This is a genomic window from Steroidobacter gossypii, from assembly GCF_016801985.1.
GTDB lineage: Bacteria > Pseudomonadota > Gammaproteobacteria > Steroidobacterales > Steroidobacteraceae > Steroidobacter > Steroidobacter gossypii.
This window is the reverse complement of record NZ_JAEVLS010000004.1, coordinates 692,059-749,729: the sequence shown is the minus strand read 5'-3', so window position 1 is coordinate 749,729 and position 57,671 is coordinate 692,059. Positions and strand designations below refer to the sequence as shown.

Annotated in this window: 47 protein-coding genes and 1 pseudogene (2 of these 48 only partly in view); 36 read left to right on the top strand and 12 right to left on the bottom strand. The window is 63.6% G+C overall.

The genetic code is table 11. The features are described 5' to 3' along the window. Window positions 1–3,311: the 3' portion of a phosphoribosylformylglycinamidine synthase gene (gene purL / locus JM946_RS20165; protein WP_203169161.1), read on the top strand. The gene continues 604 nt to the left of window position 1, outside the view; the window shows 3,311 of its 3,915 coding nt (coding positions 605–3,915); its start codon lies off the left edge, out of view; the stop codon is at window positions 3,309–3,311. A gap of 47 nt (window positions 3,312–3,358) precedes the next feature. Here purL and JM946_RS20160 read toward each other — a convergent pair whose 3' ends face one another. Next, window positions 3,359–4,012 (bottom strand): hypothetical protein, encoded by a 654-nt coding sequence (locus JM946_RS20160; RefSeq protein ID WP_203169160.1) that lies wholly within the window; start codon window positions 4,010–4,012, stop codon window positions 3,359–3,361. Between the two features lie 89 nt (window positions 4,013–4,101). After that, window positions 4,102–5,778, bottom strand: a complete 1,677-nt coding sequence (ettA, locus tag JM946_RS20155) for an energy-dependent translational throttle protein EttA (protein WP_203169159.1) — start codon at window positions 5,776–5,778, stop codon at window positions 4,102–4,104. Window positions 5,779–5,995: 217 nt separating this feature from the next. Between ettA and JM946_RS31775 the strand changes: the two are divergent. From JM946_RS31775 to JM946_RS20040, 21 genes and pseudogenes are all read left to right on the top strand, one after another. Continuing rightward, window positions 5,996–8,801: pseudogene (locus JM946_RS31775) on the top strand (cation-transporting P-type ATPase). Further along, complete coding sequence (locus JM946_RS20135; RefSeq protein WP_203169157.1) at window positions 8,798–9,676, top strand: universal stress protein; 879 nt, start codon at window positions 8,798–8,800, stop codon at window positions 9,674–9,676. The pseudogene JM946_RS31775 and the gene JM946_RS20135 overlap by 4 nt, the downstream one beginning before the upstream one ends. 79 nt (window positions 9,677–9,755) lie before the next feature. Continuing rightward, on the top strand, window positions 9,756–12,653 hold the full coding sequence (locus JM946_RS20130) for a monovalent cation/H+ antiporter subunit A (protein ID WP_203169156.1): 2,898 nt from the start codon (window positions 9,756–9,758) through the stop codon (window positions 12,651–12,653). Then, the gene (locus tag JM946_RS20125) at window positions 12,653–12,997 is read left to right on the top strand and encodes a Na+/H+ antiporter subunit C (RefSeq protein ID WP_203169155.1); all 345 of its coding nucleotides are present in this window, start codon (window positions 12,653–12,655) and stop codon (window positions 12,995–12,997) included. Before JM946_RS20130 ends, JM946_RS20125 begins: the two co-directional genes overlap by 1 nt. Then, window positions 12,994–14,622: a monovalent cation/H+ antiporter subunit D gene (locus JM946_RS20120; RefSeq protein WP_203169154.1), complete on the top strand. Its 1,629-nt coding sequence runs from the start codon at window positions 12,994–12,996 to the stop codon at window positions 14,620–14,622. Before JM946_RS20125 ends, JM946_RS20120 begins: the two co-directional genes overlap by 4 nt. Next, window positions 14,619–15,119: a Na+/H+ antiporter subunit E gene (locus tag JM946_RS20115; protein ID WP_203169153.1), complete on the top strand. Its 501-nt coding sequence runs from the start codon at window positions 14,619–14,621 to the stop codon at window positions 15,117–15,119. The genes JM946_RS20120 and JM946_RS20115 overlap by 4 nt, the downstream gene beginning before the upstream one ends. Continuing rightward, the gene (locus JM946_RS20110; protein ID WP_203169152.1) at window positions 15,116–15,397 is read left to right on the top strand and encodes a K+/H+ antiporter subunit F; all 282 of its coding nucleotides are present in this window, start codon (window positions 15,116–15,118) and stop codon (window positions 15,395–15,397) included. Before JM946_RS20115 ends, JM946_RS20110 begins: the two co-directional genes overlap by 4 nt. After that, window positions 15,394–15,711, top strand: a complete 318-nt coding sequence (mnhG, locus tag JM946_RS20105; protein WP_203169151.1) for a monovalent cation/H(+) antiporter subunit G — start codon at window positions 15,394–15,396, stop codon at window positions 15,709–15,711. The genes JM946_RS20110 and mnhG overlap by 4 nt, the downstream gene beginning before the upstream one ends. A 124-nt stretch (window positions 15,712–15,835) precedes the next feature. Continuing rightward, window positions 15,836–16,831: an arginase family protein gene (locus tag JM946_RS20100; RefSeq protein ID WP_203169150.1), complete on the top strand. Its 996-nt coding sequence runs from the start codon at window positions 15,836–15,838 to the stop codon at window positions 16,829–16,831. A 106-nt stretch (window positions 16,832–16,937) separates the two neighbouring features. Continuing rightward, complete coding sequence (gene glyA / locus JM946_RS20095; protein ID WP_203169149.1) at window positions 16,938–18,200, top strand: serine hydroxymethyltransferase; 1,263 nt, start codon at window positions 16,938–16,940, stop codon at window positions 18,198–18,200. A gap of 29 nt (window positions 18,201–18,229) precedes the next feature. Beyond that, a complete protein-coding gene (nrdR, locus tag JM946_RS20090) occupies window positions 18,230–18,736 on the top strand; it encodes a transcriptional regulator NrdR (RefSeq protein WP_203169148.1) in 507 nt (168 codons plus the stop codon). Window positions 18,737–18,738: 2 nt separating this feature from the next. Continuing rightward, window positions 18,739–19,989 (top strand): bifunctional diaminohydroxyphosphoribosylaminopyrimidine deaminase/5-amino-6-(5-phosphoribosylamino)uracil reductase RibD, encoded by a 1,251-nt coding sequence (gene ribD, locus JM946_RS20085; RefSeq protein ID WP_203169147.1) that lies wholly within the window; start codon window positions 18,739–18,741, stop codon window positions 19,987–19,989. Window positions 19,990–20,026: 37 nt separating this feature from the next. Continuing rightward, window positions 20,027–20,620 (top strand): riboflavin synthase, encoded by a 594-nt coding sequence (locus JM946_RS20080; protein WP_203169146.1) that lies wholly within the window; start codon window positions 20,027–20,029, stop codon window positions 20,618–20,620. A 14-nt stretch (window positions 20,621–20,634) separates the two neighbouring features. Beyond that, complete coding sequence (gene ribBA / locus JM946_RS20075) at window positions 20,635–21,741, top strand: bifunctional 3,4-dihydroxy-2-butanone-4-phosphate synthase/GTP cyclohydrolase II (RefSeq protein ID WP_203169145.1); 1,107 nt, start codon at window positions 20,635–20,637, stop codon at window positions 21,739–21,741. A gap of 197 nt (window positions 21,742–21,938) precedes the next feature. Further along, window positions 21,939–22,415 carry a 6,7-dimethyl-8-ribityllumazine synthase gene (ribH, locus tag JM946_RS20070; protein WP_203169144.1) on the top strand — a complete coding sequence of 159 codons (477 nt, stop codon included), beginning with the start codon at window positions 21,939–21,941 and terminating at the stop codon, window positions 22,413–22,415. Then, window positions 22,415–22,873 carry a transcription antitermination factor NusB gene (nusB, locus tag JM946_RS20065; RefSeq protein ID WP_203169143.1) on the top strand — a complete coding sequence of 153 codons (459 nt, stop codon included), beginning with the start codon at window positions 22,415–22,417 and terminating at the stop codon, window positions 22,871–22,873. The genes ribH and nusB overlap by 1 nt, the downstream gene beginning before the upstream one ends. A 63-nt stretch (window positions 22,874–22,936) precedes the next feature. Then, the gene (thiL, locus tag JM946_RS20060; RefSeq protein WP_203169142.1) at window positions 22,937–23,914 is read left to right on the top strand and encodes a thiamine-phosphate kinase; all 978 of its coding nucleotides are present in this window, start codon (window positions 22,937–22,939) and stop codon (window positions 23,912–23,914) included. Window positions 23,915–23,917: 3 nt separating this feature from the next. Continuing rightward, complete coding sequence (locus JM946_RS20055) at window positions 23,918–24,415, top strand: phosphatidylglycerophosphatase A family protein (protein WP_203169141.1); 498 nt, start codon at window positions 23,918–23,920, stop codon at window positions 24,413–24,415. A gap of 52 nt (window positions 24,416–24,467) precedes the next feature. Further along, window positions 24,468–25,781 carry a protein kinase domain-containing protein gene (locus JM946_RS20050; protein ID WP_203169140.1) on the top strand — a complete coding sequence of 438 codons (1,314 nt, stop codon included), beginning with the start codon at window positions 24,468–24,470 and terminating at the stop codon, window positions 25,779–25,781. 552 nt (window positions 25,782–26,333) lie between these two features. Continuing rightward, the gene (locus tag JM946_RS20045; protein ID WP_203169139.1) at window positions 26,334–27,248 is read left to right on the top strand and encodes a hypothetical protein; all 915 of its coding nucleotides are present in this window, start codon (window positions 26,334–26,336) and stop codon (window positions 27,246–27,248) included. Next, window positions 27,235–27,906 carry an RES family NAD+ phosphorylase gene (locus tag JM946_RS20040; RefSeq protein WP_203169138.1) on the top strand — a complete coding sequence of 224 codons (672 nt, stop codon included), beginning with the start codon at window positions 27,235–27,237 and terminating at the stop codon, window positions 27,904–27,906. The genes JM946_RS20045 and JM946_RS20040 overlap by 14 nt, the downstream gene beginning before the upstream one ends. A 40-nt stretch (window positions 27,907–27,946) precedes the next feature. On the opposite strand, the gene folE2 is transcribed toward JM946_RS20040, so the two are convergent. The 4 genes from folE2 to JM946_RS20020 form a co-directional block, all read right to left on the bottom strand. Beyond that, the gene (gene folE2 / locus JM946_RS20035) at window positions 27,947–28,780 is read right to left on the bottom strand and encodes a GTP cyclohydrolase FolE2 (protein ID WP_203169137.1); all 834 of its coding nucleotides are present in this window, start codon (window positions 28,778–28,780) and stop codon (window positions 27,947–27,949) included. A 136-nt stretch (window positions 28,781–28,916) separates the two neighbouring features. Continuing rightward, a complete protein-coding gene (gene dxs, locus JM946_RS20030) occupies window positions 28,917–30,806 on the bottom strand; it encodes a 1-deoxy-D-xylulose-5-phosphate synthase (protein WP_203169136.1) in 1,890 nt (629 codons plus the stop codon). A gap of 88 nt (window positions 30,807–30,894) precedes the next feature. Further along, entirely contained in the window at window positions 30,895–31,836 is a 942-nt protein-coding gene (locus JM946_RS20025; protein WP_203169135.1) for a polyprenyl synthetase family protein, read from the bottom strand. Between the two features lie 3 nt (window positions 31,837–31,839). Further along, window positions 31,840–32,142, bottom strand: a complete 303-nt coding sequence (locus tag JM946_RS20020) for an exodeoxyribonuclease VII small subunit (RefSeq protein ID WP_203169134.1) — start codon at window positions 32,140–32,142, stop codon at window positions 31,840–31,842. Window positions 32,143–32,352: 210 nt separating this feature from the next. Between JM946_RS20020 and JM946_RS20015 the strand changes: the two genes are divergently transcribed. From JM946_RS20015 to parC, 5 genes are all read left to right on the top strand, one after another. Beyond that, on the top strand, window positions 32,353–32,769 hold the full coding sequence (locus JM946_RS20015) for a rubrerythrin family protein (RefSeq protein ID WP_203169133.1): 417 nt from the start codon (window positions 32,353–32,355) through the stop codon (window positions 32,767–32,769). 126 nt (window positions 32,770–32,895) lie between these two features. Continuing rightward, on the top strand, window positions 32,896–34,293 hold the full coding sequence (locus JM946_RS20010) for a heterodisulfide reductase-related iron-sulfur binding cluster (protein ID WP_203169132.1): 1,398 nt from the start codon (window positions 32,896–32,898) through the stop codon (window positions 34,291–34,293). Further along, the gene (locus JM946_RS20005) at window positions 34,283–34,885 is read left to right on the top strand and encodes a DUF3501 family protein (RefSeq protein ID WP_203169131.1); all 603 of its coding nucleotides are present in this window, start codon (window positions 34,283–34,285) and stop codon (window positions 34,883–34,885) included. Before JM946_RS20010 ends, JM946_RS20005 begins: the two co-directional genes overlap by 11 nt. Before the next feature lie 190 nt (window positions 34,886–35,075). Then, on the top strand, window positions 35,076–36,965 hold the full coding sequence (gene parE / locus JM946_RS20000; RefSeq protein ID WP_203169130.1) for a DNA topoisomerase IV subunit B: 1,890 nt from the start codon (window positions 35,076–35,078) through the stop codon (window positions 36,963–36,965). Between the two features lie 112 nt (window positions 36,966–37,077). Next, window positions 37,078–39,318, top strand: coding sequence for a DNA topoisomerase IV subunit A (gene parC, locus JM946_RS19995; RefSeq protein WP_203169129.1), 2,241 nt, complete (start codon window positions 37,078–37,080; stop codon window positions 39,316–39,318). A gap of 58 nt (window positions 39,319–39,376) precedes the next feature. Here parC and JM946_RS19990 read toward each other — a convergent pair whose 3' ends face one another. Both JM946_RS19990 and epmB read right to left on the bottom strand, forming a co-directional pair. Further along, entirely contained in the window at window positions 39,377–41,434 is a 2,058-nt protein-coding gene (locus JM946_RS19990) for an EAL domain-containing response regulator (protein ID WP_203169128.1), read from the bottom strand. A gap of 50 nt (window positions 41,435–41,484) precedes the next feature. After that, window positions 41,485–42,561 carry an EF-P beta-lysylation protein EpmB gene (gene epmB / locus JM946_RS19985; RefSeq protein WP_203169127.1) on the bottom strand — a complete coding sequence of 359 codons (1,077 nt, stop codon included), beginning with the start codon at window positions 42,559–42,561 and terminating at the stop codon, window positions 41,485–41,487. A 75-nt stretch (window positions 42,562–42,636) separates the two neighbouring features. Here epmB and efp point away from each other — a divergent pair, with 75 nt between their 5' ends. Then, entirely contained in the window at window positions 42,637–43,215 is a 579-nt protein-coding gene (efp, locus tag JM946_RS19980) for an elongation factor P (protein WP_203169126.1), read from the top strand. 16 nt (window positions 43,216–43,231) lie between these two features. Here the strand turns inward: efp and JM946_RS19975 are convergent, their stop codons facing one another. After that, window positions 43,232–43,714 carry a GAF domain-containing protein gene (locus JM946_RS19975; RefSeq protein WP_203169125.1) on the bottom strand — a complete coding sequence of 161 codons (483 nt, stop codon included), beginning with the start codon at window positions 43,712–43,714 and terminating at the stop codon, window positions 43,232–43,234. A 141-nt stretch (window positions 43,715–43,855) separates the two neighbouring features. Here JM946_RS19975 and JM946_RS19970 point away from each other — a divergent pair, with 141 nt between their 5' ends. Next, window positions 43,856–46,426, top strand: coding sequence for a serine/threonine-protein kinase (locus JM946_RS19970; RefSeq protein WP_218043003.1), 2,571 nt, complete (start codon window positions 43,856–43,858; stop codon window positions 46,424–46,426). Between the two features lie 116 nt (window positions 46,427–46,542). Continuing rightward, window positions 46,543–47,529 (top strand): aldo/keto reductase, encoded by a 987-nt coding sequence (locus JM946_RS19965; RefSeq protein ID WP_230979830.1) that lies wholly within the window; start codon window positions 46,543–46,545, stop codon window positions 47,527–47,529. Window positions 47,530–47,535: 6 nt separating this feature from the next. Here the strand turns inward: JM946_RS19965 and epmA are convergent, their stop codons facing one another. Genes epmA through JM946_RS19950 form a run of 3 tightly spaced genes read right to left on the bottom strand, consistent with a single transcriptional unit; the run spans window position 47,536 to window position 50,027 of the window. After that, the gene (gene epmA / locus JM946_RS19960; protein WP_203169123.1) at window positions 47,536–48,492 is read right to left on the bottom strand and encodes an EF-P lysine aminoacylase EpmA; all 957 of its coding nucleotides are present in this window, start codon (window positions 48,490–48,492) and stop codon (window positions 47,536–47,538) included. Further along, window positions 48,489–49,373 carry an archaetidylserine decarboxylase gene (asd, locus tag JM946_RS19955; protein ID WP_203169122.1) on the bottom strand — a complete coding sequence of 295 codons (885 nt, stop codon included), beginning with the start codon at window positions 49,371–49,373 and terminating at the stop codon, window positions 48,489–48,491. The genes epmA and asd overlap by 4 nt, the downstream gene beginning before the upstream one ends. An 18-nt stretch (window positions 49,374–49,391) precedes the next feature. Then, window positions 49,392–50,027, bottom strand: a complete 636-nt coding sequence (locus tag JM946_RS19950; RefSeq protein ID WP_203169121.1) for an SCO family protein — start codon at window positions 50,025–50,027, stop codon at window positions 49,392–49,394. A gap of 27 nt (window positions 50,028–50,054) precedes the next feature. Between JM946_RS19950 and prmB the strand changes: the two genes are divergently transcribed. The 6 genes from prmB to accD all read left to right on the top strand — a co-directional run. Then, window positions 50,055–51,008 carry a 50S ribosomal protein L3 N(5)-glutamine methyltransferase gene (gene prmB / locus JM946_RS19945; RefSeq protein ID WP_203169237.1) on the top strand — a complete coding sequence of 318 codons (954 nt, stop codon included), beginning with the start codon at window positions 50,055–50,057 and terminating at the stop codon, window positions 51,006–51,008. Between the two features lie 56 nt (window positions 51,009–51,064). Next, entirely contained in the window at window positions 51,065–52,171 is a 1,107-nt protein-coding gene (gene aroC / locus JM946_RS19940; protein WP_203169120.1) for a chorismate synthase, read from the top strand. Between the two features lie 58 nt (window positions 52,172–52,229). Next, window positions 52,230–53,252 carry an aspartate-semialdehyde dehydrogenase gene (locus tag JM946_RS19935; protein WP_203169119.1) on the top strand — a complete coding sequence of 341 codons (1,023 nt, stop codon included), beginning with the start codon at window positions 52,230–52,232 and terminating at the stop codon, window positions 53,250–53,252. Window positions 53,253–53,428: 176 nt separating this feature from the next. Beyond that, entirely contained in the window at window positions 53,429–56,413 is a 2,985-nt protein-coding gene (locus JM946_RS31330) for a FimV/HubP family polar landmark protein (protein ID WP_203169118.1), read from the top strand. A 65-nt stretch (window positions 56,414–56,478) separates the two neighbouring features. Beyond that, entirely contained in the window at window positions 56,479–57,300 is an 822-nt protein-coding gene (gene truA / locus JM946_RS19925; protein WP_203169117.1) for a tRNA pseudouridine(38-40) synthase TruA, read from the top strand. A gap of 29 nt (window positions 57,301–57,329) precedes the next feature. Beyond that, window positions 57,330–57,671: the start of an acetyl-CoA carboxylase, carboxyltransferase subunit beta gene (gene accD, locus JM946_RS19920; protein WP_203169116.1), read on the top strand. 534 nt of this gene lie beyond the right edge of the window; only the first 342 of its 876 coding nucleotides appear in the window; the start codon lies at window positions 57,330–57,332; its stop codon lies off the right edge, out of view.

Here is a 57,671-nt window from a genome sequence, read left to right as displayed (position 1 = left end):
ATCCCACCGACGTCGAGCTGATGATGTTCGCGCAGGCCAACTCCGAGCACTGCCGCCACAAGATCTTCAACGCCGACTGGATCATCGACGGCGAACGCCAGCCCAAGTCGTTGTTCGCCATGATCAAGAACACGTACGCGAACAACTCGCGCGGCGTGCTTTCCGCTTATCGCGACAATGCCGCTGTGATCGAAGGTCCGGTGGGCCGGCGCTGGTTCGCGGACGTGAAGCATCATGGCTACGAGTTCAACGACGAGCCCATCGACATCCTGATGAAGGTGGAGACTCACAACCATCCCACCGCGATCTCGCCGTTCCCGGGCGCAGCGACCGGTTCGGGTGGTGAAATCCGCGATGAAGGCGCGACCGGCCGCGGCGGCAAGCCGAAGGCGGGCCTGGCGGGCTTCTCGGTATCTCACTTGCGCATCCCCGGCTTCGAGCAGCCGTGGGAGAAAGATTTCGGCAAGCCCGGGCGCATCGCCTCCGCGCTGGACATCATGATCGAAGGTCCGCTCGGCGCGGCCGCGTTCAACAACGAGTTCGGCCGGCCGAACATTCTGGGCTACTTCCGTACGTTCGAGCTCGAGGCGTCGGCGTCCGATCAGGCGGCGGCTGCGCGCGCCACGCTGCGCGGTTATCACAAGCCCATCATGATCGCCGGCGGCGTCGGCAACGTGCGGCGCATGCATGTCGAGAAGTCGGAGATCCCTCCGGGCGCCAAGATTGTCGTGCTCGGCGGTCCTGCGATGTTGATCGGCCTGGGCGGCGGCGCCGCTTCGTCCGTCGGCAGTGGCGCGAGCACGGAAGATCTCGACTTCGCATCGGTGCAGCGAGGCAATCCAGAGATTCAGCGTCGCGCCCAGGAGGTCATCGATCAGTGCTGGGCGATGGGCGAGAGCAATCCCATCCTGCTGATTCACGACGTCGGCGCGGGCGGTTTGTCGAACGCGATTCCGGAGTCGGTGGCACACAGCAGTGGTCGCGGTGGTCGCGTCGATCTGCGCACCATTCCGTCAGTCGAGCCGGGCATGTCTCCTGTGGAGATCTGGTGTAACGAGGCGCAAGAGCGCTATGTGCTGTTGATCGAAGCCAAGGATGTCGAATGTTTCGCCGCGCTGTGCGCGCGCGAGCGCTGCCCGTTTTCGGTAGTCGGTGAGATCACGGACGATGGCTGGTTGAAGGTGGGCGATCCTTTGCTGAAAGCGCCGCCGGTGGATCTGCCGCTGAATGTGATGCTCGGCAAGCCGCCGAAGATGACGCGCGACGTGAAGCGATTGCCGCCGCTGGGCGATGATTTCACCGGCGCGAAGCTGGATGTGCGAGACGCGGCGTATCGCTTGCTGCGCTTCCCGGCGATTGCGGATAAAACATTCCTGATCACCATCGGCGATCGCACCGTGGGCGGCATGATCAGCCGCGATCCCATGGTCGGTCCGTGGCAGGTGCCGGTCAGCGACGTGGCTGTGACATTGAGCGACTACACGTCGGCGACGGGCGAGGCGATGGCGATGGGCGAGCGCACGCCGCTCGCTCTGTTGAACGCGCCTGCGTCCGGTCGCATGGCCGTGGCCGAAGCGGTTACGAACATTGCGGCCGCCGATATCGCGGCGCTCGATCAGGTTCGTTTGTCCGCCAACTGGATGGCTGCGTGCGGCGAGCCTGGTGAAGACGCCGATCTGTATGCGACGGTGAAGGCGGTCGGCGAAGAATTCTGCCCGGCGCTCGGCATCACCATTCCGGTCGGCAAGGACTCGTTGTCGATGAAGACCAGCTGGCAGAGCGAGCAGGGCTCGCGTCGCATGGTCGCGCCGTTGTCGCTGATCGTGTCGGCGTTCGCGCCGGTGCGCGATGCGGGTCGCACGCTCACGCCGCAGTTGCGTCCGGAGATCGACAGCTCGCTCGTGCTCATCGATCTGGGCGCGGGCCGCGATCGGCTGGGTGGCTCGTGTCTTGCGCAGGTGTTCGGCAAGCTCGGTCACGAAGCACCGGATTGCGACGATCCCAAGGCGCTCGCGAGCTTCTTTGCGGCGATTGTCGAATTGCGCGCTGCCGGTTCGATTCTCGCTTATCACGATCGCTCCGACGGTGGTTTGTTTGTAACGCTCGCCGAGATGGCGTTCGCGGGGCATTGTGGCGTCGATGTGGATTTGGGGGTCGAGGTGCGCGATCCGAATGCCGCATTGTTCAGCGAAGAGCTGGGCGCGGTACTGCAGGTTCGCACGGGCGATGTGAAGTCCGTGCTCGGCGTGCTGGATCGTCATGGGCTTGCGACCATGAGCCGCGTCATCGGTAAGGTGACAAATGGCGATCGCGTGCGTGTTCGGTCTGGGGGCGAGGCGTTGCTCGATGAGTCGCGCACCGAGTTGCATCGTGCGTGGTCCGAGACCAGCTTCCGTATGACTCAGCTGCGCGACAATCCGCAAGGTGCGCAGGAGCAGTATGCGACGGTCACGGATCCGAAAGATCCGGGCTTGAACGTGAAGCTCAGCTTCGATTTGAATCAGGATGTAGCCGCGCCGTTCATTGCGAAGGGCGTGCGACCGAAAGTGGCCATCCTGCGCGAGCAGGGCGTCAACAGTCACATCGAGATGGCCGCAGCGTTTCATCGGGCCGGCTTCGCGCCGTTCGACGTTCACATGACCGACCTGGTCGCGGGCCGATTCGATCTGAACGAGTTCCGCGGCATGGTGATTTGCGGCGGGTTCTCTTACGGCGACGTGCTGGGCGCTGGTGAAGGGTGGGCGAAGTCCATTCTGTTTCATCCGCAGCTGCGCGATTCGTTCACCCAGTTCTTCTATCGCACCGATACGTTCTCGCTAGGTGTTTGCAACGGCTGCCAGATGATGGCGGCGCTGCGCGAGCTGATCCCAGGCACCGAACATTGGCCGAAGTTCGTTCGCAACCGTTCCGAGCAGTTCGAGGGTCGCTTGAGCCTCGTCGAGGTCGTGAAGTCGCCGTCGCTGTTCTTCGCCGGCATGGAAGGCTCACGCATGCCCATCGCCGTCGCCCACGGCGAGGGTTACGCCGACTTCGCCGGCCGCGGCAACATCGACTCGCTCATCGGCGCGAATCTCATGTCGCTGCGTTTCGTCGACAACCACGGCAACGCCACCGAACGCTATCCCGCCAATCCCAACGGCTCCCCTCGCGGCCTCACCGGCATCACCACCCCGGACGGCCGCGTCACCTTGCTGATGCCCCATCCCGAGCGCGTGTATCGCACGCTTCAGAACTCCTGGCATCCCGATGGCTGGGCCGAAGACAGCCCGTGGATGCGAATCTTCCGCAACGCTCGCGTGTGGGTGGGCTGAATCAGCGGTCGGACGCTGAGTAGGGAGGCGAACAACGCTGGCCGCGATTAGCGCCAGCTGCCGGCGGCCTGTTGAGCGGCGGCGTTGACGGGGCGGGCGATGAGGCCGGATTGCGTGATGGAGACTTCGTAGCGGGCGCCGTCGGACATGGGCATGTACGCGGCGTTGCCGTAGACGGCGTCGACGAAGGGCAGGCGAGAGGGGTGGTCGAGCGTCAGCTGCCACAGATCCAGGCCGGGATTCTCGGCGAGCGGGTAGACGGTGCGCTCGGCGCTGCGCTCCTGGTCGATGTTTCTATAGCGGCCGCTGACGCGCTCCAGGCGATACTGCGCGTCCAGCCCGAATAGATTGGCCCAGCCCTTCCATTTCAACACGCGAGCGTCGAGTTGCCACTCGTCGCCGGACAATACAAACATTTGTATTTCGCCGTTGGGCACTTGCGTGAGCGTCGCGTTGAACGACTGCGGACCGCGCTGTTGAAACACGATCTCCGCGACGGGCCGCTCGTGAGTCAGCCGAGCGTAGGTGTGCAGGTTCAAGGAAACGACGAATAACAACGCGGCGACGGCGAGCAGCAACGCGCCGGTGAGGCCGGCGCCGCTGGCGGCGAGGAGGCGGGCCCGGAACAGCCGCTGACACGCGAGGATCAGCAGCAACAATCCGAAGATCGCGATGACCAGAATGACTGCGTCGGAAATCACGAGCTGACTACCTCCGATGTCAGCGGACGAGAGGCGCGCTCGCCGGCCGCGGGCATGCGCGCCGCGGCCTGCGGGTCGACGGCAGAGCTTTACGCATCCAGTTTCTTGTAGCGGATACGATGCGGCCGATCGGCATCTTCGCCCTTGCGACGTTTGAAGTCTTCGACGTACTCGGCGTAATTGCCTTCGAACCAGGTGACTTCGGAGTTGCCTTCGAAGGCCAGGATGTGCGTGGCGATACGGTCCAGGAACCAGCGATCGTGCGAGATCACGATGGCGCAGCCGGGGAAGCTCAGCAGCGCCTCTTCCAACGCCCGCAGCGTTTCCACGTCGAGATCGTTGGTCGGTTCGTCGAGCATCAGCACGTTGCCGCCGCTCTTCAACACCTTCGCCAGATGCACGCGATTGCGCTCGCCGCCCGACAGTTCGCCGATCAACTGCTGCTGCTGTGTGCCGCGAAAGTTGAAGCGACCCACGTAGCCGCGCGAGGCGGTTTCGTAGTTGCCGACTTTGATCATGTCGAGACCGCCCGAAATCTCCTGCCACACCGTGTTGCTGTCGGTCAGCGACTGGCGCGATTGATCCACGTACGCCAGCTGCACCGACGGACCGATTCGGATCTCGCCCGCATCCGGTTTCTCCTGGCCGGTGAGCATGCGGAACAGCGTGGTCTTGCCGGCGCCGTTCGGGCCGATCACGCCGACGATGCCGCCGGCCGGCAGATTGAAGCTCAGATTGTCGAACAGCAGACGATCGCCGAAGCCCTTTTTCAGGCTGTTGGCCTCGATCACCAGCTCGCCCAGGCGTGGGCCGGGCGGGATGTAAATCTCGTTGGTCTCGTTGCGCTTCTGGAATTCCTGCGAGGCCATTTCCTCATAACGCTGCATGCGCGCCTTGCTCTTGGCCTGGCGCGCCTTCGGATTCGAGCGCACCCACTCCAGTTCGCGCTCCAGCGTCTTGCGCAGGCCTTCCTGTTGTTTCTCTTCCATCGCGAGGCGCTTTTCCTTCTGGTCGAGCCAGGAGGAGTAGTTGCCCTGCCAGGGGATGCCGTGGCCGCGGTCCAGCTCCAGGATCCAGCCGGCGACGTTGTCGAGGAAGTAACGATCGTGGGTCACGGCGATCACCGTGCCGGGATATTGCTCGAGGAAACGTTCCAGCCACGCCACCGACTCGGCGTCCAGATGGTTGGTGGGCTCATCGAGCAGCAGCATGTCCGGCTTCGACAACAGCAGACGGCACAACGCCACCCGACGGCGCTCGCCACCGGAGATCTTGGTGACATCCGCATCCCACGGCGGCAGGCGCAGGGCGTCGGCGGCGACTTCCAGCGTGCGCTCCAGCTCCCAGCCGCCCTTGGCGTCGATCGCGTCCTGCAGCTTGGCCTGCTCATCGAGCAGCTTGGTCATTTCGTCCGGATCGAGATCGGGATCGGCGAACTTGTCGCTGACCGCGTTGAAGCGATCGATCAGCGCCTGCACTTCCCCCACGCCTTCGAGCACGTTGCCGCGCACGTCCTTGTTGGGATCGAGCCCCGGCTCCTGTTTCAGGAAGCCGATCTTGATGCCGGGCTGCGGACGGGCCTCGCCGTCGATCTCCTTGTCCTCGCCCGACATGATGCGCAGGAGCGTGGATTTACCCGAGCCGTTCAAGCCCAGCACGCCGATCTTGGCGCCTGGAAAAAACGACAGGGAGATGTCTCGCAGGATGACGCGCTTGGGCGGCACGACCTTGGAGACGCGATTCATGGTGTAGATGAATTGGGCCATTGAACTCTCTGTGCTTGGCTATGCCTGTGGCTGTGTGGCTGCGGCCCCGGATCTGACAAGAGCTGGCAGCCGACAAGCGCCGAAATGGCCCTGCATGATACAGGGGATCGGCGCGCTTGCGGATCGCCGCGCGGTCACCGGCCACTCAGAATCCCTTAGCGCCTAGCAGCTTCCCCGAGTGCCCCCGCCGGCCGATTGCCGGCAAGGTGTGTGACCCATGAGGATTCTGAAACCGAGCAGAACGTGGGCCGAGGGCGACCGATCGCCGACGACGCACCCGTCGCCGCAGTCCGACCAGGCCTGGCACGCACGAGAATCCACCGAGGTGGTGCAGACGCTGGGCACGGATGCGCGCGTCGGACTGACCGCACGAGAGGCTGCTGCGCGCCTGGCGCGATTCGGGCCGAATATGCTGCCCGAGCCGGCCCGGCGCCCGGCCTGGCTGCGCTTCCTGCATCAATTTCACAATGTGTTGATCTACGTGATGCTCGCCGCGGCCGTCATCACCCTCGCGATGAGGCATTGGATCGACACCGCCGTGCTGCTCGCGGCAGTGATCGTCAACGCGGTGATCGGCTTCATTCAGGATGGCAAGGCGGAGACCGCGCTCGACGCCATTCGCCAGATGCTGTCGCCGCACGCGATGGCGATACGCGACGGCGAGCGGGTCGATGTCCCGGCAGAAACATTGACGCCGGGCGATGTCGTCGTGGTCGCCTCCGGCGACCGCGTTCCGGCGGACCTGCGCATTCTCGTTGCGAAGAATCTGCGCGTCGACGAGTCGCTGCTGACCGGCGAATCGGTGACGGTCGCGAAGTCATCGGAGCCGGCGCCTGAGTCTGCCGTCCTCGCCGAGCGACGGAGCATGCTCTATTCCGGCTCGCTCATCGCATCAGGCAGCGCCACCGGCGTGGTGGTCGGCACTGGCGTGCGTACTGAACTCGGCGGCATCGGCGTGATGATCGCGCGTGTCGAGGAAGTATCGACGCCATTGGTCCGTCAGATCGCACAGTTCAGCCGCTGGCTGGCCGGCGGCATTCTGCTGCTCTCGGCCGCGACCTTCGTGCTCGGCGTGTGGTTGCGCGGGCATGGCATGAGCGAGATGTTCATGATGGTCGTTGCGCTTGCGGCTTCGGCCATCCCGGAAGGATTGCCGGCCATCATGACGGTCACCCTGGCGCTGGGGGTGCAACGCATGGCGCGCAGGCACGCCATTGTTCGCAAGTTGCCCGCTGTCGAAGCGCTGGGCGCCGTCACGGTGATTTGCTCGGACAAGACCGGCACGCTCACCAAGAACGAAATGACAGTGCAGCGAATGGTCGCCGCGTCCGGGGTGTTCGAAGTGAGCGGCGTCGGCTATGCGCCCACCGGCGCCATATATTGCTCCGAAGCGCCGATCACGGCGGAGCAGGATTCGATTCTGCTCGAGACCGTCCGTTGCGCCGTGCTGTGCAACGATGCATCGCTCTATTCGGATCGGAATGCATGGCGCATCGCCGGCGATCCCACCGAGGGCGCGCTGCTGACGTTTGCCGCCAAGGCCGGGCTCGAAACTCGAGCGCTCTGCAATGAAACGGACGGATGCGATTCCGTTCGAATCCGAGCGCCGCTTCATGGCGAGCCTGCACGAGGATCATCGCGGCCACGCGATTGTTTATCTGAAAGGCGCGCCGGAGGTGATCCTGAGCAAGTGCTCGGCGCAGCTGGATCGCAATGGCCTGGCGGATGTCGACGCCTACTATTGGCGGCGCCAGATTACCGATCTCGCCGCGCGTGGCATGCGCATCCTCGCGCTCGCCCGCAAGCCACTCGCCCGATCGCAAGTCGATGTGACATACGATGATGTCGAGCAGGGCTGCACGCTGCTCGCATTGTTGGGCATGATTGATCCGCCGCGCGAGGAAGCGATCGCGGCGGTGGCCGAGTGCCATGCGGCGGGTGTGCGAGTGAAGATGATCACCGGTGATCACGCCGATACCGCGCGGGCGATCGGCGCTCAGCTCGGGATCGGTCGCGGCGCGCCTGCGCTCACCGGCGCCGAAGTGGAAGTGATGGACGATGCAGCGCTGCGTGAGGCGGTTCAAGGCATCGACGTGTATGCCCGAGCCAGCCCCGAGCACAAGCTGCGTCTGGTGCGAGCATTGCAGGCCAATGGAGAGATCGCTGCAATGACCGGCGATGGCGTCAACGACGCGCCAGCGCTCAAGCGAGCCGACATCGGCGTCGCCATGGGGCGCAAGGGAACGGACGCCGCCAAGGAAGCCGCCGACATGGTGCTCGCGGATGACAACTTCGCCACCATCGGCAGGGCGATCCGCGAGGGCCGCGCCGTTTACGACAATATCAAGAAGTTCATTCTTTTCATGTTGCCCACCAATGGCGGTGAAGCGCTGGTGGTGGTGGCGGCGATCCTGTTCGAGCTGACCTTGCCCATGACGGCGGCGCAGATCCTGTGGATCAACATGGTGACCTCGAGCACGCTCGGGCTCGCGCTTGCGTTCGAGGCGGCGGAGCACGACGTGATGCTACGGCCGCCGCGCGACGCGCGCGAGCGCCTGCTGTCGGGCTTTTTCATCTGGCGCATTCTCATGGTGTCGACGTTGATGATGATCGGCGCCCTGGGCCTGTTCCTGTGGGAGATTGAACGCGGCTCGTCCCTGGAGACTGCCCGCACGATGGCGGTGAACGCGGTGGTGATGAGTGAAATGTTCTATCTGCTGAACAGCCGCTTCATTCACGCCTCGGTGCTGTCTCGTGAGGGGCTGTTCGGCAATTGCTATGTGCTGGCGGCAATCGCGGTCTGCGCGAGCCTGCAATTGCTGTTCACCTATTGGGAGCCATTGCAGGCGGTGTTCGGCTCGAGCGGGCTCGGGCTCGCCGAATGGGGGCGGGTGTTGGCCGCGGGCCTGTTGGTGTTCGTGGTGGCGGAACTGGAGAAACTTGTGCAACGCTGGCGCAGTCAGCGTCGGCAGACCGCGTCGCGCGTGGGCTATCGCCCGGCACTGCGAGAGGAAAGTATGTGAGCGCCACAATCCGGAAGATCGTCGCCGCCACCGATCTGTCGATGTATGCGCACCGCGCAGCGTTACGGGCCGGCAGGCTCGCGCGGGAGCACGACGCCAGTCTGCAGTTGTTGCACGTTGTGAACGCGGCCTCGGCCAATGCTCTGCAGAAGCTGTTGCCGACCGCCCCGCCGATCGGCGCCGCGATGATCGCCGAAGCCACGCAAGCCGTGCAGTCGCTCGCCGAAGATGTCGCCAAGGCGGGCGGGCCCACCGCCGAGTGTCGGATCGAGGAGGGCGATGTCACCGACACGTTGCTGGCGGTGGCGGCCGATGCGGACCTGGTGGTCTTGGGTCCCAGAGGATTGAACCCCGCCAAGGACTTTCTGCTCGGCTCCAGCGCCGAGCGAATCGCTCGTCGCGTCCGCTCGCCCCTGCTGATCGCGAAGCAGGAAGCCGCCCTCTCATATGAGTGCGTGCTGGTGCCCGTGGACTTCTCCGCTAGCTCCTTGCAGGCAGTGAGGTTTGCACGCGCGCTGGCGCCGCGAGCCACCTTGCACGTCTTTCATGCGTATGACAGTCCGTACGAAGGTCGGCTGCGGAGTGCCGGCGTGACCGAGGAGGCGATCAAGAGCTATCGACATACCTTGCAGCTGGAGGCGGAAGCGGCGCTGTGCGAGCTCCTGGCGCGCGCTCCGGACGTGAAGGATGTTCGATCACGCGTCGAGCTGGGCGATCCCCGTGTGGCCATTTGCACGCGAGCCGACGAGCTGCAAAGCAATCTGATCGTGATGGGCAAGCAGGGCAGGTCGTGGTTCTCGGAATTTCTGTTGGGCAGCGTGTCACGCCGAACCATCGAGCGCGCGGTCTGCGATGTGGCGATCGTGCCTGGTTAGAGGCGTCGCCGCCGAGGCACGAAACTGCTGAATCGAAACGTCTGGTCAACTCCGGTTCGATCATGTATCTGTGCGCCTGATGGCGCTCTATCTCATCCTGTTACTTCCATTCGTCGGCGCACTGGGCGCGGCGCTGCTTCGAGCCAACGCCCGTAATCTGGAGGCGTGGCTCGCGGCTGCGATCGCGATTGCCTGCGCGAGCTTGCTGGCGACCAAGTACCCCGACGTGGCCGACGGTCGCGTGGTGCGGGTCGCGGTCGACTGGTTGCCGCAGTTCGGTCTCACCTTCGGGCTGAGACTCGACGGCTTCTCATGGATGTTCGCCATGATGGTGACGGTGATCGGCGCGCTGGTGGTGGTCTATGCGCGCTATTACATGTCGCCGGCCGATCCCGTACCGCGCTTCTTCGCGTTCCTGCTGGCGTTCATGGGCTCGATGCTCGGGGTGGTGCTGTCGGGCAATCTGATTCAGCTGGTGGTGTTCTGGGAGCTGACCAGCTTCACTTCATTCGTGCTCATTGCGTATTGGTATCACCGCCCCGATGCGCGTGCCGGGGCGCGCATGGCGTTGACGGTGACCGCGGCGGGCGGCACATGTTTGCTCGCGGCCGTGCTGATGCTCGGTCATATCGCGGGCGGATATGAGTTGGACGAGGTGGTCGCGGCGACGCAGACCATTCACGAGCACGCGCTTTACCCCGCCATCATCGTGCTGGTGCTGCTCGCCGCATTCACCAAGAGCGCGCAGTTTCCATTTCACTTCTGGCTTCCGCGCGCCATGGCGGCGCCGACGCCGGTGTCCGCCTACCTGCACTCGGCGACCATGGTCAAGGCCGGCGTGTTCCTGTTGGCGCGTCTGTGGCCGGTGCTCTCCGGCGGCGATCTGTGGTTCGCCATCGTCTGTAGCGCGGGCCTCGCCTCCCTGCTGCTCGGCGCCTACGCGGCAACCTTCCAGCGCGATATGAAGGGAGTGCTCGCTTACTCCACCATCAGTCACCTTGGATTGATCACGCTGCTGTTGGGCATGAACAGCCCGCTCGCGCTGGTGGCGGCCGTGTTCCACATGTTCAATCACGCCACGTTCAAGGCCTCGCTGTTCATGGCCGCCGGCATCGTGGACCACGAGACCGGCACTCGCGACCTGCAGCGACTGGGCGGTTTGTATCAGGCCATGCCGATCACCGCGACCCTGGCGATGGTCGCCGCCGCGGCCATGGCGGGTGTGCCGCTGCTGAACGGCTTCCTGTCCAAGGAGATGTTCTTCGCCGAGACCATTTTCGCTGGCGAAGCGCTCTGGGTGCGTATCGCCTTGCCGGCTACCGCCACGGTGGCCGGCATGTTCAGCGTCGCGTACTCGGCCCGCTTCATCCGTCAGGTGTTTTTCGGATCGCCGGGCGAAATGCCGCGCGAGCCGCATGAGCCAACGCGCCTCATGCTGCTGCCGAGCGCCACGCTGGTGTTGCTGTGTCTGTTGGTCGGCACGCTGCCCGGGCGAACCGTGGGGCCGATGCTCGATCATGCGACTCGTTCGATCCTTGGCGCCGAGCGCATGCCGACCTACAGCCTCGCCGTGTGGCACGGCTTGAATACGCCGTTGCTGATGAGCGCGGCGGCGTTCATCGGCGGTCTGACCATTTATTTCTGGCTGACGCGCAAGGGGCATCCGATCGGCGCGTTGACGCCGGTGTTCCGTCGCTTCGACGGCAAGCGCGCTTTCCACGTCTCGCACATCTCGCTGGTCCGTGCGGCCACCCTGGTGGTGCGGACGATCTCCTCGACGCGACTGCAAACCCAACTCGCCTTGATCGTCGTCTCTGTGATATCGGCTGCCACGGTGGCCACCGTCGGTCGCCTGCAGTTCGATTTGCGCGGCGGCTGGACTCGAATCGATGTCGCGTTCGCCTTGATGTGGCTGGTGGGCTCGGCGTGCGCCATCGGTGCAGCATTGCAGGCGAAGTTTCATCGCCTGGCCGCGCTGATCATGGTCGGCTGCGCGGGGCTGGTCACATCGCTGACGTTTGCCTGGTTCTCGGCGCCGGATCTGGCGCTCACCCAGGTGAGCGTGGAAGTGGTGACGACGGTGCTGCTGCTGCTGGGGCTGCGCTGGATGCCCAAGCGTCTGCCGCTGGAGTTGCAGAATCGAAATCGTCCGCGTGCGCGCGCTCGCCGCGTTCGTGACGCCACACTGGCCATCCTCGCGGGCGCGGGGCTTGCGACGCTGGCCTATGCCGTGCTCATGCGTCCGGCCGGACCTGGCATCAAGGATTTCATCGTGGCCAACGCGTTGCCGGGCGGCGGCGGACAGAACATCGTCAATGTCATTCTGGTGGACTTCCGCGGCTTCGATACATTCGGCGAGATCACAGTGCTCGGCATCGTCGCGTTGACCATCTACAAGCTATTACGGCGATTCCGACCCGCCCCCGAAGTCATGACCACATCTTCGGAGAAGCGCGACGGGGCCCGCGAGCCAAGCGATCCGAGCGCAGCTCTGCCCACCGGAGCGATGCTCGCGCCCGCAGTGCTGGGACGTTTGGTCCTGCCGATGGCGGGCGTGGTCTCGGTGTACTTCCTGCTGCGCGGGCATAACGAGCCGGGCGGCGGCTTCGTCGGCGGGCTGGTGATGGCCACTGGCTTCATCGTGCAATACCTGGTGAACGGGACGTTGTGGGTCGAGTCGCGCATGCGCATTCATCCGCTGTATTGGATAGGCGGCGGCTTGCTGTGCGCGGCGGGCGCTGGAATGCTGGCCTGGTTCGCTGCGCAACCGTTCCTGTCGGCGCTGGAGTGGGAGCCGAGCTTGCCGGTGCTCGGCAAGCTGCATCTGTCCACCGTGCTGATCTTCGATTTGGGCGTTTACATGCTGGTGGTGGGAACCACCACCTTGATGCTGATTGCGTTGGCGCACCAGTCGTTGCGCAGCTATCGACGCATGGCGGAGGCCGAACAGATGACCAGTATCAGGATGGTTCGCTGATGGAGCTGATCTACGCTCTGGCCATCGGCATCTTTTGCGCCTGCGGCGTGTGGCTGGTGCTGCGCCCGCGTACCTTCCAGGTGATTCTGGGCCTGGCGCTGCTGTCTTACGCCACCAACTTGTTTATTTTCGCGATGGGACGTCTGACGCTGAACCGGCCGCCGTTGATCGATCCGACCGCGGCGTTCGATGCGTCGCGCTATGACGATCCGATCCCGCAGGCGCTGGTGCTGACCGCCATCGTCATCGGCTTCGCGACCACCGCGCTGTTCCTGGTGATGTTGATCGCCTCGCGCGGCTTCACCGGCACCGATCACGTCGACGGCGTGGAGAAGAAGGAATGAACTGGCTGGAGCATCTGCCGGTTCTGCCCATCATCCTGCCGCTGGTGGCCGGTTCGCTGCTGTTGTTCATGCCGCAGTCCCGGACGGTGCTGCGTCCATCGATCGCATTGTTCTCGACCTTGGGGCAGGTCGCGGTCGCGGCCTACATGCTCTATCGCCTGGTCGTGCCTCAGCCAGGGCTGCTCGAGCATGGGGTGGAGGTCTACGTGCTCGGCGGCTGGGTCGCGCCGTTCGGCATCGTGCTGGTGGTCGACCGGCTGTCGGCGCTGATGTTGGCGCTGGGCGCGGCCATCGCCCTGCCAGTCCATGTTTATTCTCTGGCGCGTTGGGATCGGGTCGGCGTGCACTATCACTCGATGCTGCAGTTCCTGTTGATGGGACTGAACGGCGCCTTTCTCACCGGCGATCTGTTCAACCTGTTCGTGTTCTTCGAGATCCTGCTGGCCGCCTCGTATGGTCTGCTGATGCACGGTTCGAATGCGGTGCGCGTCAAGGCCGGCTTGCATTACGTGGCGGTGAATCTCACATCGTCGCTGATCTTCCTGATCGGCGTGGCCTTGATGTATGGCGCGGCAGGCACGTTGAACCTGGCCGATCTCGGCGCGCGTTGGGCCGAGTTGCCGCCGGCGGATCGCACCGTGTTCGAAGCCGGCGTGGGCGTGCTCGGCGTCGCCTTTCTCATCAAGGCGGGCATCTGGCCGCTCAACTTCTGGTTGCCGTCGACATATACCGCAGCCAGCCCGCCGGCCGCGGCGATGTTTGCCATCCTGACCAAGGTGGGTGTGTACGCGATGTTGCGCTTGGGCTCCTTGTTGTCACAGCCCGAAGCGCCCGCGCCGTTCTCCGGGCCATGGCTGTTCTATGGCACGGTGGCCACCATGTGGTTCGGTATCGTCGGCATGCTCGCGGCCCGGCAGCTGAGCCGACTGGTGGCGTTCTACGTGATCGTCTCCTCCGGCACCTTGCTCTCGGTGTTCGCGTTGGGCATCACTTCGGCGGTTGCGCCGGCGCTGCTGTATCTCATCGCGTCGGTGCCCGCCGGCACTGCTTTCTTTCTGATCGCGGGCATGACCGAGAGGCTGCGCGTCAACGGTGGCGTGGAAACAATGGCGCCGCAGCCCACGACCTACAGCGCTTTCATGGCCGGTGACCCTCAGGAAGCCGAGCTCGCCGAGAATGAGCTGGAGGAAGTCGGTGTTGCCATTCCAGCGGCGCTTGCGTTTCTAGGCATGGCATTCGTCATCTGCGTGATTCTCACGACCGGTCTGCCGCCGCTGGTGGGCTTCCTCGCCAAGTTCTCGCTGGTCTCGGTGTTGCTCGGCCCGGCGATGGATGAGTCGTCGCTGGACGCATGGCTGCTGATCGTGTCCTTGCTGGCCACCGGCTTCGCCGGCTTGGTCGCTCTGACGAGTCGCGGTATCCGCTCCTTCTGGTTCAGCGGTCGCATCACCCCGAGGCTGCGAATCATCGAAGCCGCGCCGGTCGCGTTTCTGGTCCTGCTGTGCGTGACCATGACGGTGGTCGCCGGTCCCATCATGGAATATCTGGATCTCGCGGCGGACTGGCTGCATCAGCCCGATGCATATATCCGCGCAGTGATTCCGGCCGAGGAGGCGTCGCTATGATGCGCATCCCGGTGTTGTTTCCATTGGGACTTGCGGTGCTGTGGCTGGTGCTCACCGAGTCGCTGTCGCCGGGTCACATCCTGCTGGGCCTGGCGGTGGGCTTCGGCATGGTGCTGTCGTTTCAGAAACTGCGCCCGGTGCGGCCGCGCCCCAAGCGCTGGCACGTTGCGATCCGGCTGGCGCTCATGGTGCTGATCGACATCATCAAGTCGAACATCGCCGTGGGCCGGGTCGTGCTCGGCTTGACCGGCGGGCGCACCGTGAAGTCCGAGTTTCTGGACATCCCGCTGGACCTGCGCGACCCGCACGGCCTGTCGGTGCTGGCCATGATCCTGACGGCCACCCCCGGCACCGTCTGGTCGGGCCTGGCCAAGGACTCCTCGATGCTGAGATTGCACGTGCTCGATCTGCAGGATCCGGACGCGTGGATCCGAACCATCAAAACCCGTTACGAGCGGCCACTCATCCAGATCTTCGAAGGGGAGCGCTCCGAATGAGCACCATGGTGAACGCGGCGGTGTGGTTCGCGCAGCTGTGTTTCGCGGTGGCGATGGTTAATGCTGCCATCGCCATCATGCGAGGTCCGACCGCGCAGGACCGCGTGCTCGCATTCGATACGCTTTATATCAACGGCATGCTCACGCTGCTGCTGTTCGGGGTGCGCTGGACGTCCAGCGTGCACTTCGAAGTCGCCATGCTGATCGCGTTGTTCGGCTTCGTCGGCTCGGCGTCGCTGGCGATGTTTCTATATCGAGGCGAGGTCATCGAGCCATGATGCCGGAGCTTCCGTTGTGGGCAGCCTTGCCCGCCGCCGTACTGCTGATCGTTGGCGGATTGCTCACGTTGATCGGTTCGATCGGCCTGCTGCGCCTGCCCAATTTCTTCATGCGCATCCACAGCGTTTCGATGGGCAACAGTCTCGGCGTGGGCTGCGTGTTGCTGGCTTCGATGCTGATCGCCTCGGCCCTGGCGCATCGGCCCGTCATTCATGAACTGCTGATCACGGTGTTCATGGTGTTCACCGCGCCCATCACCATGATCGTGCTGATGCAGGCCGCGATCAAACGAACCAAGCCGCCTCGCAAGTAAACGGGCCAGCTCGCCGCGCTGCGTAGTGACGCCGGTGTGGATCTCGCAGCGAATTTCCGGGTACAGTGAGCCTTACCAAACATTCCTCGCAGGATCCGATGTCCGCCGCCCGGGTGCTTCCGCCGTGAACGACCCCACCTGTCGTGTCCTGCTCGTGTCGGGGGACGAAATCGCGCGCTATGGTTTTGGCGACGGACACCCGTTTGGGACCGATCGGCACGAAGCGTTCATGCGCGAGTTGCACAAGCGCGGCATGGATGGGCGAGTGCTTCGGGCCAGTGCGCGTCCAGCCACTCGCGAAGAACTGGAATGGTTCCATCTCGCGGCCTATGTGGACCTGGTTCGTGAGCGTTCAGTGACGGGTCACGGCTATCTGGACGCAGGCGACACGCCGGCATTTCGCGGCGTCTACGAGGCAGCCAGCCATGTCGTGGGCGGCACCTTGACCGCGGTCGAGGCGGTCATGGCCGGCACGGCGCGGCGCGCCTTCATTCCCATCGGCGGTCTGCACCATGCCGCTCCCGAGCGAGCCGCGGGGTTCTGTGTCTTCAACGATTGCGGTGTCGCGGTTCATTACCTGCGACGCAAGCACCAGCTCAAACGCATCGCTTATGTCGATATCGACGCTCACCATGGCGACGGCGTGTTCTATGCCTTCGAGGACGACCCGGACCTGCTGTTCGCCGACCTGCATGAGGATGGCCGATATCTGTATCCGGGCACGGGTCGGGCCGAGGAGACCGGAGCAGGGCCGGCCCGCGGCACCAAGCTCAATATCCCGCTGGCGCCCGGGGCGGAAGACGATGAATTCCACCTGGCCTGGGCCCGCGTCGAGGAATATCTGCTGGCGGGCAAGCCCGAATTCATCCTGCTCCAGTGTGGCGCGGACAGTCTGGCGGGCGATCCCATCACCCATTTGCGATTTACCGAAGCGGCGCACGCCCATGCCGCCGCCCGCTTGTGCGTGATCGCCGACGAACTCGGCCACGGCCGTGTGGTCGGGATGGGCGGCGGTGGCTACAACCGCCAGAACCTGGCTCGGGCGTGGACTGGCGTCGTCGGCGCATTCCTGGACAGCCAAGCGCAGCAGGGATCCGTCGGGGAAATCGCGGCCCGCTGACTCCCCGGGCTTTGCAAATGCCCGTGGCTGCTCGTTTCCAGTGCAGCTGCCTCGGCTAGCACAGCCGGTTTCCCGTACAATCGGCGCCCCCACTGCCGAGGTATCCATGTTCCCCGCCAACGCCACCATCGCCGGCTTCGACCCGGAATTGCAGGCTGCCCTGGACTCCGAGCGCCGCCGCCAGGAAGCCCACATCGAGCTGATCGCTTCCGAGAACTACGCCAGCCCTCGGGTGCTCGAAGCGCAAGGCTCGGTGCTGACCAACAAATACGCCGAGGGCTATCCGGGCAAGCGCTACTACGGTGGCTGCGAATACGTCGACGTGGCCGAGCAGCTGGCCATCGATCGGGCCAAGAAACTGTTCGGCGCCGCTTACGCCAACGTGCAGCCGCACTCCGGCTCGCAGGCCAACGCCGCCGCGTATCTGGCGCTGATCAACGCCGGCGACACCATCCTCGGCATGAGCCTGGATCATGGCGGGCACCTGACCCACGGCGCCAAGGTGAATTTCTCGGGCAAGCTGTTCAAAGCCGTGCAGTACGGCTTGAACCCCGCGACGGGTGAAATCGACTACGAGCAGGTCGAGCGCCTCGCCAACGAGCATCGGCCCAAGCTGATCGTCGCCGGCTTCTCCGCGTACTCGCGCGTTGTCGATTGGGAACGTTTCCGCAAGATCGCCGACAGCGTCGGCGCTTACTTCCTGGTCGACATGGCGCACGTCGCTGGCCTGGTCGCGGCCGGCGTCTATCCGAACCCGGTGCAGATTGCGGACGTGACGACGACGACCACTCACAAGACGCTGCGCGGTCCGCGTGGTGGTCTGATCCTCGCGCGCGAAAACGAAGAGGTTCAGAAGAAGCTCAACTCCCTCGTGTTCCCGGGCACGCAGGGAGGCCCGCTGATGCACGTGATCGCCGCCAAGGCGGTGGCGCTGCTCGAAGCGTTGCAGCCGGACTTCGTGGAGTACCAGAAGCAGGTGGTCGCGAATGCGCGCGCCATGGCTGCCGCGTTCATCAAGCGCAACTACAAGGTCGTGTCTGGCGGCACCGACAATCACTTGTTCCTGCTGGATCTGATCGGGCGTGACATCACGGGCAAGGATGCGGACGCGGCGCTGGGGCGTGCTCACATCACGGTGAACAAGAACGCGGTGCCGAACGATCCGCGTTCGCCGTTTGTGACCAGCGGTTTGCGCATCGGCACGCCGGCGTCGACCACGCGCGGCTTCAAGGAAGCGGAGATGACCGAAGTGGCGAACTGGATTGCGGACATCCTGGATGAGAACGGCAGCGAGGCCGCGGTCAACAGGACGCGGGCCAAGGTGGAGGAGATCTGCCGTAAGTTCCCGGTGTACGCGCAGGCGAAGTAACAAGGAACGACGGGTTTCTTCGGCAGCCTATGCATTGTCCGTTTTGCAATCACGAGGAAACCAAGGTGATCGATTCGCGGCTGGCGGGCGAAGGGCAGCAGATTCGCCGCCGCCGCGAATGTCTGGAGTGCGGCGAGCGCTTCACCACCTTCGAGACCGCCGAGCTGGTCATGCCTCGCATCATCAAGAGCGACGCCAGCCGGGAGCCGTTCGATGAGCAGAAGCTGCGCAACAGCCTGCTCAAGGCGCTGGAAAAACGGCCGGTGGCGAGCGAGGGGCTGGATGCCGCCGTCGCGCATATCTGTCACAAGTTGCGCGCGCTCGGCGAGCGCGAAGTGCCGGCTCGCATGATCGGCGAGATGGCAATGGAAGAGCTGCACTCGCTGGATGAAGTGGCGTACGTGCGTTTCGCCTCGGTGTATCGCAGCTTCCAGGACGTGGAAGCGTTTCGGGAAGAGATCGAGCGCATGCGCGCACGAGTGCGCGATACCGAAGGTCAGTTGCCGCTCTGGACGGGCGGCGACAAGAAGAAATAGTCATGTTTTCGAGTTTCGACGAGCGAATGATGCAGCGGGCGATCGAGCTCGCCTCGCTCGGTCGTCACACCACGCCGCCCAATCCCTGCGTTGGCTGTATCGTGACTCAAGGCGAGCGCATCGTCGGTGAGGGCTGGCATCGCAAAGCAGGCGAGTTGCATGCGGAGCCGCTGGCTTTGCAGGCCGCAGGGGCTGCGGCTCGAGGCGCGACCGCGTATGTCACGCTCGAACCTCATTCGTTTCATGGCAAGACGCCGCCGTGCACCGATGCGCTGATTCGCGCCGGCGTGCGCCGCGTGGTCATCGGCGTGCTCGATGCGAACCCGAAGGTGAGCGGCGATGGCGTGCGTCAATTGGAGGCTGCTGGCATCGAAGTGCAGGTCGGCTTGCTGGAAGAGGCGGCGCGCGAGCTGAATCTCGGCTTCGAGAAAAGAATGATCACCGGCCTGCCGCGGCTCGTTGTGAAATCCGCGATCAGTCTGGATGGTCGCATCGCACTCGCCAGCGGCGAAAGTAAATGGATCACTGGTGCGGCCGCGCGGGCGGATGTGCAGCGGCTGCGCTCGCGAATGAGCGCGGTTTTGACGGGCGTGGATACGGTGCTCGCCGATGATCCGCAGTTGAATGTGCGCGATCCGTCCATCGATATGCTCGGCCGTCAGCCGATGCGCGTCGTGCTCGACACCAAGCTGCGTATGCCGCCGAGTGCGGCCATGTTGAAGCTGCCCGGAGAAACATTGATCTTCACCGGCGCGGGCACGGGCCCACGCACCGATGCTTCGGCCGCCGCGGGCGGGCAGGCGTCGTCCTCTGCGAGCGAAAATTCCGTACCCACCGGCGATGCCGAATTGGCGTCTGCAAAGAAAGATTCAGAGGACGCCGGGCAGGCGTCGTCCTCTGCGAAGGTTGATGCCGCTGCGGACGAATTGCGCCGGGCCGGCGCGCAAGTGATCACGGCCGAGCTGGATCCGTTCGGCCGCATCGATCTGGATTTCGTGCTGCGAGAACTGGGGCGGCGGATGTGCAACGACGTGCTGGTCGAGGCTGGCCCCACGCTGGTCGGCCGAGTTCTGCAGCTCGGCCTCGCCGACGAGATCATTGCCTACATTGCTCCCATGCTGCTCGGCCCGGACGCGCGCGCCATGGCGACGCTTCCGCCGCTAGCAGCGCTGAATCAAGCACAACGTTATACAATCCAGTCCATCGACCGGATCGGCGCTGAGGCGCGATTGGTTCTACGCCGTTGTCTCTGACCAGTCATCAGTCACCAGTCATCAGTCACATCAAAAGATGTTCACCGGAATAGTCCAGTCTGTCGGCGAAGTGCGGGCGGTCACGCCACGCGGGGGCGATGTCGAGTTACTGATCGGCGCACCCGGTCTGGATCTGAAGTCGGTCGCCATCGGCGACAGCATCAGCTGCAGCGGTTGCTGCCTGACCGTGACGCGCATCGAAGGCGACGCCTTCGCCGCCGACGCTTCCTTGGAAACATTGAACGTGACGACGCTGGGCCAGTGGGCCGCCGGCCAGCGACTCAACCTGGAAAAGGCGCTGTGCGCCGGCCAGCCGCTAGGCGGCCACTATGTCACTGGCCACGTCGACGGCATCGCAAGCGTCGTCGATCGTGTCAACGATGCACGTTCCATTCGAGTGCAGTTCGAAGCGCCCGTGCCGCTCGCTCGTTACATTGCGCGCAAGGGCTCCGTCTGCATCGACGGCGTCAGCCTGACGGTGAACGACGTCGAAGGCGCGCGCTTCTCTGTGAATTTGATTCCGCACACGCTCGAAGTCACCACGCTGAACGAATATCGCGCCGGCACGCGCGTGAATCTGGAAGTGGATATCATCGCGCGCTATCTGGAACGACTGAACGCTCCGGTTTGAGATTCGAGACCCGCATGAAGCTGAATACTATCGATGAGATCCTGGCCGACATTCGCGCCGGCAAAATGGTCATCATCATGGACGATGAAGATCGGGAGAACGAAGGCGACCTGGTGATGGCGGGCGAGTTCGTCCGGCCCGAGGATGTGAATTTCATGGTCCGCTATGCACGCGGCCTGATCTGTCTCACCTTGACGCGCGATCGTTGCAAACAACTGCGCCTGCCGTTGATGGTGAGCGAAACGCACGCCGACCATCGCACCAATTTCACGTTGTCCATCGAAGCCGCCGAGGGCGTGACGACTGGCATCTCGGCGCACGACCGAGCGGCGACGATTCGCGCCGCCGTGCGTCGTGATGCGAAGCCGGAAGATCTGCGCCAACCGGGCCACATCTTTCCTGTGATGGCGCAGGCGGGTGGGGTGCTGACCCGTGCGGGTCACACCGAAGCCGGTTGCGATCTGACGCGCCTCGCCGGTTGCGAGCCGGCCGCCGCCATCGTCGAGATCTTGAACGACGACGGCACCATGGCGCGCCGGCCCGATCTGGAAAAGTTCGCTCAGCAGCATGGGCTCAAGATCGGCACCATCGCCGACCTGATTCGCTATCGGCTGGAGAAGGAGCGCTCGGTGGAGCGCATCTCCGAGCAGCAGGTGCAGACGGAGTTCGGCGCATTCCGCATGTATTGCTACGAGGATCACGTCAATCGCACCGTGCACCTGGCGCTGGTGGCGGGCCAGTTGGATCCCGGCAAGCCGCCGCTGGTTCGCGTGCATCTGAAGAACACGCTGGGCGATGTCGTGGGCATCCATGAGCCGGCGCTCGGCTGGCCGCTGCGCTCGGCCATGGCTCGCGTCTCGAAGGAAGGCAACGGCGTGATCGTCATCCTGCGCCCCGATGAAACGCCGCGGGACCTGATGGAAGCGGTGGCTGCCATCAGCCAGCCGGAGACGGCGCATACGCCGCGCCATGTCGGACCGGAGGTGCTGCGGACCTACGGTATCGGAGCGCAGATCCTGCGAGACCTGGGCGTGAGCCGGATGCGGGTGTTGTCGGCGCCCAAGCACATGCATGGACTGTCGGGTTTCGACCTGGAAGTCGTCGAATACGTCGACGGGTGAGCTTGAGATGCCAGGAAGACCCACCCCCTAACCCCCTCCCGTGAACGGGAGGGGGAATTGAATTTCTCTATTTTTTTCCTCGCAAACAGGGCAGATTGACTTCTCGGAGCAGGGCGTCCTCGCGCGCCGGCCATGGGGGATGTCCCCTCGTGCTGGTATACTGTGCCACCCGACCATTGCCGCCCATCCATCTCCCCATGGAATCCATCAAGACTCTCGAAGGCGACCTGCAATGTCGCGAGCTGCGCTTCGCCATCCTGGCCTCGCGCTTCAATGAGTTCATCGTCGATCAGCTGGTGAAAGGGGCGGTCGATTCGCTGCGCCGCCATGGCGCCAGCGACAAGCAGATCGAAATCGTGCGTGCGCCGGGCGCATTCGACTTGCCAGTGGTGGCCCGCAGGCTGGCGCTGAGCAAGCGTTTTGACGCCATCATCGCGCTGGGCGCGGTGATCAAAGGCGCGACGGCGCACTTCGACTACGTCGCAGGCGAATGCGCCGGCGGTCTCGCTCGAGTGGCCAACGACACGGGCATTCCGGTGTCCTTCGGCGTGCTGACCACCGACACCATCGAGCAGGCGGTCGAGCGCGCCGGCACCAAGGCCGGCAACAAGGGCGCGGACGCGGCGGTCACCGCCATCGAGCTCGCCAACCTGCTGCGCAAGATCGAAGCTTGATGACCGACGAAGCTCCCAAACTCATCGCTCGTGGCACCGGCTCGCGCGCCCGTTCGCTGGCTCGCAAGCTGGCCATGCAGGCGTTGTATCAATGGCAGCTGACCCAGCAGGAGGCGGTCGAGATCAAGCGGCAGTACCTGGAAAGCGAGGATTCGGCGGGCGTCGACGAAGATCATTTCGTCGAGCTGGTCACCCAATGTATCGGGCGCAATGCGGCCATCACCGGCGCCCTGACGCCGTTCGTAGATCGGCCACTCGAGCAGCTCGATCCGGTCGAGTCCGCGATTCTGATGATCGGCATGTACGAGCTGCAGCATCGCCTCGATATTCCCTATCGCGTCGTGATCAACGAAGGCGTCGATCTGTGCAAGCGCTTTGGCGCCACCGACGCTCACAAATACATCAACGCCGTGCTGGATCGCGCCGCGCGCGAAATCCGGGCCGCCGAGCGGCAGTAATCCCTCGCACGAGAGCAGCGGGCGGCGAGGGACACGGACGCGAATCGCAGCTACTCTTCGAATATGAGTCTCGGAGAATTCGACATCATCGCCCGCTACTTCGCTCGCCAGAGCGCGCGTGGCGATGTGTTGCTCGGCGTCGGGGACGACGCCGCCGTGCTCGACACTCAGGCCGGTCGCAAGCTCGTGGTGGCCATGGACACCATCGTCGAAGGTGTTCACTTTCTGGCCGATTCGGATGCGACCGACATCGGCTATCGCGCCGTCGCAGTCAATCTCAGCGACCTCGCCGCCATGGGCGCGGAGCCCGCATGGATGACGTTGTCTCTTTCGCTGCCACGCGCGAATGAACAATGGCTGAGCGGCTTCGCCAGCGGCCTGTTCGAGCTTGCAGACGAATACAACGTCGCCTTGGTCGGCGGAGACACAGTGCGCGGTCCTTTGGTGGTCACCGTGCAAGTCGCTGGCTGGGTCGAAGCGGATGCATGGCTGACTCGTTCAGGCGCGAAGCCGGGCGATCTGTTATTTGTTTCTGGCATTCCTGGCGAAGCGGCCGCGGGGCTCGCTGTGATTCAGCGGAGCATGTTGGGCGGCGAGGCGGCGGCGTTCTTGAAACATCGTTTTCTGCGGCCGCGCCCCCGCATCGAGTTGGGCCGGCAGCTGCGAACTGTCGCGACGGCGGCCATGGATGTTTCCGACGGCCTGGTGACCGATCTGAGGAAACTTTGCGCCGCCAGTGGCTGCGGCGCGCAGCTGAACGTGGATGCCTTGCCTGAATCCGCCGCGATGCGTGAGTTGTTCGAAGCCGATGACGGTCTGCAGTACGCGCTGGCGGGCGGCGACGATTATGAGTTGTTGTTCACATTGCCTGCCGATCGAGCCGCCGCGGTGCTGAGTGAGCTGCAGTTGCAGCAGCGAGTGACGCAAATTGGCGTCATGACCGGAGGCGAGCCGAGCGTGCAATGCCTGCGTGATGCTCAGCCGTTCAGGATCAGACGCGCCGGCTACGATCATTTCAACACTGGCGAGGCGGGCAGCTGACGCATGAAGTGGTCCGCCGATCCCGCCCTGATGCGCGATCCCATTCATCTGCTGGCATTCGGCTTCGGCGCCGGCCTGAGCCCATGGGCGCCGGGCACATTCGGGACCCTGATCGCAATTCCAATCACGTTATTTGTGATGCAGTTCGGCTTTGCCGCGCATCTGGGTTTCGCCATCGTCGCATCGCTTTTCGGAATCTACGTTTGCGGCGAGAGCGCGCGCCGGCTGGGCGTGCACGATCATCCTGGCATCGTGTGGGACGAGATTGCCGGCTTCGCCGTCACCATGTTGGGGGTTCCGCTGAGTTCCGCCGGCGCACCGAGCACACTCTACGTGGTGCTGGCAGGCTTCGCCTTGTTCCGCTTGCTCGACATCTGGAAGCCCTGGCCGATCCGGGAGGCTGATCACAGTCTCCCCGGCGGGCTGGGAATTATGCTTGATGACATTATTGCGGGCATTTTCGCGGCAGCGATCCTGCTCGGTATACGGTACATCCTCTAGTGCACGCACGCCTCACGGCGAGTGTGCGACCAAACACTTGAGTGAGCCAGTAGTGAGCCCGAGCAGTGAGATGGGCGGTCTGATGGCACAGCGCGGCGCCACACGCGAACAGCGCATTCCCGAAAAGATCGGGAAATATGTCATCGTCAAAGAGGTCGGTCGCGGCAGCACCGGCGTCGTCTACCTGTCCCACGATCCTTACTACCGTCGCGACGTCGCCATCAAGGTCTACAACCTCGAGTCGCACGACGAAGACCGTCAGCGTGTCACGCGCAAAATGTTTCTTTCGGAAGCGCACATGGTCGGCATGCTGCAGCATCCGAACATCCTGCCCATCTTCGATGCAGGTGAAGAGAATGGTCACTACTACATCGTGACCGAGCACGTGCACGGCGCGCGCACGCTGTCCGCTTACTGCAAGCCGGACAATCTGCTGCCCGTCGATGACGTGGTGGAGATCATGTACAAGTGCGCCAAGGCGTTGCACTACGCGCACAGCCGCGGCGTCATTCATCGCGACATCAAGCCGTCGAATATCATGCTCACGCAGGCCAACGACGTGCGCATCATCGATTTCGGCATCGCGCTGGTCGCTGACTCGGATATCTCTCGCATCGAGGGCATCGCGGGCAGCCCGTCGTACATGTCGCCCGAGCAGGTGCAGTCGCTCGAGATCACCAACCGGTCCGATCTGTATTCGCTCGGCGCCGTGTTGTATGAAATGCTGACCGGCTTCCGCCCGTTCCGCGGCGGCAATCTGTCCAAGCTGCTGCATCAGATCGTTTACGCCACGGCGCAACCGATTCACTCGCTGCGGCCGGACATTCCCGAAGTGCTCGAAACTTCGGTGGCCAAGGCGCTGCAGAAGGATCCGGCCAAACGTTATCGCAACGGTCTGGAGCTTGCGGCCGATCTGACGCGCGTGCATCAGGCGCTGCGTGATGGCACCTCCAAGCTGGATCGCCAGGAACAGTTCTCCATCCTGCGCACGCTGAAGTTCTTCCACGACTTCTCCCAGTCGGAGATCCTGGAGGTGCTGCGCGCGAGCACCTGGCAGGACTACGAGCAAGGCGAGGAGATCGTCAAGGAAGGCGAGATGGACGACCGCTTCTACGTCATCGTCTCCGGCACTGTCGCGGTCATGCGTAGTGGCAACAACGTCGGCCAGCTCGAGGCGGGCGACTGCTTCGGCGAGACCAGCTACGTTCGCGGCGCCAAGCGGTTGGCGACAATCAAGGCGCTCACCGGTGTCACATTGATGAAGGTGAGCTCGACTCTGTTGGAACAGAGCTCGGCGGCCTGCCAGCTGCGCTTCAACAAGGTGTTCCTCCGCAGCCTGATCAGCCGCTTGCAAAGCGCCAGCTGATATCGCTCAAGCCTCGGCTCCAGGAACCTGGCGCGCACGACCCCGCCGCTTTAGCACGACATCATCGTTGCCACCGTCGTGGTCGTGTCCGCGACGACTGCAAACTTCCAGCCTCGCTGCGGCCGAGCCGCTTCCACCTTGGTTGGATATCGGCTTTGCTGCGGCAGACTATGGGATGTTCACGGCTTTGCAGGCCGTGCATCGTGAGCTATATGTTCGCTTGAAAATATATATTCCGTCGGTTCGATCGTCGCGGATCGCGCTGGCGCCGGTCGAGAGATCGGAACACGATGCAAAAACAAAACCCTCAGCCCCGCAACGCGGGTCCTTCCGAGCACGCTGGTTCCTGCTCGTGCGCTGCATTAATGCCAGCGCGGCTGCAGCCCATTAGATTCGCGGCCCCTGCGGAATATGCGTACAAATAAGCCTCTGAAAATCCGAGAAAAACCGACGATCTTCCACAAAGCGAGCGCTGCGCCTCAGTCCCGAGCCCTTGATCGGGCGTATAGTCCCGATAGCACGGATATCCTGGATATCCAGGAGGACTTTCAGATGAGCCAGCAAATCAGTGGTATCGCCTTGCAGTTCGGGTCGCCCCCGGCGGTGCGGCCGGTAACCCATGTGCAGCAGGCCGCCGAGATAGCGACGCAAGCCCGCACTCTCATCGTGATCGGCCCCACTAAGCGGCAGAGAAATGTCCGGACACGGTTGGCGCAGAAGGGCGAAATACTGAAGGAAGCCTGTCTGCAATTGTTGAACGAACAGGTCGGTAAGAGCTCCAAGAGATCCTTCGTCATTCAGCGCTTTCACGACTCGAGCGCCTTTCTCGGCGAGTACGGCAGTTACGCCGAGCAGGCGACCGCCCGAAATCCAGTCAAACCCAAGCTGATGCTCATCGAACCGATGCTCATCGAAACGGGCGATGCGCGGACAATGTTTGTTTCCGATCAGAAAGTATCGTTCGAGAAGCAGCTCCGGGAGGCATTGGATCTTCTGGAGCAGCTAGCGGGGCCGGACATGTCCGCCCAACGGCCGCCGCCGGGATCCGACGACGACAGGCAGTTGCAACTCGCGCGTGAGCGTCGCGACCAACTGCTCGCCGATGAGAAGTGGTTCAATGCCCCTGAGGTCCATGTGCAGCAGGGCCACGATCCAAATGCTCAGGGGGTCAACAACACGGCGAGCCGACTACGGCGCGATAAGCTGCTGCTGGGCGCGTGGAACGGTCGTGAATATCTGCATCCGCAGTTTCAGTTCGATCGGCACACCGGGCGACTGATGCCGGAGGTCGAACCGTTACTGGAGGTGTTGCCGAAGGACCGAAGTGGCTGGCGGCAGGTGTTCTGGCTGTTTCAGAAACATGCGCGGCTGCAAAACCGGCGGCCCGCGGATATTTTTCAGGACCAACCAACTGCCGTCATCGAGGCGGCGCGCAGCGATTTCGTGATCGACGATGAGCGCTGGTAGCAAGGGAGGGCCCGATTCCTACAGCATATTGCCCAAGGGGACCAAGCTCTGGCATGTCTACCCTCAAAGCTACGGGTCGGTCGAATTCAACCCGAAGTCGAAGAATCGATTTGCCACGCCGCCACCGCCGGATTGCGCGATGTTCTATGCGGGAGACTCCTCGGCTTGTGCACTATGGGAGGCGGTGCTGCGTAATCTAGTCATTGAAGATAGTCAGCCGCAGCACATCGATCCGGATGTGCTCAACAAAAGATCGATCGTCGAGCTGGAAGTCACCCAAGCGACCAAGATTCTGGACCTACGCTCGCCGCATTTCCGTAAGCTGACTAGCGATTGCGCGCGTCACACGCAGTGGCAGGAACTCGCGATCGTTCCGGAACCGCGCTACCCGGAGACACATGCCGAGGCCAGGATATTGCGAGCGACGTGGGCAGAGGCGATGGGGCTGCGGTGGTTCTCGCGACAGATCGGTGCTCAGAGCACGTATGTTTTCTATCGCCCACCCCATGCCAGCGGATGCTTCCGAGAGGTCCGGTCGCATGCTTTAGATACGCCGGAAGGATGGGCGCTCATCGATGCGGCGTTACGAGTTGTCGGCGTCGAAAGGCTCGGAGCGAGGGCATTGGCCGCCGAACTGGAGCCAGAACTGCCGCCATAGTCAGTCTCACGTTTGCGGCAGCAGCCGAGGCTGGCCAGACCTACAGTCCGACGACTTCGTCCTTGTCCTTTTCGATCAACGCATACGCCGAGTGATTGTGAATGGACTCGAAATTCTCGGCTTCCACTACATACGCCCGCACACGCTCCTCGTTGTTCATCCGCACGGCGACATCGCGAACGATGTCTTCGACGAACTTGGGATTCTCGTAAGCACGCTCGGTAACGAACTTCTCGTCCGCGCGTTTGAGGATGCCGAACACCTCGCAGGAGGCTTCGGCTTCGGCGATATCGATGAGCTCTTCCAGAAACATATGCCCATCGACCTTGGCCTTGATGGTGATATGCGAGCGCTGGTTGTGCGCGCCGTACTTGGAGATGTCCTTGGAGCAGGGGCACAGGCTGGTGGCCGCCACGACGACCTTGAGCCACAGCTCCGATTTGCCGTTGTGGAGCTCGCCGATCAACGAGGCCTGATAATTCATCAGGCTCTCCACGCCCGACACCGGTGCCTTCTTCATCACAAAGAACGGAAACTCCATCTCGATGTGACCGGTCTGCGCGTTCAGCTTCTCGGTCATCTGTACCAGGATGTCGCGAAACGACTCGACCGAAATCTCCCGCTCGTTCCCATGGAGCAGCTCGACGAAGCGCGACATGTGGGTGCCCTTGAAGTTGTGGGGCAGGGCCACGTACATGTTGAAGTTCGCAATGGTGTGCTGCTCGCCGCTGGAGCGGTCCTTCACCCGCACCGGGTGATACACGTCCTTGATGCCGACCTTGTTGATCGGGATGCGGCGCGAGTCGGCGCGGGCCTGGACGTCCTCGATGGAGGTCGGTGGCGGGGGCAGGACGCTTTTGGGCAGTGTCGACATACAGAATTTCCGGACCGGGCCGGAGCTCCGGCCTATGCTGGCCATCGATTAGGTCGGGGCCAGTATAGATCAAGGGCGCCGGAGGCCGTTCCCCCGCCCTGGAATTACTGAAATGCCCAAAATGAATGGTTGACGCTCAGCCGCCGACGGCGAGGCGCTTCTCGCCCTGCCAGAAGCGCGTGATCGCCGTTTCCAGCGACGCCAGATCCAGCCCGGCGGCCGCCAGGCAGTCCTCGCGCGAGCCGTGCTCGATGAAGCGGTCCGGGATGCCCAGATTCAAAGTGGGCGGGATGTGACCATGTGCGGCCAGGCACTCGGTGATGGCCGAGCCGGCGCCGCCGGCCACGACGTTTTCCTCGACCGTGACGAGGGCGCGGTGATTGGCAGCCAGGCGCACGATCAGCTCTTCGTCCAGCGGCTTGATGAAGCGCAGATTCACCAGCGTCGCGTCGAGCTTCTCCGCGATCCGTTCGCAGAACGGAACCATCGCACCGATCGCGAAGATGGCGAGCCCGCTGCGGCCCTCACGCCGCACCTGAGCTTTGCCGATGGGCAGCGCGCGCATGGTGGATTCGATCGTCGCACCCGGGCCCTGGCCGCGCGGATAACGCACGGCGGCCGGCAGGTTGGACTGCACGGCGGTGTACAGCATCTGGCGGCATTCGTTCTCATCCGCCGGGGCCATGACGATCAGGTTCGGGATACAGCGCAGGAACGACAGATCGTAACTGCCCTGGTGAGTGGCGCCGTCGCCGCCGACCAGGCCGGCGCGATCGATGGCGAAGGTGACCGGCAGATTCTGAATCGCCACGTCGTGAATCAATTGATCGTAGGCCCGCTGCAGGAACGTCGAGTAGATCGCGACCACCGGCCGCAACCCTTCGCACGCCATGCCGGCTGCCAAGGTCACGGCATGTTGTTCGGCGATGGCGACGTCGAAGTAACGAGCCGCGAAACGTTTGGAATATTCGACCAGCCCCGAGCCTTCGCGCATGGCCGGCGTGATCGCGACCACTTTGGGATCGGCCGCCGCCATGTCGCACATCCATTGGCCGAACACCTGCGAGTAGCTCGGGCCGCTGGCCTTCTCTTTGAAGATCACGCCGCTCTTGGGATCGAACGGCCCCGGGCCGTGCCACTTGATCGGATCGGCTTCGGCGGGCGCATAGCCCTTGCCCTTGCGCGTGATCACGTGCAGGAACTGCGGGCCTCTCAGATCGCGCAGATTCTTGAGCGTGGCGACCAGCGCGTTCACGTCGTGACCGTCGATGGGACCGATGTAGTTGAAGCCCAGCTCTTCGAAGATCGTGCCCGGCAGCACCATGCCTTTCATGTGCTCTTCGGAGCGACGCGCCAGCTCCCACACCGTCGGCATGCGGCTCAGCACTTTCTTGCTGCCTTCACGCAACGTTGCATACAACTTTCCCGAAAGCACGCGCGCGAAGTAATTCGAGAACGCGCCGACGTTTTCCGAGATGGACATGTCGTTGTCGTTCAGGATGACCAGCATGTCCACATCGAGGCTGCCGGCATGATTCAACGCCTCGAACGCCATGCCCGCGCTGATCGCACCGTCGCCGATGACGGCGACCACGCGGCGTTGTTCGTGCTTCGCGGCCGCGCCGATCGCCATGCCCAGCGCGGCGGCGATCGAGGTGCTGGAATGACCGACGCCGAACGTGTCGTACTCGCTTTCGGCGCGAGTGGGGAAGGGCGCAAGACCATCCTTCTGTTTGATGGTATGCAGACGATCGCGACGGCCGGTGAGCACCTTGTGCGGGTACGCCTGATGGCCCACGTCCCAGACCAGCCGATCGTGCGGCGTATCGAAGACATAATGCAGCGCTACGGTGAGCTCCACCGTGCCGAGTCCGGCGGCGAAGTGCCCGCCCATCTGACTCACGGTCTCGATGAGATATTGGCGAAGCTCCGCGGCGACCTGCGTCAGATCGCTTGCGGGAAGCTTGCGCAGGTCGGCCGGTGAGCCGATCGCAGCCAGCAACGGATGAGGCGTGGCGGGGTTCATGACCGGCGCAGTCTACAGGAAACCAGGCAGGCGATTGATGGCGCAGTTGGGGCGAGCGGCGGATGAATCGTGGCGCTCAAGATGGTGCTCAATACTTCCGTAGGACCAGCCAATCCGACATGGCAGCGAGCGGTGCAGCCTGCAAACCGGACACTTCCAAAGCGGCCAATGCGCGCGCATGCAGCTCCTGCATCCGCTGACGCGACGTTTCCACACCTGCGACCGAAGGATAGGTCGGCTTGTCGAGCGCGCGATCCGCGCCCGTGGCCTTGCCGATGACGGCAACATCGCCCTCGACATCCAGCAGATCGTCCTGAATCTGAAACGCAAGACCGATGGCGCGGGCATAGTCCTCGAGCGCGCGCCAGATCGTTTCGGACAGATGCGGGGCGCAGGCGGCCGCCATCATCACAGCGGCATGAATCAGTGCGCCGGTTTTGCGAACGTGCATCTCTTCGACATCGGCCACCGACAGCTTGCGGCCGATGGCGGCGAGGTCGAGCGCCTGGCCGCCGGCCATGCCGTTGGTGCCGCTGGCGACTGCCAGCAGTTGCACCAGCTTCAGTCGCACCGCTGGATCCGCCGGCGCGCCCGCGTCGCTCGCCAGCAACTCGAACGCCAGGACTTGCAGCGAGTCGCCGACCAGAATGGCGGTGGCTTCATCGAACGCTTTGTGACAGGTCGGCCGGCCACGACGCAGATCGTCGTTGTCCATGGCGGGCAGGTCGTCGTGCACGAGGGAATAAGCGTGAATCAACTCGACCGCGCACGCGGCGGCGTCGAGATTCGATTCCGGGATACCGAGCGCCGCGCCCGTCGCATACACGAGGGTGGGACGCACGCGCTTGCCGCCGCCCAACACGCTGTAACGAATCGCTTCGTGCAAGCGGCTCGGCTGAACGTCGATCGAAGGCAGCCGGGCCGACAGCTCGTGTTCGATCCGCGCCTGCCAACCTTTCAACTGCGCGGCGAAGCTCGCCTGCGGGCCCTCGGCCAGCGGCGGCTCGATCAGCCTGGATTGTAGGGACATGCGTTAACGCTCGTCGTTCGCGTCGGCGTCGAAAGGCGCGGCCGTGAAGTCGTTCTCGGCGCCGCTGCGCTTGAGCAGGATCTCGACTTTCTGCTCGGCCTGCTTGAGCGCGCTCTGACACGAGCGCGTCAGTTGCACGCCGCGCTCGAAGTGGCGCAGCGAGTCGTCCAGCGACAGGTCGCCCTGCTCGAGCTTGTCGACGATGGCTTCGAGCTCGGCCAGCGAGCGTTCGAAATCGGCGGTGGGCTCGGTGGCGGTGTCGGCGGTGGGTGTTTTGCTGGTCACGATACGTGAAATGGGGGTCATTGGCGGCGCGGCAAGCTTATAGCGAATCGGCCATCAGCAACAGTTGATGCACACCCTGAAACGGCTCATAAATGAACCCGGGCAGTGGCCTGCACGAGATTGACGGGACGCGCCGTCAGGTCTAGATTTCTGCTCCATTAGACTACGTCTAACGCACCTTGTTCTTGAGTTTCGCCACTTCCTACCCGCCGGCAATCGAGGTGAGCTGCAATGAAGAATCTGAAAGGTACGAATACTGAGAAAAATCTGAAGGACGCCTTCGCAGGCGAATCCCAGGCGAATCGTCGGTATCTCTACTTCGCAGCCAAGGCGGATGTGGAAGGCTTCAACGACGTCGCCGCCGTGTTCCGCTCCACCGCCGAGGGTGAGACCGGCCACGCGCATGGTCATCTGGAGTATCTCGAGGCTGTAGGCGATCCGGCCACGGGCCTGCCGATCGGCCCCACCGGCGCCAACTTGAAAGCGGCCATCGCCGGTGAGACGCACGAGTACACCGATATGTACCCGGGCATGGCCAAGCAGGCCCGCGACGAAGGCTTCGAGGAAATCGCCGATTGGTTCGAGACGCTGGCCAAGGCCGAGCGCTCGCACGCCAATCGCTTCCAGAAGGCGCTCGACACGCTGTAATCGCCTGCGCCCTCAGGCGCGTCAAGGCGCCTGTCGCGATCAACGCAATCCCGGCCGGCAGGGAGCTCTCTGTCGGCCGGCGGCTTTGCGGTTGCCTCGAGTCCCAGCTATTGGCCAGGAAACTGCGTGTCCGATCAAAAAATCACCTCCGACGGCAGGGCGGTCGCCGCTCGCGAAGGCAGTCTCGAGGCGCCGACGCGCCATCCGCTCGCGTGGAAAGATCCCGAGTTCGGCAACGAGGCGTCGCTGTTCAAAGAGCTGGAGCGCATCTTCGACATCTGCCACGGCTGCCGGCGATGTTTCAGCCTGTGCAATTCGTTTCCCACGCTGTTCGATGCAGTCGACGAGTCCGCCACCGGCGAGGTGGATGGCGTCGACAAGAAGGTTTACTGGGAAGTCGTCGACAACTGCTATCTGTGCGACATGTGCTACATGAGCAAATGTCCGTACGTGCCGCCGCATCCGTGGAATGTCGACTTTCCGCACTTGATGCTCCGAGCCAAGGCATTCAAATTCAAGCATGCGCCGGAAGGCGCCAAGCCCGTCACGACGCGCGACAAACTGCTCAGCGCCACCGACCTGGTCGGCAGCATCGCGGGCATTCCAGTGGTGGCCGAAGCGGTCAATGCGATCAACAAAACCGACTTCGGCCGCAACCTGTTGGATCGCGCGCTGGGCGTGCATCCCAAGGCGCCGATCCCCGAATATCACAGCAAAACCTATCGCAAGCGGCACGCCGCCAGGAAACATCCCTCGCTTGAAGCCAAACCGGCCGGCGACACGCGGGGCAAGGTGGTGTTGTTTGCTACCTGTTACGGCAATCGCAACGAGCCGCAGCTCGGGGAGGATCTCACCGCGGTGTTCGAGCACAACGGCATCCCAGTGACCATCGCCGCGCGCGAGCGCTGCTGTGGCATGCCAAAGCTCGAGATCGGCGATCTGGAAACGGTGGAGCGGCTGAAAAACGAGAACATTCCGGAACTGGCGAAATGGGTAGATGAGGGCTGGGACATCGTCACGCCGGTGCCTTCGTGCACGTTGATGTTCAAGCAGGAGCTGCCGCTGATGTTTCCTGAGGATCCGCAGGTCATCAGGGTGCGCGATGCGATGTTCGATCCGTTCGAATATTTGTGGGGGCGCTACAAGGCCGGTTTGCTGAGCACGGAGTTTCGGCAGAAGCTGGGCAAGATCAGCTATCACGTACCGTGTCACACGCGCGTGCAGAACGTCGGCTTGAAGACGCGAGATATCTTGATGCTGGTGCCGGAGACACAGGTCGACGCCATCGAGCGCTGCTCGGGGCACAACGGGACATACGGCGTGAAGAAAGAATTCCGTGAAGTGTCCATCAAGATCGGCAGGCCCGTCATCCGCCGCGTCAGCGACGCGGGCGCCGACTATTATACCAGCGACTGTCCGATGGCCGGCCACCAGATCGAATCCGGCCTCGCTGGTGCCGACGCGGGCGCGGCCACGCCGCCGGTGCATCCGCTCACTTTGCTGCGGAGGGCTTATGGCATCTGAACCTGTACAGCGCGGCCGGCTCAGCCGCGCCGATTTGATGAGCCTCGAACAGTACTCGACGGGCCGCAAGGAATTTCGCGCGCGGGTGCTGGAGCACAAGCGACATCGCTCGGTGGCCATCGGGCCGAATGCGACGTGGGCGTTCGAGGATCGGCTCACCATCCAATACCAGGTTCAGGAGATGCTGCGCGTGGAGCGCATCTTCGAGGCGGCCGGCATTCAGGACGAGCTGGATGCGTACAACCCGCTCATTCCGGACGGCTCGAACTGGAAAGCGACCTTTCTGATCGAGTTCCCCGATCCTGAAGAGCGCAAGCAGAGGCTTGCTGCGCTCAAGGGGATCGAGGATCGCTGCTGGGTTCAAGTGGGCGATGCTGATCGGGTTTTCGCGATTGCTGACGAAGACCTCGAGCGTGAGAACGAAGAGAAGACTTCCTCGGTGCATTTCCTTCGCTTCGAACTGAGCGCCGAGATGGTGGCCAGGGCGAAGTCGGGCGGCACGCTGCAGGTGGGCATCGAGCATCCGAACTATAACTATGAAGTTCAGCTCTCGGAGGCCCAGCGCGCTTCTTTGACCGCGGACCTGGCTTGAGATTTTCTTAACGCGCGAGCGAGCCACGCGCGGCGGCTGCCGCCGTGTCGGAGGGCGCCCCCCGCCAAGCCAGCGCCCGTCGAAGCCACCGGTCCGGGGCCGAAAACAGCTGGCTGGATGTACAGAAGAAACCGCGTGCTATCATCCGCGCCGCCCAAACTCGGCCCCTAACGAAATCAGCTCGTTACAGATGGCTCAATCGTATAACGCCTCCGACATCGAAGTTCTCAGCGGTCTCGACCCCGTGCGCCGGCGCCCCGGCATGTACACGGACACGAGCCGGCCCAACCATCTCGCGCATGAAGTCATCGACAACTCCGTCGACGAGGCGCTGTCCGGTCACGCCAAGCGCATCGACGTGAAGGTGTACAAGGACGGCTCGCTGGAAGTCGCCGACGACGGTCGCGGCATGCCGGTGGACATCCACCCGAAGGAGAAGGTGAGCGGCGTCGAGCTCATTCTCACCCGGCTGCACGCCGGCGGTAAGTTCAACGACAAGAACTACAAGTTCTCCGGCGGCCTGCACGGCGTGGGCGTGTCGGTGGTGAACGCGCTGTCGAAGAAGCTGGAGACCTGGATCAAGCGCGGCGGCAAGGAGTACCACATCAGTTTCGCCGGGGGAAAGGCCGCCTCGAAGTTGAAGACCATCGGCGAGGTCGGCGGCCGCAACACCGGCACGCGCGTGCGCTTCTGGCCCGACGCCAGCTACTTCGAAACCCCCAGCTTCTCGGTGCCCAAGCTCAAGCACGTGCTCAAGGCCAAGGCCGTGTTGTGCCCCGGCCTGCACGTCACGTTGGAGATCGAAGGCGGCGAGAAGGAAGAGTGGCAGTACACCGGCGGCGTGAACGAGTACCTGCTCGAATCGCTCGGCCAGGGCGAGTGGCTGCCGCAGGAGCTGTTCAGCGGCAGCATCGAAGGCGAGCAGGAGGCCGCCGAGTGGGCGGTCGCGTGGCGCATCGATGAAGGCAGCCGCATCGAGGAAAGCTACGTCAACCTGATTCCCACCGCGCAGGGCGGCACGCACGTGAACGGTCTGCGCATCGGCCTCACCGACGCGGTCCGCGAGTTCTGCGAATTCCGCAACCTGTTGCCGAAAGGCTTGAAGCTCGCGCCCGAAGACGTATGGGACGGCGTGAGTTACGTGCTCTCGACCAAGATGAAAGAGCCGCAGTTCGCCGGTCAGACCAAGGAGCGTCTGTCGTCGCGCGAAGCCGCGGCGTTCGTGTCGGGCGTCGTCAAAGATCAGTTCGGTCACTGGCTGAACCAGCATCCCGAATCCGGCGAGAAGATCGCGCAGCTCGCCATCGCCGGCGCGCAGGCGCGCCTGAAGGCCTCCAAGTCCGTCGCTCGCAAGCGCGTGGTCTCCGGCCCGGCCTTGCCCGGCAAGCTGGCCGACTGCTCTTCGCAGGAACCCGAGCGCGGCGAACTGTTCCTGGTCGAAGGCGATTCCGCCGGCGGCTCGGCCAAGCAGGCGCGCGATCGCGAATTCCAGGCGGTGATGCCTTTGCGCGGCAAAATCCTGAACACCTGGGAAGTCGATGCGAGCGACGTGCTGGCGTCTCAGGAAGTGCATCACATCGCCATCGCGATCGGTGTGGATCCCGGTTCGGACAAGCTCGACGGCCTGCGCTATCACAAGATCTGCATTCTCGCGGACGCCGATTCGGACGGTCAGCACATCGCCACGCTGTTGTGCGCGCTGTTCCTGCGTCACTTCCGGCCGCTGGTGCTGGCCGGCCACGTGTATGTCGCCATGCCGCCGCTGTATCGCATCGACCTGGGCAAGCAGGTGTACTACGCGCTCGACGATGCCGAACGTCAGGGCATTCTCGATCGGCTCGCGGCCGAGCATCCCCGCGGCAAGCCGACGGTCACGCGCTTCAAAGGTCTGGGCGAGATGAGCGCTCTGCAATTGCGCGAGACCACCATGGCGCCGGAAACCCGCCGGCTGGTGCAACTCACCGTCGATGCGAAAGACGAAGCCGATTCGACGATGGACATGCTGCTGGCGAAGAAACGCGCGAGCGATCGCCGCGAATGGCTCGAGGCCAAGGGCAACCTGGCCGAAGTCGTTCCTTGAGGAAGTGGGTGGCGACTGGAGATCGGCTGTGGGTCGGAATACCGAGCCTGCAGCCGTCATCCAAACCCTTCCGGCCCGATCGCTAATCTCAAACAGCTAACGACTGCTATCTATGCCCACGCAACCTCCTTTGAACTTCGAAGGCGTCGAGCGCCAGGCGCTGCGCACCTTCACCGAAAAGGCGTACCTCGATTATTCGATGTACGTGATCCTCGACCGCGCGCTGCCGCACATCGGCGACGGCTTGAAGCCGGTGCAACGTCGCATCGTCTACGTGATGAGCGAGCAGGGCTCGTGGCAGAACGCCAAACACAAGAAAGCGGCCCGCGCCATCGGCGACGTGATCGGTAAATATCATCCGCACGGCGACTCGGCTTGTTACGAAGCCATGGTGCTGATGGCGCAGCCGTTCTCGTATCGTTATCCGTTGGTCGACGGCCAGGGCAACTTCGGCTCCTCGGACGACCCGAAGTCGTTCGCCGCCTATCGTTACACCGAAGCGCGCCTGACCCGCTATTCCGAACTGCTGCTGTCCGAGCTGGGGCAGGGCACGGTGGAGTGGATCCCGAACTTCGACGGCACGATGGAAGAGCCCAAGCTGTTGCCGGCGCGCGTGCCGAACATCCTGCTGAACGGCGCGACCGGCATCGCGGTCGGCATGGCGACCGACATTCCGCCGCACAACCTGCGTGAAGTCGTGAACGCGTGCATTCGTTTGCTCGAAGATCCGGACACGCCGCTGCGCGAGTTGATGAAGGACGTGAAGGGCCCGGACTTCCCGACCGGCGCCGAGATCATTTCGCCCAAGGCCGATCTGAAACAAATCTACGAAACCGGCAACGGGACGTTCCGTGCGCGCGCCACGTACGAGTTGGAAGACGGCGAGGTGGTGATCACTCAGCTGCCGTACCAGGTCTCCGGCAGCAAGATCCAGGAGCAGATCGCTGCGCAGATCAACGCCAAGAAGCTGCCGATGGTCGAGGACATCCGCGACGAGTCCGACCACGAGCATCCGACGCGCATCGTGATCGTGCCGAAGTCGAGCCGGGTCGACATGGTGCAGGTGATGAATCACCTGTTCGCGACCACGGACCTGGAGCGCACCTATCGCGTCAATCTGAACATCATCGGCCTCGACGGCCGGCCGCGCGTGATGGGGCTGAAGGAGCTGCTCGAGGAGTGGCTCAAGTACCGCATCGATACCGTCACGCGACGTTTGCAGTGGCGCTTGGAGAAGGTCAAGGCGCGCCTGCATATCCTGGAAGGCTTGCTGGTCGCCTATCTGAATCTCGACGAGGTGATTCGCATCATCCGTCGTGAGGACGAGCCCAAGCCGGTCTTGATGAAGCGCTTCAAGATCACCGAGATCCAGGCGGACGCGATTCTCGACACGCGCCTGCGTCACCTCGCCAAGCTGGAAGAGATGAAGATCCGCGGCGAGCAGGACGAACTGCTGTCGGAGCAGGACAAGCTGGACAAGCTGCTCGGCAGCAAGGCCAAGCTGCGCAAGCTGGTGCGCGACGAGCTGGAAAAGGATGCGAAGGAGTTCGGCGACGATCGTCGCACCAAGATCGTCGAGCGTGCGGCCGCGGTCGCCATCGACGAGACCGAGCTGGTGACGAGCGAGCCGGTGACGGTGGTTCTGTCCGAGCGCGGCTGGGTGCGCGCCGCCAAGGGTCATGAAATCGATCCCACGTCACTTTCGTACAAGACGGGTGACGGCTTCCTGGCGGCTGCGAAGGGCAAGAGCACACAACAGGCCGTGTTCCTCGACAGCACCGGCCGCACTTACACCTTGATCGCGCATTCGCTGCCGTCCGCGCGCGGCAACGGCGAGCCGTTGTCGGGTCGCCTGGATCCGCCGGAAGGCGCGACGTTCTCTGGCGTGCTGATCGGTGAACCGACGGAGAAGTGCGTGCTGGCTTCAGACGCAGGCTACGGCTTCGTCGTGCCGATTGGCGAGCTGCACTCGCGTAACAAAGCGGGCAAAGCGGTTCTCAAGGTGCCGGAAGGCAGCAAATCGCTCGCACCGGCGCTGGTGCCGGATGAGAATGCCTTGATCTGCGCGACCAGCAGCGAAGGCAAGATGCTCGTGTTCCCGGTCAAGGATCTGCCCGAACTGCCCAAAGGCAAGGGCAACAAGATCTTCGGCGTCTCTTCCAAGGGCGATGAGACCATGACGGCGATCGCGGTCATCACTTCGTCGCAGAACCTGGTGGTTCGCTCCGGCGATCGCAAGATGACCATCAAGTTCGCCGACCTGAAGGAATATAAAGGCGAGCGCGCTCAGCGCGGCGCTGTTCTGCCTCGCGGCTGGCGGAAGGTGGATAAGCTCGACGTCGAGCCGGCTTGACGCGAAGACTTGGAGTCTCGGTGGCTCGCACAGCCACCGAGGCGCTTTTGAAAAGCCGTTAGCCCATCACCACCTGCTCGGGCTCATTCACGAAGTAACCTTGAATGAACTCGATGCCGAGCTGCCACAGCACCGCCATGGTGTTCGCGTCTTCAACGCGCTCGGCGATGGTCGCAATGTTTCGTTCCTTGGCCTGATCGACGAGCTCACGAACGCGAGCCTGCAGCGCCTGGTCGACCGCCAGACCCTGCATCAGAGTGCCGTCTACTTTGACGTAGTCGATCGGCAGGTGTGCGATCAGACGTTGAGGGTCGCGACCCGTGCCGAAGTGCTCCAGCGCGAAGCGGAAGCCGGCCTTGCGCAAGCCGTTCGCCAACTCGGTGGTGTCGGCGAGATATTCCGAGGCGATCTGTTCGCTGATCTGGAAGGCGAGCCGGCTCGGTTCGATGCGCGAGGCTTTGAGCTGATTGGCCAGCCAGGTCAGCAGTGATTTATCGCGCACCGAATCTTTCGACAAGCGCACGAACAATTGTTTCACCGGTCGGCTGGCGATGAAGGTCATGGACGCTCCGATCACCCAGCGATCGATGTTTTTCATCAGATCGTTGCGCTCCGCCGCCGACATGAATTCCGCGGGCAACAGCTCCTGGCCTTGTTCGTCGACCATGCGCACCAGCACGTCGAACATGCCTTTGTCTTCGCCCAGCAAACTGGCCACGGGCTGTTGCATCAAGCGGAACCGGTTTTCCATCAGCGCCGCCCGGATGCGCTTCACCCATACCTCGTCGGCCGCTTCCCGTTTCGTATCTTCGTCGCGGTGATCGACGATGTTCACCCGCCCGCCGCCGGAGTTTTCCGCCGCGCGTCGTGCCGACAGCGCATCGAGGAGCGCGCTGCCTGGATCGGGCGAGCGCGGATCGACCAGGCCGACGCCGACGCTGCACGCACAGGAGATTTGTTTCTCCCCAAGCCGGAACACTTGCGTGCCTACCTTGCGGATCAGGTTCGTTGCCCACACCTCGATGTCTCGAGCCGTGCCGCGTTCCATCAGCAGCACCAGGGTGCCGTCGCCGAAGCGGCCGAACAGGTCGGTGGGCTGGCGCGTCTCGCCGATCAAGCCTGCAAACTGCGCGATGAAATCTTCGAAGGCCAGCGGCCCGATGTCCTCGGCGATCGCTTCGAGCTTGTCGGGCTGAACGGCCACCAGTTCACGCACGCCCGCCTTGATGGGCTGGGCCAGCGCTCGTTTCAGATGTTCGATGAAGAAGCGCCGCTGCAGAGCGCCCGTGCTCGCGTCGCGTTCCAGCGCCTCGGTGAGCTGCTCGTTGAGATCGCTGCCGGGCTCGCTGCGTTTGCGGGCCGCAAAACACAGTCGCACGGCCGGTTCGCCGTCAAACTCGACGCGCGACAACTCCATCTCCAGGAGCACGCTCGAACCGTCGTTCAGCAGCGCATTCGCCTTGAGCGTGTGATTCGACCACTTGCCCTGCAGACACGCCACCAACGCGCCCTTCAGCGCGGCATGCGCTTCGGGATCGAACGCGTCCATCAACGGCGTGCCGGTCAGCGCCTCGGCATCGGAGTAACCATACAGATCCAGCCAGGCCGGATTGGCGTCGACGATGATGCCTTCCTGCACGTGAGCGATGGCGTCGGCGGAGCCGGCCATGAAAGATTTCAGCTGTTCGCGATATTCATGCGCCGAGCTGATGGTGCTGTTGAGCGCTCGCGCCTGGCGACTTGCCTCCAGCTCGCGAGCCACGACGGCGCGCAGACGATTCGGGTTCATCAACGAGATCACGTCGCGCGCGCCTTGAGCCATGGCATTGGCCATGATCTCTTCATCGACCTGATCGCGCGCGAACAGCACCGGCACATCCGCGCCGTACTGCTTCACGACCGTCATCACTTTGATCATGTCGGCCGGATCCGGTCCGACGAACGCCACCAGCATGTGCGCGTTGATCTGTTGCAGGGCCTCGCCGAGATCGGTGAGTTCCTTGATCCAGTTGCAACGCACGGCGACGCCCGCGTTGCGCAGGGTGCTGTTGATCGCCTCGACGTTGTCCTGGTGACGGGTCAGGACAATCATCGGCACGGCGCTAGATTCGGCCAACGTTCTGCTCCAACAAGCTCGATGAACAACTCATTTGAATACGGCGCGGGTCAGTCGACGGCGCCCACCACGGCGGTCTTGGACGGGGCGCCCGCCACTTCCCGGACCAGCTTCGGCACCAGGTACCCGGGCAGACGCGCGGTCAGCTCCCGATGCAGCTCGAGCGCCCGGGCTTCGGGCAGGTCGAAGTGCGCCGCGCCCTGCACCTTGTCCAATACATGGAGGTAATAAGGAAGGACGTGCGTCTCGAATAACGCTTCACTTAATTCGACCAGCGCCGCCACGCTGTCGTTGATTCCCGCAAGCAGCACGCCCTGATTCAGCAAAGTGACGCCGGCCCCCGTCAGGCGCCGGCAGGCCTGGCGCACCGCTTCATCGATCTCCCGCGCATGGTTGGCATGGATCACCACCACTTTTTGCAGGGGCACTCCGTGCAGCCACTCGAGCAGGCCCAGGTCGACGCGCTCGGGCAGCACGATGGGATAGCGGGTGTGGATCCGCAGGCGACGGATGTGAGGGATGCTCTGAAGCCCGTCGGTGAGCTGTTTCAGCCGCCGATCGCTCAGGCTCCAGGGATCGCCGCCGCTCAGGATCACTTCGCTGATGGTCGGATCGGCGCGCAGGTGTTCGAGCGCTGGCTGCCAGCCCTGTTGAAGGGCCGATTCCTCGGCATAGGGAAAATGCCGGCGAAAGCAGTATCGGCAGTGTACGGCGCAGGCGCCGGTGGCCACGAGCAGCGCCCGACCCTGGTACTTGTGCAGCAGGCCCTGGGCCGCCCGGCGGTTCATGTCGCCGACCGGATCGCTCACGAATCCTTCGGTGACCTGCAATTCCGCCGCGATCGGCAACACTTGCAGCAGCAAAGGATCGTTCGGATCGCGCTTGCGCATGCGGGCGACGTAGCTGCGAGGCACGCGCAACGCGAAGTCCTTGGCGGCCGCGATGGCGGGCAGCACCAGGTCAGGATCGAGCTCGAGCAGGGTGCACAGCTCCCGAGGATCGGTCACCGCATCGGCCAGCAATTGCTGCCAACCGGGCTCGTGCGGCACGGTTTGGGCCGGAGAATCGAGGGAAGTGGCGTCGAACTGCGGGATCAACTGGTCTGCGTGGAGGGTTGCGGCTATCATCTGCGCCCTTTGCCGGGGACCCCGCTGGAGCGCGGGGCCGGTCCATTTTCGCAGACTTTCAGCCGCGGTGCCCAAATGGCCAGTTATTCCACCAATGAATTCAAGTCGGGCGTGAAGATCCTGCTTGAAGGCGTCCCTTATTCCATCGTCGAAAACGAGATGGTCAAGCCCGGCAAAGGCCAGGCGTTCAACCGCGTCAAAGTGCGCAATCTGAAGAACGGCAAGGTCACCGAGCGCACCTTCAAGTCGGGCGACACGGCCGAGGCGGCCGACGTGGTCGAGACCGAAATGCAGTATCTGTACACCGACGGCGAATTCTGGACCTTCATGAACCCGGAGTCCTTCGAGCAGTACACCGCCGGCAAGGAAGCGCTGGGCGACGGCGCGATCTGGTTGAAGGACGGCATGACTTGCACGGTCATGCTGTGGAATGGCGAGCCGCTGAACGTGACCCCGCCGGCGCACGTCGAGCTCAAGGTCATCGAGACCGATCCGGGCCTGCGAGGTGACACCGCCACCGGCGGCGCGAAGCCCGCCAAGCTCGAGACCGGCGCATCGGTGCGCGTCCCGTTGTTCATCAACGAAGGCGAGTACATTCGCGTCGACACCCGCACCGGCGAATACATCGCTCGCGCCAAGGCCCCGACGGGCTGAGCAGTCCGGTCAGCGATTACGTGGCGGCGAGCAGCGCCGCCACGAACTTCTCCAAACCCTCCCGATCCTGCTCATCGAATCTCGCGAGCTTCGGGCTATCGAGGTCGAGCACGCCGAGCAGCTCGCCGTTGCGAATCATCGGCACCACGATTTCCGAGTTGGACGCCGAGTCGCATGCGATGTGACCGGCGAATTCGTGAACGTTGCGCACGAGCTGAGTGGTGCGCTGGGCGGCAGCGGCGCCGCACACGCCTTTGCCGATTGCTATTCGGACACACGCGGGTTTTCCCTGAAAGGGTCCGACCACCAGCTCCCCGTCCTTGAGCAAATAAAATCCCGCCCAGTTCAAATCCGACAGCGAGTGATATATCAGCGCCGCGCTGTTGGCGAGATTGGCGATGAAGTCGGGCTCGCCCGCAATCAGGCCCTGCAGCTCCTGAACCAGTTGCGCATAAAGCACGGGCTTGGGTTGGGTGGCGTCGATGTGACTCTCGTGCATGTTGCGGCTTCCGAACGCAAGACTTTGGAGCGCCATTGTAACGCTGCGCAAAGCGTTACATTGTTGTGATGCTACTGCTTCCAGCGCCGCCCGCCGCGCGTGTACGCTGACAAACAAAATTCGATCAGTGGGATGAATCCTATGGAGCCGGGAGCACGCCCCGAGCCCGCCACCGACGCGGAGCTCGACCCAACCGTCCATCACCCCGTCACCACGGTCCGGCGCGAGCTGCCGCCGGGAGAGATCGTTGGACGTTATCGCATCGTCCGATTGCTCGGCCGCGGCGGCATGGGCTCGGTGTATTACGCCGAGCGCGCCGATGAGGAGTATCAGCAATCGGTGGCGTTGAAGATCGTCGAGTGGTGTCCCGCCGTCACCGATCTCGCCGGCCGCTTCCGCGCCGAACGACAGATCCTCGCGCGCCTCTCGCACGAGAATATCGCGCGTCTGCTCGACGGCGGGCAATTGCAGGACGGCACGCCGTATCTGGTGATGGAGCACATCGCCGGCACGCGCATCGATCATTACTGCAAGCTGCGACGGCTCGGCACCGAAGCCAAGCTTCGGTTGATGCAGCAAGTGTGCGCGAGCGTTCAGTACGCGCACCAGAATCTGGTGATTCATCGCGACCTCAAACCCTCGAACATCCTGGTGACTGAGGACGGCGTGGTGAAGCTGCTCGATTTTGGGGTGGCCAAGCTGTTGAGCCCCGACGGCGGCGTGACCAGCTCGTTGACCCAGCAAATCGATCGCGTGTTGACGCCCGATCACGCCAGCCCTGAACAGCTGCTCGGTCAACCGGTGGGCACCACCTCGGATGTGTACGCGCTCGGCGTGTTGCTCTACGAGCTGCTGAGCGGCAAGCGGCCGTTCGAGTTTGCGAATCTGTCGCTGAGCGAGATCAGTCGCATCGTCGGTTTGACTACGCCTGCGCCGCCGAGCACGAGAATTCCAGTTGAGACGCAGCGGTGGGGGCTCGCGGCGGAGCTGCGGGGCGATCTCGACAATATCGTGCTCAAGGCCATGCATCGCGAGCCGAATCGGCGCTATGAAACGGTGGCGGCGCTCGCGGCTGATATTCAGAACTATCTGGATGGCCGTCCAGTGCAGGCGCGTCCGGATACCTGGACCTATCGCACACGGAAGTTCGTTCGTCGCAACGCGTGGGCGGTGGCGGGAGCGGCGGCGTCCGTGCTGATGATCACCACCGTGATCGCGTTCTACACCGTCCGTCTTTCGCAAGAGCGTGACATGGCGCAACGTCAGCGCAAGGCTGCCGACACGGTGGCTGAATTCATGATCGACGTGTTTCGCCGGGCGAATCCCAACGAAACGCGAGGCGCCGAAGTCTCGGCGCGCGATGCGCTCGATGCTGCGGCCTCGCGTATCGATCGGGATCTGGTGAACGAGCCGCGACTGCGCCTGACACTGCTGCGCAAGATGGGCCAGTCGTACAGCGGTCTGGGCCTGATGCCCGAAGCGCTGGGTCTGATGGAGCGGCAGGTGAGCCTCGCGCGCACCGAGTTCGGCGAAACCGACGTGGAGCTGGCGCGTGCCTTGGAAGCGCTGGGTCATATCCATCACTCCATGTCCAAGTTCACGCTGGCGGAGCATGCATTCGGCGAAGCCGAGCTGATCCGCATGCGACTGGGCCTGGAGTACGACGCCGAGTGGGCGCGATTGCTGCATTCCATTGCCAGCAACCTGCGAGCGCAACAGCGCTTCGAGGACGCGATCAGGTATCACATGCGAGCCGAGGCGGGCGCTCGTTCATTGCCCGAGTCGGAACGGGCGACGTTGGGCAATGTGCTGCAAGGGCTGGCGTTCACCTACGGCGAATCCGGCAACTACGAGGAGGCCGAGCGCTATGCGCGCGAAGCGTTGCCGCTGCTGGAAGGCGCCATCCACGAAGGCCACGATCTATATGCCAACGGCCTGAACACTCTGGCGAACATTCTGCGCCGGCAATTCAAACTGGACGAGGCGGAGGAGTTGTTCCGTCGCTTCGTCGCGCGACAGATCGAGATCCTCGGCAAGAATCATTTCCTCGTGGCCCGCGCGCAGAACAATCTGGCGACGCTGTTGCGAGCGAAGGGCGACTACAAAGGCTCGGAGCAGGCGCTGCTGGAAGCCCTGCGCATCTACGAGTCGGGCCGCGAGCCGGATCAGCTGGATCTTGCAATCTCGCATCACAACCTGGCCGGCGTGTATCGCGAGGAAGGTGATTTCACGCATGCCCTCGAGCACGCGGACCGAGCGATTGCGCTCAAACGCAACGCCTTGGGTCCGGGCAGTCCGCAATTGGTGAGCTCGCTGCTGGAACGATCCGCCGCCCTGCGTGCACGAGGTGAGTTCGCGGACGCTCGGATCGCCCTGACTGAAGCTGAGTCGATTGCACGCGAGCGCTTCGATCCGAACGACCGTCGTCATGTGCTGGTGAAGCTGGAGCGTGGGCGTCTGAATCTGGCCACGGGAGAGACAGCGGCCGCGAGCCGCGATCTCCAGGACGCGATCGCCAGTCTGCGGCAACAGGATGAGACCGCGCGCCTCGCGGAGGCCCTCTGCACACTTGCCGAGTTGCGACTGAGCTCAGGCGATGTCGTGAGTGCGCGGACGCTGCTCGATGAAGCGAGGACGTTGCGTCAGAAAATCATGCCAGCGACGCATCCCGCAATGCTCGCTGTACAAGCGCAGCTGAGCGCCCTCAGATAACACGCTCGCCTTGCGCTACTCAGTAGCGCATTTTCAGGCAAGGATCGGGCGGCTTCGTGTATCGCCTCCGAGTTCATCGGTGAGTCACAATGCCCACCGCTGATGAGGAGGACGACATGCAACAACGCAGATTGGGTACTCAGGGTTTGACGGTGTCCGCGCTCGGCTTGGGCTGCATGGGCATGACGCCGGTTTACGGCGAGGCTGACGATGCGGAGTCCATCGCGACCATTCACCGCGCCATCGAGCTCGGCGTGAATTTCTTCGACACCGCTGAAGTGTACGGCCCCTACAGCAACGAAGAGCTGCTAGGTAAAGCCGTCAAAGGCAAGCGCGAGCAGGTGATCATCGCCACCAAGTTCGGCTTCGATCTCACGGCGCAGGACCGCCTCGGCGCCCTCAACAGCCGGCCCGAGAATGTGTTGAAGGTAGCCGATGAATCTCTCAAGCGGCTGCGCACCGACTACATCGATTTGTTCTATCAGCATCGCGTCGATCCGGCGGTGCCGATCGAAGACACGGTCGGCGCGATGGCGCAGCTGGTGAAGCAGGGCAAGGTGCGCTATCTCGGCCTGTCCGAAGCGGGCGCGAGCAACATCCGACGCGCGCACGCGGTGCATCCGATCTCGGCGCTGCAGAGCGAATATTCCATTTGGGAGCGCAATCTCGAGCCCGAGATCATTCCGCTGATCCGTGAGCTGGGCATCGGCCTGGTGCCTTACTGTCCGTTGGGCCGCGGCTTTCTGACGGGATCGGCCCCGCGACTGGAGAACACCATCGAAGGCGACTTTCGACGCCGCGATCCGCGCTTCCAGGGCGAGAACTACGATCGCAATCTGCGGCTGGTCGAGGAAGTCACCGCGATCGCCAGAGGCCGCGGAGCGACGGCAGCGCAAGTGGCGTTGGCGTGGGTGCTGCAGAAGGGCGAGGACATCGTGCCGATCCCCGGCACGAAGCGACGCAAGTATCTCGAAGAAAACTTGGTCGCCGCATCACTGGAGCTCACCGCGGAAGAGATGAGGCAGCTCGATGCCATGGGCGCACCGGGCGAAGTGGCGGGCCCACGCTACTCGGAGCCTTTCATGAAGCTCGTCGATCGATAACGAGGATCAGGCGCGATCGAACGGAAAGGCGAGCACGGCGTCGATATGTTCGGCGCCGGTTGCACACATCACCAGACGATCGAAGCCCAGCGCCACGCCGGAGCAATCCGGCAGTCCGTGCTCGAGCGCGGCCAGGAAACGTTGATCGATGGGCATCGGCGGCAGGCCGCGCCTGGCGCGTTCTTCCAGATCGCGTTCGAAGCGCGTGCGCTGTTCGGCCGCATGGCCGAGCTCGTGAAAGCCATTGCACAGCTCCAAACCATCCATGTACGCCTCGAAGCGCGAAGCGACCGGGCCGCGAATCTGCGCCAGCGCCGCCTGCGAGGCTGGATAGTCGTAGATGAACGTGAGCCGATCGTGGCCAAGCTGCGGGCCGACCAGAATGCCCATGATCAGATCCAGGCACGCGTCGCGCTCGCCGCGGATGTCTCCTGGCACTTCGATGCCCTGACTCTCCAGTCGCGCGATCAACACGGGAATGGGATCGTCGAAGGGATCGATGCCGGCATGCAACTGCACGGCCTCGCGATAAGTGAGCCGCTCCGAGCGATCGAACGAGCGCGACGGCGGCAGCATCGCACCGATCAGCCGCTCGACATCCGACATGAGCGCGTGATGATCCACGCCCAGTCGGTACCATTCGATCAGGGTGAACTCGGGATTGTGAAAACGCCCGCTCTCGCCATCGCGATACACCTTGCAGATCTGCCAGATGTCGCCACAGCCGGCGGCGAGCAGCCGCTTCATCGCATATTCGGGTGAGGTGTGCAGGAACGCGCGGCGACCGTTGGTCGTCGCAGCGACGCTCGACAGATGGACGTCTGTCACGGCGGCCGTGCTCAGCGTCGGCGTGTCGACCTCCAACGCGCGAGTGGCTGTGAAATATTCCCGCGCAGCACGAAGCATCGACGCTCGGACCTCGAGCGTGGCAATCGCCGCCGTCGGGCGCCAATCGTCGCTCATTGGCGGACTCGGGCGATCGGACGGCCGAGCTGGACGGTCGCATTCGCGTGCATGGCGGAGGTGTCCCAGGAGATGCGGCCGCGCTCAAACAGCAACACCACTGTCGAGCCCATGTTGAATCGGCCGAGCTCTTCGCCCTTTTTGAATTCGCGACCCACGCCTCGAGCAATGATCTCGGGCTGCTTGCGACGCCGCGGCGGCGGATTCACTTCCCCGCAATGCACCGTTTCGATGCTGCCGACGTGCAGCGCGCCGACCAGGATGACCGCGACTCGTCCGATCGGCGTGGTGAATTCACAGATCAAACGTTCGTTTCGTGCAAACACGCGGGGCACCGCTCGCGCTGTGGAGGCGTTCACGCTGAACAGATCGCCCGGCACATAGATGTTTTTGAACGCGGCGCCCGCGTACGGCATGTGGATGCGGTGATAGTTGTACGGCGCCAGATAAATGCAGGCGAAGCTGCCGTTGCGGTAGGTGGTGATGGACTCTTCATCGCCCGCCAGCAGTTCCTGCAATGTGTAGTGCTGACCCTTGGCCTGCAGGAGCGATTCGTTCAGCAGATCGCCCACCTGGCTCACCGTGCCGTCCACCGGGCTGACCACGAACTCCGACTCGATGGCGACGGGCCGTGCGCCGGGCTTGAGTGCGCGCGTGAAGAATTCGTTGAAGGTTCGATAGGCATATGGATTCGGCTGCACCGCCTCGGCCATATTGATATCGAACAGGTTCAGGAAGATGCGCAGAAATGTGTTCTTCACGAACCGCGACTCGCTGCGCGAGATGGCATAGATGCCGCGCGACATCAGGTGCTTGGGCAGGGCGTGCTGAAGCGCCGCGAACAGCCGGTCGCCGGTGCTGACGGAAGGAACGTCGGTCATGAGCGGTCGGTCACCCGATCAGGAGTGGGGAGAGGCGGCGACAATGCTGCGATAGTCTTCGGCGATGATGGGCACCTGGTGCGGGGTCGAGGACAACGCTCTGAGTGCGCCGCTCGGGTCGACCACGAAAATCGCCGCGGAGTGATCGACGGTGTAGTTGCCGCCCGGCAGCGGCGAGATCGCCACCGGCACGCCCATCTTCAACGCGAATTCATGAACGGCGGCTTCGTCGCCAGTGATGCCGGTGAAGGTGGGGCTGAACGACTTCACGTACTGCGCCAGCCGCTCCGGCGTATCGCGCTTGGGATCCACCGACACCAGCACGATATGCGGACGCTGCTCCTGGGGCAGATCCGCGAGCTGCTTCTCCACCTGCGCGAGCAGCGCGAGCGTAGTGGGGCAGATGTCGGGGCAGAAGGTGAAACCGAAGAACAGGATGCTCCAGCGATCGCGCAGCTGCTCGACCCCGAATGGCTTGCCGTCCTGATCGACGAACGCCATGGGCGGCAGCGGCCGCGCCGGATCGATCAGCGTGGCTTTGGCCAGCGTGGGCCCTTCGGAACGATCCAGCACCGCGCGCGCCAGCAGGATGCCACCCGCTATCGCTACAATAGCGACCACAGCCGCGAGTCCTATCGATTTTGCTTGACTCATTGGTCTCCTCGTGGCGCCAAGTATCGCATGCCCGCCAAGAAATCCGCGCCCAGGAAGTCATCCGCCAGATCCACGCCCAAGCTCCGTACCTCGGTCGCGCCGGAGGGTGCAACGGTTGCACAGCTGATCAGTTTCGCTGCGGAACGCTTCGCACATGCCGAGTTGTGGTTCGGTCACGGCACCGACAACGCGGTCGACGAGGCGGCGGAACTGGTGTTTTTTGCAGCCGGGCTCCGGCACGACGACGCCGAGGAAGTGTACGGCCAGGTGCTTTCGCCCAAACAGCGGGCCAAGGCGCTCGAACTGATCGAACGGCGCATTCATGAGCGCGTGCCGGCCGCCTATCTCACGCATCGCATGTGGTTTGCGGGTCATGAGTTCTACGTCGACGAGCGTGTGCTGGTGCCGCGCTCGCCCATTGCCGAGCTGATCCACGCGCACTTCCGACCCTGGATCAATCCCGCCAAAGTGCGGCGGATCCTCGATATCGGCACGGGCTCCGGCTGCATCGCCATCGCCTCGGCGCTTGCTTTCCCCAAAGCCAAAGTGGACGCGGCCGATCTCTCCCCGGACGCACTCGCGGTCACGCGCATGAACATCGAGCGTCATTCCGTTCAGGCGCGCGTGCGAGCCGTGCAATCCGACGTATTCAACGCGCTCGAAGGCGAGCGTTATGACGTCATCGTTTCCAATCCGCCGTACGTCGGCGACGAGGAGCTTGCAGGCCTGCCGGAGGAATATCGGCGCGAGCCGGTGATGGGCTTGCACGGCGGTCGTGACGGTCTGGACATCGTGCACCGGATCATTGATCAGGCCGCGGCGCATCTGCAGCCGCACGGAATATTGGTCGTCGAAGTCGGCAACTCCGAGGACGCGCTGGTCGAAGCGCGGCCGCGCATGCCGTTTTTGTGGCTGGAATTCGAGCACGGCGGTGGCGGCGTGTTCCTCCTGACCCGAGAACAGCTGCTCCACAGACGGTAGTGGTTACAATCCTCTGACCAGTCAGTAGTCCCCAGTCAGCAGTCACTTCTAATCCGATGTCCGGCAACACCCTAGGCAAGCTCTTCACCGTCACCACCTTCGGCGAAAGCCACGGGCCCGCGCTCGGCTGCATCGTCGATGGCTGCCCGCCGGGGCTGGAGCTGTCGGAGGCGGACATTCAGCCGGAGCTCGAGCGGCGCCGCACCGGCACGTCGCGCCACACCAGTCAACGCAAGGAGCCGGATCAGGTGAAGATCCTGTCGGGCGTATTCGAGGGGCGCACCACCGGCACGCCCATCGGCCTGCTGATCGAGAACACCGATCAGCGCTCGCGCGACTACGACAAGATCAAAGACCGCTTCCGGCCCGGCCACGCCGACTACACCTATCAGCAGAAATATGGATTTCGCGACTATCGCGGCGGCGGCCGCTCCTCCGCGCGAGAAACCGTCATGCGTGTCGCGGCCGGCGCGATCGCTCGCAAATATCTGCGTACCCGCCTCGGCGTGAGCATTCAGGGATATCTGGCGCAGCTGGGACCGCTGGTCCTCGAGCCGAAATCCCTGAACACCGTGTACGACAACCCGTTCTTCAGCCCCGATCCGTCGCGCCTGGAAGAACTCGAAAACTACATGATCAATCTGCGTCGCGAAGGCGATTCCGTGGGTGCGCGCGTCAATGTGATCGCAAGCGGCGTGCCGGCCGGACTGGGCGAGCCGGTGTTCGACCGTCTCGACGCCGACATCGCGTTCGCCATGATGAGCATCAACGCCGTGAAGGGCGTAGAGATCGGGGCAGGCTTCGCGAGCGTCAGCCAGAAAGGCAGCGAGCACCGCGACGAAATGACGCCGGAGGGGTTCGTCACGAACCACGCGGGCGGCGTCTTGGGAGGCATTTCCTCGGGCCAGGACATCCTGGTGAGCATCGCGCTCAAGCCCACCTCCAGCATCATCATCCCCGGGCGCACCGTGGATGTGGATGGCAACGCCGTGGAGGTGGTCACCACCGGGCGTCACGACCCCTGCGTTGGACTACGTGCCACACCGATCGCCGAGGCCATGCTGGCGCTGGTGCTGATGGACCATTACCTTCGACAGCGCGGTCAGAATGCCGATGTGTCCAATAAATTCACGCTCAAGCCGCTGCGTCCGGGCAGCGATTGAGGTAGTGTGCGCGGCCCGAATGTATTGAGTGCAGTGGCGAGCAACTGAGTCTGGAGTCATGAGCAAGCGGTGGAATGTGGCGGTTTTGGGTGCGACTGGTCTGGTCGGCGGCAACATGCTGTCGATTCTGGAGCAGCGCGATTTCCCCGTGGGCGAGCTGTTCCCCCTGGCGAGCGCCAAATCCGTCGGCAAAACCATCCGCTTCAAAGGTCAGGACGTGCCGGTGCTGGATGTCGAGACATTCGACTTCAGCAAGGCCCAGGTCGGCCTGTTCTCGGCCGGCGCCAGCGTCTCCAAGGTGCACGCCGTGCGTGCCGGCCAGGCCGGTTGCGTGGTGGTCGACAACACCTCGCAGTTTCGTTATCAGGACGACATCCCGCTGGTGGTGACCGAGGTCAATCCGCACGCCATCGCCGGTTACAAGAAGCACAACATCATCGCCAACCCGAACTGCTCGACCATGCAGATGCTGGTGGCGCTGAAGCCGTTGCACGACGCCGCGGTCATCGAGCGCATCAACGTGGCGACTTATCAGTCCGTCTCCGGCGGCGGCCAGAAGGCCATCGACGAGTTGCAGTCGCAGACCGAGACCCTGCTCAAGGGCGGCTCGGTCACGCCGAAAGTGATCGCCAAGCAGATCGCCTTCAACTGCGTGCCGCAGATCGACGTGTTCCTGGACAACGGCTACACCAAGGAAGAAATGAAGATGTTCTGGGAGACCCAGAAGATCTTCGAAGACAAGAACATCAAAGTGAACGCCACCGCGGTGCGCGTCGGCGTGTTCATCGGCCACTCCGAGGCGGTCCACATCGAGACCCGCCGCAAGCTCACCGAAGGTGAAGCCAGGGAATTGCTCAGCAAGGCCCCTGGGGTGGTGCTGATGGACGAACGCAAGCCGGGAGGGTATCCCACCCCCGTGACCGAGGCGGCTGGGACCGATCCGGTGTTCGTGGGACGCATCAGGGAAGATATCAGTCACGACCGGGGTCTAAATTTGTGGATTGTGTCCGATAACGTTCGCAAGGGAGCAGCGTTAAATAGCGTCCAAATCGCCGAGATTTTGGTGAAACAGTATTTGTGAGCTATAGTTGCGCGCCTAACGTCATGAAGCACATGAGCTTTTCAGGGCTTCATGACCGGCGGAGCGCTGGTCACCTGTAGCACGGGCGCTTTTCCATAAGGTCGTTGCATAACGCCTTGGAAGCATAAGCCCCACATCACTTCAAAGGATGCTTCGGGACACGTACCGGGAGAGCTATGAGAAGACACCTGCCGCGCCTGCTGCTGACGGGCGCCCTGCTGTCCCCTATGTCGCTGTATGCGCTGGGTCTGGGGGAGATTCGCCTGAATTCCGCCCTGAATCAGCCCTTCGACGCGGAAATCGAGCTGCTCTCGCCGACCCCGGAGGAGCTGGGCAGCCTCAAGGTCACGTTGGCCAGCAACGACGTGTTCTCCCGCTATGGCATCGATCGTCCCGCGTACCTGAGCAATTTCGATTTCTCGGTGAGCCGCGGCCGCGACGGCAAGGCCACCATCAAGGTCACCTCGAACCGTTCGGTCACCGAGCCGTATGTGACGTTGCTGGTGGAGGCGAGCTGGGCGCGTGGTCGGCTGGTGCGCGAATACACCGTGCTGCTCGATCCGCCGGTGTTCATGCCGTCGCAGAACGAAGCGCCGGCGGCCCCCGTCACGACTCCGCAGTCCGCGACAACGGCGGAAGGCCGCATCGAGCGTCGTCCGACGACGCCTGCGCCCGAACCGACTCCCGCTCCGCCGCGCGCCACCACGCCGGCGCCTGAACCGACGCCTGCGCCGTCGCAAGCTCAACGCGAAGAGCCCACGGATCAGATCATTGCCTCGCCGGGCAGTGAGTACGTCGTTCAGCGCAATGACACATTGTCGAAGATCGCCGCGGGCGTGAACCCCGGTCCGCGTCGCGTGAACAATCAGACGATGATCGCGTTGTTCCGAGCCAATCCACAGGCGTTCAGCGGCAACAACATCAATCGACTGCGCGCCGGCAGCGTGCTGCGCATTCCTGAGTTGTCGGTGATCGAAGCCATTCCTTCCGACGAGGCGGGCGCGGAAGTCGCACGCCAGACGGCCGAGTGGTCTGGCGGCGTGGTCGCCGACACCACGCCGGAAAGCGATCGCCTGCGCCTGGTCACGCCGCAAGAAACACCCACGCCGCCGACCGCGGCGCCCGCTCCTGAGCAGCAGGCTCAGCAGCAGCCGTCTACGTCGCCGGGCGCGCCGAGCGCACCGGATCGTCGTCTCGAAGTCGAGAACCCTGCGCTGGCTCAGGCGCAGCAGAACGTCGAGCCGACGCCCGCGCAGCCGGTGGAAGAAGCCCCGACTGAAGAGGTCCTGCCCAACGACGCGCAGTCGCAGGCCGAGGAGCCGGTTGCGAGTGAAGAGACGGTGACGCCGGCTGCGGAAGAGCCAGCCCCGACGCCCCGTGCCACGCCGGCTCCGGTCCCCGAGCCGACGCTGGTCGAGCGTCTCAAGGATTACTGGTGGGCGCTGGTTGCGCTCGGCCTGTTGCTCGTGGTCGGTCTTGCGTTCCTGCGTCGCCGTCGCGAAGCCGAAGACGACTCGCTCGATGCGCTGTCCATGCCGATGGACTTCGATCCGCCCTCGGAGCGTCCGGCCCGCGCGCTGGCGCCGTCCAGCAAGGGCGGTCGCGCCGATGCGTTCCTGGTCGAGGGCGAAGACGACGCCGGTCTGGTGAAGACCAACCTGGACGAAGCGCTGGACTTCGACGCGCCGGACACCAAGCGCCGTGAGCCGGTGCGTGGCTTCGAGCCCGCTGCAGCCGCTGCCGCGCCTGCGGCCCGGGGTCTCGACGACACAATGAGCAGCGACTCGGCGGTGCGCTTCGATCAGCAGGACGCGCTCGCCGAAGCCGACTTCCACATGGCCTATGGTCTGTACGACCAGGCCGCGGATCTGGTGAAGATCGCCATCGATCGCGAGCCGTCGCGTCGCGACCTGAAGCTCAAGCTGCTCGAGATCTACTTCGTCTGGGGCAACAAGGATCTGTTCCTGGACACCGCGCGCGATCTCTACGACACGCGTGACGACGCGGCGCCGGGCGAGTGGGACAAAGTGCTCATCATGGGCAAGCAGATCGCCCCCGACGACACGATGTTCAAGGGCGAGGGCGGTCCGGTGGACCTGGTCGACGTGAATCTCGAAGGCGGCGAGAACCGCGTCGACGTCGATCTGTTCGCCGAGCCCGGCCAGGATCGTCAGGGGCTGGATCTGGAATTCGCCAGCGGCGAGCGCCGGGCACCGAGCGCGACCGATGCGACGCAGGTCAGCAGCGATCTGGACTTCCTGCTCGATGAGCCGAACGACGACGACACGCAGGAACAGCGCACCCGCGAAGTGGACCAGCTGGCCCGCACGCAGGAAACACCGACCATCGAATCGCCGATGATCGATCGCAGTGTGCAGACGGTGCGCGAGAAGATCGACGCGGCGGCGTTCAAGACCGGCAGCACCGGCGATACCGCCGAGTTGTCCATCGACGACCTGGGCCTGGATGCGAACGCGCTGGATCAGGGCGAGGCGCTGGAAGACACCACTTCCATCGAGAAGGATCTCGGCGACGACATGCGTCCGCTGCGCGACGACGAGATGACGCAGCTGGCGCCTTCGCTCAGCAGCTTCGATCGCACGATGGAAGCGCCGCGCGTGTCGCGTTTCGACGGCGACATCGAGAGCACCGGCACGATCTATATCGATCAGGTGGACCTCGCGGCGGCCGCCGGCGACACGGCCGAGCATCCGCGTCCGGACGTGGACTCCACGGCGTCGATGGGCAAGCCGCTGGCCATGACCGACATCGATCTGGACCTGGACAACCTGTCCTCGGCGCAGGTCAGCTCGGACACGGTGCGTCGGCCACGCGAAGCGGACGACGTCTTCTCCAGCGACGTGTTCGGCGAGCCCACCCAGGATGTGACTCGCGGCGGCATCGATCTGGACGTGGGCGATCCGCTGTCCTCCAGCGAGGACAACGAGCCCACTCAGCGCCAGTCGCTGACCACCGAGATGGAGCTCTCCGAGCTCGAGCCGGTCACCATGAGTGAAGTCGGCACCAAGCTCGACCTGGCGCGCGCCTATATGGACATGGGCGATCCGGACGGCGCCCGCAGCATCCTCGATGAGGTGCTGGGCGAGGGCAATCCGAGCCAGAAGCAGGAAGCGCAGCGGCTCATGGACTCCATTCGCTGAAGTCTCGCCGGGGCCGGGCGTTCGCCCGGCCTCCCTTGACGGAAGAACCGGGCACAATCCCAAGAATGCCCCGAATAGCTCTCGGCCTCGAATATGACGGTAGCGGCTTTGCCGGCTGGCAGTCGCAGGAGCACGCGCGCGGCATTCAGGCCGTCGTGGAACAGGGCCTGTCCCTCGTCGCCGATCACAAGGTCGAGGCCGTCGCGGCCGGGCGGACCGACGCGGGCGTGCACGCGGCCATGCAAGTCGTGCACTTCGATACCACCGCCATGCGCACCGAGCGTTCATGGATGCTCGGCGCGGTCTCCAATATGCCGAAAGAAGTGAGCGTGCTTTGGGCGCGCGAAGTGCCGGAAGGTTTCCACGCGCGCTATTCCGCGCTCGCTCGGCGATATCGGTATGTCATTCTGAACCGCACGCCGCGGCCCGCCCTGAACGCCGAGCGCGTGGCGTGGATTCGCGAGCCCCTGGACGAGAACCGCATGCACGAGGCTGCCCAGCATCTGGTGGGCGAGCACGATTTCTCGTCGTTTCGCGCGGCTCAATGCCAGTCGCGAACGCCCATGCGTAACTTGCACGAAATTTCGGTGACCCGGCACGGCGAGCTGGTGGTACTGACCGTCTGCGCCAACGCCTTCCTGCATCACATGGTCAGGAACATCGCCGGCGTGCTGATCGCGATCGGCTCGGGCGAGCGACCCGTGGACTGGTCCGCGCAGGTGCTGGCCCATCGGGACCGCAAGCTGGGCGGGGTGACCGCCGCGCCGGGCGGGCTGTACCTGGCCGGGATTCGTTACGCCCCGGCATTGAATCTGCCCAGCGAGCCGGAATTCACGGTATTGGCTCCGATTCCGGCAACTTGCCGGCCGGTTCGGGACCAAGTATAGATGCCCCCTCTTTAATTCAGGCCTCACCTATGACCTGGTTCGAAAAGATCATGCCTTCGCGGATCAAGACCGAGCGCCGCACGCGTTCGGTGCCTGAAGGCCTGTGGATGAAATGTTCCGCCTGCGACGCGGTCCTGTACCGCGCCGAGCTGGAGAGGAACCTGCATGTCTGTCCGAAGTGCGGACATCACATGCGCATCGCCGCGCGCGATCGCCTCGAAGCGTTCCTCGATCCTGAAGGGCAGGTGGAGCTGGCGGACAACATCGAGCCGGAAGATCCGCTGAAGTTTCGCGACACCAAGAAATATCGCGATCGTCTGCAGGCCGCGCAAAAGGCCACGCAGGAAAAAGACGCGCTCATCGTCATGTCC

Bases quoted from the DNA above. Each gene is read 5' to 3' on its own strand.
- ettA (WP_203169159.1), bottom strand. From the start codon at position 5,778: ATGGCCCAATTCATCTACACCATGAATCGCGTCTCCAAGGTCGTGCCG.
- JM946_RS20130 (WP_203169156.1), top strand. From the start codon at position 9,756: ATGGCGCTCTATCTCATCCTGTTACTTCCATTCGTCGGCGCACTGGGC.
- JM946_RS20125 (WP_203169155.1), top strand. From the start codon at position 12,653: ATGGAGCTGATCTACGCTCTGGCCATCGGCATCTTTTGCGCCTGCGGC.
- JM946_RS20120 (WP_203169154.1), top strand. From the start codon at position 12,994: ATGAACTGGCTGGAGCATCTGCCGGTTCTGCCCATCATCCTGCCGCTG.
- JM946_RS20115 (WP_203169153.1), top strand. From the start codon at position 14,619: ATGATGCGCATCCCGGTGTTGTTTCCATTGGGACTTGCGGTGCTGTGG.
- JM946_RS20110 (WP_203169152.1), top strand. From the start codon at position 15,116: ATGAGCACCATGGTGAACGCGGCGGTGTGGTTCGCGCAGCTGTGTTTC.
- mnhG (WP_203169151.1), top strand. From the start codon at position 15,394: ATGATGCCGGAGCTTCCGTTGTGGGCAGCCTTGCCCGCCGCCGTACTG.
- glyA (WP_203169149.1), top strand. From the start codon at position 16,938: ATGTTCCCCGCCAACGCCACCATCGCCGGCTTCGACCCGGAATTGCAG.
- nrdR (WP_203169148.1), top strand. From the start codon at position 18,230: ATGCATTGTCCGTTTTGCAATCACGAGGAAACCAAGGTGATCGATTCG.
- ribD (WP_203169147.1), top strand. From the start codon at position 18,739: ATGTTTTCGAGTTTCGACGAGCGAATGATGCAGCGGGCGATCGAGCTC.
- JM946_RS20080 (WP_203169146.1), top strand. From the start codon at position 20,027: ATGTTCACCGGAATAGTCCAGTCTGTCGGCGAAGTGCGGGCGGTCACG.
- ribBA (WP_203169145.1), top strand. From the start codon at position 20,635: ATGAAGCTGAATACTATCGATGAGATCCTGGCCGACATTCGCGCCGGC.
- ribH (WP_203169144.1), top strand. From the start codon at position 21,939: ATGGAATCCATCAAGACTCTCGAAGGCGACCTGCAATGTCGCGAGCTG.
- nusB (WP_203169143.1), top strand. From the start codon at position 22,415: ATGACCGACGAAGCTCCCAAACTCATCGCTCGTGGCACCGGCTCGCGC.
- thiL (WP_203169142.1), top strand. From the start codon at position 22,937: ATGAGTCTCGGAGAATTCGACATCATCGCCCGCTACTTCGCTCGCCAG.
- JM946_RS20055 (WP_203169141.1), top strand. From the start codon at position 23,918: ATGAAGTGGTCCGCCGATCCCGCCCTGATGCGCGATCCCATTCATCTG.
- JM946_RS20045 (WP_203169139.1), top strand. From the start codon at position 26,334: ATGAGCCAGCAAATCAGTGGTATCGCCTTGCAGTTCGGGTCGCCCCCG.
- JM946_RS20040 (WP_203169138.1), top strand. From the start codon at position 27,235: ATGAGCGCTGGTAGCAAGGGAGGGCCCGATTCCTACAGCATATTGCCC.
- folE2 (WP_203169137.1), bottom strand. From the start codon at position 28,780: ATGTCGACACTGCCCAAAAGCGTCCTGCCCCCGCCACCGACCTCCATC.
- dxs (WP_203169136.1), bottom strand. From the start codon at position 30,806: ATGAACCCCGCCACGCCTCATCCGTTGCTGGCTGCGATCGGCTCACCG.
- JM946_RS20025 (WP_203169135.1), bottom strand. From the start codon at position 31,836: ATGTCCCTACAATCCAGGCTGATCGAGCCGCCGCTGGCCGAGGGCCCG.
- JM946_RS20020 (WP_203169134.1), bottom strand. From the start codon at position 32,142: ATGACCCCCATTTCACGTATCGTGACCAGCAAAACACCCACCGCCGAC.
- JM946_RS20015 (WP_203169133.1), top strand. From the start codon at position 32,353: ATGAAGAATCTGAAAGGTACGAATACTGAGAAAAATCTGAAGGACGCC.
- JM946_RS20005 (WP_203169131.1), top strand. From the start codon at position 34,283: ATGGCATCTGAACCTGTACAGCGCGGCCGGCTCAGCCGCGCCGATTTG.
- parE (WP_203169130.1), top strand. From the start codon at position 35,076: ATGGCTCAATCGTATAACGCCTCCGACATCGAAGTTCTCAGCGGTCTC.
- parC (WP_203169129.1), top strand. From the start codon at position 37,078: ATGCCCACGCAACCTCCTTTGAACTTCGAAGGCGTCGAGCGCCAGGCG.
- epmB (WP_203169127.1), bottom strand. From the start codon at position 42,561: ATGATAGCCGCAACCCTCCACGCAGACCAGTTGATCCCGCAGTTCGAC.
- efp (WP_203169126.1), top strand. From the start codon at position 42,637: ATGGCCAGTTATTCCACCAATGAATTCAAGTCGGGCGTGAAGATCCTG.
- JM946_RS19975 (WP_203169125.1), bottom strand. From the start codon at position 43,714: ATGCACGAGAGTCACATCGACGCCACCCAACCCAAGCCCGTGCTTTAT.
- JM946_RS19970 (WP_218043003.1), top strand. From the start codon at position 43,856: ATGGAGCCGGGAGCACGCCCCGAGCCCGCCACCGACGCGGAGCTCGAC.
- JM946_RS19965 (WP_230979830.1), top strand. From the start codon at position 46,543: ATGCAACAACGCAGATTGGGTACTCAGGGTTTGACGGTGTCCGCGCTC.
- epmA (WP_203169123.1), bottom strand. From the start codon at position 48,492: ATGAGCGACGATTGGCGCCCGACGGCGGCGATTGCCACGCTCGAGGTC.
- asd (WP_203169122.1), bottom strand. From the start codon at position 49,373: ATGACCGACGTTCCTTCCGTCAGCACCGGCGACCGGCTGTTCGCGGCG.
- JM946_RS19950 (WP_203169121.1), bottom strand. From the start codon at position 50,027: ATGAGTCAAGCAAAATCGATAGGACTCGCGGCTGTGGTCGCTATTGTA.
- prmB (WP_203169237.1), top strand. From the start codon at position 50,055: ATGCCCGCCAAGAAATCCGCGCCCAGGAAGTCATCCGCCAGATCCACG.
- aroC (WP_203169120.1), top strand. From the start codon at position 51,065: ATGTCCGGCAACACCCTAGGCAAGCTCTTCACCGTCACCACCTTCGGC.
- JM946_RS19935 (WP_203169119.1), top strand. From the start codon at position 52,230: ATGAGCAAGCGGTGGAATGTGGCGGTTTTGGGTGCGACTGGTCTGGTC.
- JM946_RS31330 (WP_203169118.1), top strand. From the start codon at position 53,429: ATGAGAAGACACCTGCCGCGCCTGCTGCTGACGGGCGCCCTGCTGTCC.
- truA (WP_203169117.1), top strand. From the start codon at position 56,479: ATGCCCCGAATAGCTCTCGGCCTCGAATATGACGGTAGCGGCTTTGCC.